We start from the raw sequence: 57671 nt of genomic DNA, 5'->3' as shown, positions 1-57671 counted from the left end.
CAGTACCCACATCGATGTAATTTTGACCTTTCAGGTGCGGTGCCACAACGAGAGAGTCCATGATGTGCTTTACCATCATTTCTTGTGGCGCACGAACCGAAGTTAAGTTGTAGGCCTTGTTCCATTTGTCTAATAACTCAACATACTGCACGAGTTGCTGTTGTTGACGTTCACTTAGCGCAATATCCGTTTGCGCTAACAAAGAAGTTAGTTGTTGTTGTAACACGGTATTCCTATGCTGCTACGCTGACTTGCGGAGCAACCCTTGCTTTTTCAGATACACTAATAATAGCGAAATAGCGGCTGGGGTGATACCAGAAATACGTGAAGCCTGACCAATGGTTTGTGGACGTGCATCGCTTAGCTTAGCCACCACCTCATTCGATAAACCACTCACCTGAGAATAATCATAGTCAGCAGGTAGTACCGTTTCTTCATGGCGAAGCTGTTTGTTGATCTCATCCTGTTGACGTGCAATATAGCCCGCATACTTAGTTTGGATCTCAACTTGCTCTAAAGCTTGAATATTCGTCGAATCAGATCCTAGGCCTTCAACTTTCATCAGATCATGATAATTCACTTCAGGGCGACGGATCAGATCTTCCAAACTCGCTTCACGCGTCAGCGGTGTTTTAAGTAACTCATTGACTTGCGCCAAAGCTGGGTGATCTTTATGGATCCAAGTTGACTTAAGTCGTTGCGATTCTTGCTCCATCACTTCCAATTTTTCATTGTAAGCGGCCCAACGCGCGTCATCCACTAAGCCTAATTCTCGGCCTTTTTCAGTTAAACGTAGATCTGCGTTATCTTCACGAAGCAGTAAACGGTATTCTGCGCGGCTGGTAAACATGCGGTACGGCTCTTTAGTCCCTAATGTGGCAAGATCATCAATCAATACGCCCACATAGGCCTGATCACGACGCGGTGTCCACGCTTCTTTGCCTTGCACTTGTAGTGCTGCGTTCATACCAGCAATCAAACCTTGTGCACCGGCTTCTTCATAGCCGGTTGTGCCATTAATTTGTCCAGCAAAGAATAAACCACTGATAAATTTAGTCTCTAGCGATTGCTTTAGATCGCGTGGATCAAAGAAATCATATTCAATCGCATAACCAGGACGACAGATATGGGCGTTTTCAAAGCCTTTGATTGAACGAACAATTTGTAGCTGCACATCAAACGGTAAGCTCGTTGAAATACCATTTGGATATAATTCGTATGAGGTTAAACCTTCAGGTTCAACAAAAATCTGGTGCTTTTCTTTATCAGCAAAACGAACGATCTTATCTTCAATCGATGGGCAATAGCGTGGACCAATCCCTTCAATCACACCTGCATACATAGGTGAGCGATGTAAATTTTCGCGGATCACGTCATGTGTTTGCTCATTGGTATAAGTGATATAACACGGGATCTGCTGAGGGTGATCCGATTGCTTGCCCATAAATGAAAATACCGGTGTTGGTGTATCACCCGGCTGCACTTGCATAACAGAGAAATCAACTGTACGGGCATCAATACGTGGTGGAGTACCTGTTTTTAAACGGTCAACACGAAATGGAAGTTCACGTAAGCGCTGTGCCAGTGCAATTGAAGGTGGATCACCTGCACGGCCACCTTTGAAGTTTTCCATACCAATATGGATTTGACCACCTAAGAAGGTGCCAACAGTGAGTACCACAGAGTTTGCCGAAAAACGTAAACCCATTTGTGTTACCACGCCTTTCACTTGATCTTGTTCAACAATCAGATCATCGCAAGATTGTTGGAATATCTTTAAGTTGTCTTGCTTTTGCAAAATATCTTGAATAGCAGCTTTATATAAAGCGCGATCCGCTTGAGCACGAGTTGCTCGTACAGCTGGGCCTTTCGATGAATTCAATGTTCTGAATTGAATTCCACCTTTATCAATGGCTTTTGCCATTGCGCCACCCAATGCATCGATCTCTTTAACCAAATGACCTTTACCAATGCCCCCGATTGCTGGGTTACATGACATTTGACCAAGGGTATCCATATTGTGTGTTAACAATAGGGTGTTCATACCCATACGAGCAGAAGCGAGTGCAGCTTCAGTGCCTGCATGTCCACCACCAACGACAATTACATCAAAATGTTCATGATAAATCATTTACGGGATCCTACTTAAAAACAACCAGCAAATCTTGAAAGGGAGCGTATTCTACCTAGAAATACTCTAAAGGGAAATGTTTAAATATTAAACAACCCATAAAGCGGGTAAGTTCGATCACTAAATATATATAAGGATCTTTTTAAAGATCTTTTATTAGATCTTACTACTAGTAACGGGCATATCTGTGAATAAGCCCATTTTGATCATATAAAACAGCTAAATAGATCGGATCAATAGATGTGAATTAGATCGGATCTAGGGGCGTAAAAGCTCTGATCAAAACGCTTACTTATACACAAGGCCAGATCCAAAGAAATTTATCCCATGGATAACTCCTGTTAGATCCGCCTTTGGATCAAGTGTTATCCACATATCGATCTAATTATCACATAAATTGTGAATAACTTATTGAAAAGATCGTTAGCCTATTTCTTTAATCGCAGCAACAAACTGAGGAAGCCACGCCAATGCACTGTCTTCAGGTAATGCTTCATCAAGTACATTGAGTTCTAAATTTGGCAAAATTTGCTTAGCACCTTTACTCAACAGTAGTTGCGCACAGTTCTTTGCCGCGTGGTTATATGTATCGTAACTTTTGTCACCCAAACCAACCACTGTAAAATTGAGCAGGTCTAATGCGCTTGCTTGTTCTACCTCAGCGATGAAAGACAATAGATTATCCGGATAGTCACCCGCGCCATAGGTTGAGGTCACCACCAGCCAGATCCCTTGTGAGATATCTTGATAGTTCGGCTGCTCATGCATTCTTACGCTAAAATCTTGATCTTGCAGCGCCTCTTGCAGTTGATCCGCAACATATTCCGCTGAGCCCATCTGGCTCCCAACTATGATCTCTATGTGTTCCATGGCATTCGGTATTAATAAATTAGACGCGACATATTAATGGCCAATCTACAGAAGTAAAGTACCGATAAAACTGTTTGGATAAAAAATATTGCGTTGGTTTTGTGCTTTTTTGCTATAGTTTGAGTTAATTGGTTGATTTTGTTGATATAAATAATTTATTCCAAAGAATAAAAAGGTTGGTTCTTTGTGGATAAGCTGGCGATGAGTTTTAGATAACTCAATAGTATCGAGTGATTTTGTCGTGATTGTGTGGATCTATTTTGCCCTGTCAGGGCGTATTAAACTGTGTTTTTGCAGTGTGGATAGACTCGGTGTGTATAAGTGTAGATCGACAGGGGTTGATCGCGTGTACTTAGATCTAAGGTTACAGATCTATATAAGGAATTAATCTAAAAAATGCTGAAATGATCATCATAATGATGTCGATCTTGTTACATATATGAGTATTAACGAGTGGTTGAAAAGCAAAGTGCCCAAATTTTAGCGATGGATTGCTTACTTTTGACCCAAAATTGCATCGCAGAAGAAGGGCAACTAGCCTTTAGAGACAGATCATATGTAAAGGATAAAGGATGAGTCAGATACCCATCGAGTATGAGCGCTCGGCGTGTGCAAATTGTTCGGACAATAAACAGCTCGAGTTTGATTTCACCATGGCTTTTCAGCCAATTGTTGATTGCGTTAAGCAACAAGTTTTTGGCTATGAAGCCCTTGTTCGTGGCATCAATGATGAGCCAGCTATTACGGTGATCTCGCAAGTGAATGATGAAAATCGCTATTTGTTTGATCAATTGTGTAGAGTAAAGGCCATCTCATTGGCTGCTTCATTAAAATTGCAAAGCATACTCAGTATCAATTTTTTACCTAATGCTATTTATAAACCTGAACGCTGTATTCGTACAACGATTGAGGCGGCGAAGCGTTATGATTTTCCCATCGAACATATCATGTTTGAATTTACCGAAGTTGAGAAAGTAGAAGACTGTGCGCACATAAAGTCTATCGTGCATTATTACCAGTCTTTGGGCTTTTTGACAGCCATTGACGATTTTGGTGCAGGCTACTCGGGTCTTGGCTTATTGGCTGATTTTCAAACCAATATCAGTAAGTTGGATATGGCCTTGATCCGCAACATTCATCGTGATCCTGTGCGCCAAGCCATTGTTAAACATTGTTTGGGTTTATTTCGCGAGTTGAATATTACGCCACTTGTAGAAGGGGTGGAGTGCTTAGAAGAATACCAATGGCTAAAACAAGCTGGCGTATCGCTTATGCAAGGCTACTTATTTGCCAAGCCCGCATTAGAGCAATTGCCTGAGGTGGATTTAGATAAATTTTAAACAACAGTGCTTTGTTAGGTGTACAGCAGCAAATGGCACACCTTACAAAGCGTGATGATCACTTTTTATGTTTTCGGTTTATAAGATTTTTAAGCGTTTGTTGATAGTTGGCAGGGTCACGCGAGACGATTTGATCACTAAGCCAAGTGAGCATATTAGCAATATTATTCATAAAACTGCGGATCTCTTGTTGGTATCTAATTGCTTCTTGACCAGCAGCTTCATGCCCGACCTCATTAATTAAACTTTCAATCTCCGTTAACTCTGTTTTCCAGTATTTTGTGTAAGCGAGCCGACCTTTCATTGTATCTATATTTACACCTTGATCCGTAGGGGAGTCCTCATCATTATCCAATATAAACGGACATATACGTTCATTAAATAGTTGCCCGTTATTGAGTGAGCATTGATATAAGTAATTTAACTCACGCATACAATGCTCAGACTTTAGGTATTTATCACTTATGATCACCACCACCAGCTTGGCATGACCAATTTGTTGCTCAAAGGCATGGATGGAATCGCCCGTGTTTGTGGCGTTTCGATCTCTCACTGGCGTTGCAAAGTCTAGTGCATAGTCATACAGGTCATCGCATATTTTTTGATGTCTATCGTTTTCGCTGCCCCATGCATAAGAAAAGTACACCTCGGGCAGCGGCTCGGATGGCCTTGCTTCCCCTAATTTGGTAAATGGCGGGTCTTGATGCTGTGCTTGTTCTTCTGTATTCATAGGTTGTCCTTTTAGCCAATGAACGCTGGGTGTTTTACCCAGCTGATGACTCTGCAAAATAGAGTCAATGATATGGTTAGCAAGCTCATGGGCTTGTTCGCAGTAGAGTTTTAACTGTATGCGGCCTGGGTGACCGTAATGGGCCAGTTCATCTTCACTGAGTTGATTATTGGCTTCGCACTGCAAGTAGACCACGGTGCGGTGTTTGTCATCATAATAACAACAGCCATAGCGCCAGTACGTGGCATGTTTCCCTGCTTGTTCACCAATGGCACTTAAAATACTGCGTTGGCTGCCTTCGTGTAAAAATGCGTAGTTGAGTTCGACTGCTATTTTGGCTTGTGCACCACGCAGCAACTGCGCAATACGCTGCTGAATATCCTGATCCGTCCGTTCGGGTAAGCAGCCGGGCGCAATGTAGCTGTCTTCGGCGATTTTAAAGCACACCCCACATTGGCGCATCATGGTTAAAAACAGCTGCTGCTCATCATCACTGTATTGATACTCTGACCAGAGCAGCTCGGCGAGTAACGCTTGAGAGAATTGCCCGTGTTGTTTTTGTAATACTGGCAGCGTCGTGCCGCGCTCTAGCAAGCTATAAACCCCTTGCAGTGCCCACGCTTGGTCTAAAATAAGTTGGTCGTTAAATAAACCCGCTTTATAAAACACCAAACCACAACGGTGTAAATAAATGAGCAAACTGTCGGGGGCACTGACTTGGTGCTGCGCACAGAGGGTAAGATAGGCCTCTTTTTCGACCACCTTTTGCTGTTGTTGTTTTTGCTCAAGTAACTTCTGAGCCACCGCCCACCAGCATTTGGGTAATTTAATTTCGCCAATACGCTCTGCTTGATACTCAAAAGCCCAATCAAGCAGTGGCTGAAAACGTTTAAGATCGTTATTTTTGGCGCTGATCTGCACTGATTGTAGCCAATTAAAATTATGTGCTGGAATAGGGGCTTGTTGAACTTCAGATGAGCTATCACATTGGCTTTGGCATACAATCACAGGGGCTTTTTCACCCGCAATGGAGTCGATGTAGGCCAACCAGTAACTGAGTAAATGATTTTTCATCGGTATACCGGACTCTTGCTCGGCAAAGACTTTCTCATCTTCAAAATCCGGGTGCCAAAGCAAGCAATACACGGCCCGATCATCTAAAAATAATGCGTGGGTGCCCAAGTAAATATCTTGGCCACCAAAGTCCCAGCTATAAATATCTTTACCTTGGTTATCTTGCCATACATTAATTTGAATACCGTGGGTACTTGGGATCGTGTCATCAAATGAGAGCCCTTGAAGCCTGCGCGTTAGTTGGGTTTTACCAATACGGCCATTGCCTAAAATCATCAGCTTTTGTTGATTAACGGTGACTTCGCCCGATTGTTGTAAGGCAAAGTAATAGTCCTCAAGGGCCAGCAAATCACGAATATCTTTGGTTAGCTCTTCAGGTACACCGGCTATTTTCAAGTTGCTTGAATGGGTTCTAAAGTTATTGAGGAACGGGAGTTCAGATATGAGTGTTAAAAAGTCACTCTGCGACAACGGGGACAAGCTTTTGCAATGGCTCAAGTCAATTGTTTGTAAGTGAGGCATTTTTGCAAATTTAGGTAGATGCTTAAGCCCATCACATCCGTTTAAATCAAGCTGTTGTAATTGATTGAGATTATTAAGCTCGGATAGATCATTCAGTGCATCACACCAGCTTATATCCAATTGTTGTAATTGAGTCAGGTTATTGAGGACTGATAGGTTACTCAGTGCATCACTTTTGATTAAAATAAGCTGTTGTAATTGTGTTAAGTTATTGAGGGAGGATAGATCGCTTAGTGCATTACATATGAATAAATTAAGTTGTTGCAATTGAGTTAGGTTATTGAGGACTGATAGGTCACTCAGTGCATCACATTGTATTAAACTAAGTTGTTGTAATTGAGTCAGGTTATTAACGACTGATAGGTCGCTAAGTGTACTACAATCGTTTAAATAAAGTTGTTTTAAATGAGTCAGGTTATCAAGGACGGATAGGTCGTTTAACGCATCACACCCGTTCAAACCAAGTTGTTGTAATTGGGTTAGGTTATTCAGGGACGATAGGTCATCTAACGTAACGCTCCCGCTCAAGTCAAGTTGCTGTAATTGAGTCAGGTTATTGAGGACGGATAGGTCGCTCAGCGCATCGCACCCGCTTAAATTTAGCTGTTGTAATTGAGTCAAGTTATTAAGTGGAAATAGGTTGCCTAGTGCGCGACACCCGCTTAAATTTAGCTGTTGTAATTGAGTCAAGTTATTAAGTGGAAATAGGTTGTCTAGTGCGCGACACCCGCTTAAATCAAGTTGCTGTAATTGAGTCAGGTTGTTGAGTGAAGATAGGTCGTTTAGCCCATCACAACCGCTCAAATCAAGTTTTTGTAATTGAGTCAGGTTATTAAGCAGGGATAGATCACTCTGTGCGCTACACCAGCCTAAATCAAGTTGCTGTAATTGAGTCAGATTATCAAGCTCTGACAGGTTGTTTAATTCATAACATCCGCTCAAGTCAAGTTGTTGTAATTGAGTCAGGTTATCAAGCCCAGATAGGTTTCTTAATTTAGAACACCAGCTTAAATTAAGTTTTTGTAATTGAAAGAGATTACTAAGTATGGATATATCACATAGTGCGTTACTCCAGCTTAAATCAAGTGTTTTTAACTGCTTTAAAGATAGAAAAGGAGATAAATCAGATATCAGACCATCGCTTCGTAAAGAAAGTTCTGTCAGCTCGGTTAAACAGGCGATGTGTGTAATATCAAATAACCCAGAGCAACGACTAATATCAAGCGTTTTCAACTGCCCAGCTAAGCAGCTAATTTCTTGGGGAATACTACGCAATCTTAAATTGGATAAATCAAGCTCTTCACTGCCTGTGTCATAGGCTGTTTGAATACGCTCAAGCGCAATTTGCCAAGCGGCGGGGTTTTGATAATGTGCCATGGGGTCCTTGGTACTCTTTTTAACCACAGAGTATCAAGGAGATAGTGATAGGTAAATAAATTGTTACAGCAAAGCGCATCACGCCGCTTTGCTGTCACTGTGATTAAAAACTACTTACCAATACAGAACGAACTAAAGATTTTGCCCAGCAGGTCATCGGAGCTAAATTCACCGGTGATCTCGTTCAGGTACTGCTGAGTGAGGCGTAGCTCTTCTGCCAGAATTTCTCCGGCGATATGCATTTCTAATTGTGTTTTGCCTATATCTAAATGCTCCGCTGCGCGCTCTAGGGCATCCAAGTGACGGCGGCGGGCCATAAAGCCACCTTCTGTAGAACCTTCAAAACCAATGCAGGCTTTTAGGTGGTCGCGTAGCAGATCAATCCCTTGGGTATTTTTGGCACTTAAACGCAGGACTGGGTAGTCACCTTGTTGGCACATGCCTGATGTTTCGGATGATAGATCTATTTTGTTGCGTACCACGGTGACGGCCATGCCATCAGGCAATTGTTGCATAAACTCGGGCCAGATCTTAGTCGGGTCACTCTCTTGGGTATCCGTGCCATCGACCATAAACAACACATGATCGGCTTGGCGAATTTCATCCCATGCGCGTTCAATACCAATTTGCTCGACTTTATCTGGGCTTTCGCGTAGGCCTGCGGTGTCGATAATATGCAGTGGCATGCCATCAATATGAATATGTTCGCGCAGTACATCTCGGGTGGTGCCAGCAATATCGGTAACAATGGCGGCTTCTCGGCCTGCTAGGGCGTTTAACAAGCTTGATTTACCCGCATTTGGGCGACCCGCGATCACCACGCGCATGCCTTCACGCATGATGCTGCCTTGTTTGGCTTGCTTACGTACTTGATCTAGTTGCTCAATAATGGCGTTAAGGTCACCACTTACTTTACCATCAGATAAAAAGTCAATTTCTTCGTCTGGAAAGTCAATCGCCGCTTCCACATACATGCGCAGGTGGATCACTTTTTCCACCAGCGTATTAATATGCTTAGAAAAATCACCTTGCAACGAGTGCAGGGCACTTTTGGCTGCCTGTTCACTGGTGGCGTTGATCAGATCGGCAATGGCTTCCGCTTGAGTCAGATCCAGTTTGTCATTCATAAACGCACGTTCAGAAAACTCACCCGGTTGGGCTAAGCGCACTTTATCTATTTGGCAGATCTCTTTGAGCAGCATATCAATGACGATAGGTCCGCCATGGCCTTGTAATTCTAAAACATCTTCGCCGGTAAATGAGTTAGGGCCTTTGAAAAACAATGCGATACCTTGGTCTAGCTGCTCACCAGCAAGCGTGTTAAATGGCAAATACTCGGCATAACGGGTTTTTGGGCATTTACCTAACACTTTTTGCGCGACGGTTGTTGCTAAGGTGCCTGATACGCGGATTATTCCCACACCACCGCGCCCTGGTGCAGTGGCTTGTGCAACTATGGTATCTTGTGAATTCATGGTGCTCTAGATTTTGCAATTACATTAGCGCGAATTGTACAGCAAAGCGACAAACACAGCCATTATCAGCCATGACATAATCACTGTAGTTTTGTATATTGACGGTACTTTTTGGTCAAGGAACGCCTTGTTGTGTATCAGTTTAAGCAGTTTCAATTTGATCCTCAGTTGGAAACACTCACATGGGATACGCAAAGCCGTGTTTTACGTCCTAAAGTGGCTCAACTACTCACGTTATTTTTAGATAATCCAGATCAGCTGCTTACGCGAGAGCAGATCTTAACCTCGCTTTGGCAACACAGTGATTTTCGAGATGCTGCACTAACGCAAAGTATTCAAGAGCTTAGAAAGGTTCTAAGTGACAGTGCACAGCAACCTCAGTTCATAAAAACGGTGCCGCAAAAAGGGTATATGTGGATAGCTGAAGTACACAATACTGCGCCTCAAGTGAATGATGCAAAGCAATCTAGCAAATTTTGGTGGATGTTATTTTTTGTTTTAGTGGTGATTGCGGTGATCGGGAATGTTATTTGGTTTGCTACTTCATCCAATACAGGCCAAGGAGCGAACCAAATAAGTCTGAAAAATGCGAAAACACGTTTGATCGTGAAGGATATTGAAAACTTAACAGGGCTGCCTGCACTGGATTGGTGGGGGTTTGCGCTACAGCAGCACATGAAACAAATTGCTGCACCGTCTTTTGATTTGGTTGAAGTGGCCACACAGGACAAACTACGTAGAACAGATATTAGCTTTTCCGCAAAACTAACTCAGCAACAACAGCGTTTTATATTGAATTATCAAGTAGTACATCAAGGACAACCACCTATTTTTGGTCAGGTTATTAGTGAGGATCTGCATGCGCCTGTTGGCGAGCTTGCTCAACAACTCATTACGCAACTTAATGGTAAAGTTGAAACTCTATCAACAGAGTTAGTCTCTTCTCGCGCACCTTCACGGCAGAATTATTTTGCCGGTCTGCGTGCCTTGAGTTATCAAGGCATGCGTTCGGCAAAACCTTATTTTGAAGCCGCACTGGTGCATGATCAGAGTAATCAAGCTGCGCGACTGGAACTGGCAAATATCCTATGGCAAATGGGTGAGCAGAAGCATGCGGAACAGTTGTTTGACGCCATTGAACTTAGCCCTGGTTTTAGTTATCTAAATACACGCTTTCACTTATACACGGGGCGTTACTGGTTAGAGCGGTTAGAGTTTGCTCGGGTCAGATCGGCACTATCAAAAGCTTTGAAAGAGGCGAAAGCCTTATCTCACCAACGGTTGTTGGCCCAAGCCTACCAATTACAGGCCGATTTGGCGTGGTTGCAGTTAGATTGGCAAACACACTCCAAAGCCATGCATAGCGCAAAACTGTTGATGGGGGCGCAATCTTTGAGTCACTCTGAATCACAACGTGCATTTTATTTAGCAAACCCCCCCAATATAGGCGTTGAGCAGAACTTTGAAGTTGATATGGCTGATAACTTAACTGTTGTAAAACAGGCTATTCACTACTATCAGCGACAAGGGCAGCAAGCACAGTTGATGGCTAGCTATTTTGCGCTAGGGCAAAATTACTTGGCACCATTGGATAGCCGAGAGCGAGCACTAACTACTGCTCTGAATATGGCTAAAACACAGGGTAACCAGTTACTGGAGCAACGCATTCTGCTGTATTTGGGATTTTTCCATATTCAATTACATCAAGGAGAAGCGGCGCTACATTATTTAGAACAATTAAATGCAAACAATGAGTTAGTAGTACCACTGAGTTGGCATACACAGTTTTTAATTGCCATGGCAAATATGGATATTGCATTTAAAGCACCGTTAGCAAATCAAAGCGCTTATGGGTTGGCTCAACAAGGATTTGAGCGTTTGCTTCAAGAGGAGCAAATCGATCAAGTTACACGTGCCAGTGCTAAGCTGTTGCTGAGTTGGATCCATATCTCTTTACAGCAGTATGAACGAGCTGCAGAACTGGCTCAGCAGGCGACAGACATGTTTTACGCCAATGAATTAACTGACAGTTACGCATATGGTCGCTATACGCAAATGTATATACAAGTGTCACAACAGCAGTATCAAAGCGCGCTAAAGCTATTAGAAAATGAGCCAGCACAAAAACTTGAGGCTTTGTATGGAGCCTATGCCTACTTTAAGCTGGGAAAAATAAGGCAAGCCAATGTATTGATAGAAAGGGCTAAGCAGCGTTTTGGCAAGCAATGGAATGCTGATGATCAGCGCTTAGCCCAGCTATTCACGGTAGTGACAACATCACAACAAAGTCATGTACAAATAGAATTGTTACCACCTCCGTTTAGTGTTTACTGTCAATCCGAGTGGACCTTGGAGTAGTGAGCCAGCTGGCTGTCACTAGGTGGTTGCGAACCGCGGTAGAGTACACGATTATCTTCGCTTAGTAATAGCCAATAAGGCAGTCCACTGACTTTATATCGTCTAAATAAAGCATTGTGGGTATCAAAAAGCACGGGATGATTATTAGCAAAGCGTTGCTGATAGGCTTTAACATTTTCCATCGTGACATAAAATGGTTTGATCACCGTGAGTTTTTCAAAGCCACTGAGAGAGATAAAAGCAGCATGTTGCTTTGCTTTTTCTTCACATGCTGGCAAATGACGAGCCGGGCATAATGCATCGGCAAACAGAATAAGGCGTTTTTGCTTACTTTTAGTAGAAAAATCATGTTCACCTCCTGCGATATCGTGCAGCCGCAGATGGTTTTTAGTGATCGGAACATGCTCCTTATTGGGTAATGTATCAAAGCTACCTAATGGGATATTTGCTATCATTTTGCCATTTTTTAGTCGTACTATTGTCGGTGTGGAACGCACCGCATATTTTCTCATCAGTGTATTTAACTTATCTATTTTTAAATTTTTATATTGAGAGTGAGTCATTACAAACTTATCTATATCAGCCTGATAAACATTGAGATCTGGCTGTAAGTATTGCCGTGGATACTGTGTTTTGGGTAGCGTGCTGGCTGTGGCATATTCTCCCCAAATATCAATAAAAACTAGTTCAGTGATGTTATCTGTGGGTGCTGCTTTAAGGTTATCAACGTGGCAACATGAAATCAGTGCAAGGATGAGTAGCAATAGCTTATTCATAACTGAACTCCTTAGGTAAATAGATCTGTAGTTTTTGCTTTAGTTCATCGTTCATCATCGCGCTGCGATAAAGCTCATTACCATGTTCATCCAATAGGATATGTGTTGGGGTGCTGAGTACATCAAACTGGCGTGTGAGTTCGCCTGAGCTATCAAAAGCGGTTGCAACAGTATAGTTATTACGTGCCAGGAAGCGCTCTACCAGCTTTTGAGATTGGTTGAAGCCAATATTTATAGACAGCACATTTAAATTATCATTGTGTGACTGTGCAATATTTTCAAGCACTGGCATTTCTTCGACGCAATAGCGACACCAGGTGGCCCAAAACTTTAGGTAGGTGACTTTACCCGAGGTGTTAATATGCTGCCCTTGGATCGTTTGCGTTTGTACATAATTCCCTATGTGGGTTTGACTGGCATGCGCTGGGGTATATCCCAAATTGATCAATAACGCGGATAAATAGAGTAAAGGTTTCATATGTATTTCCTTAAATGATGTTAAAAAAACCAGCTTTGCCCAGCTTTAATTAAATAAAACTGAGCCATAACAATCAGTAATAGTGCAAAAATATTAGGGGTGATGCGCAGCCAAGGGCCTGACTTTGGTAAACGTGTGGAACTGATAGCGACGAGTAGCAGTAATGCACTCATACCCAGCGCAAAACTAAACAATAAGCCGGCACCAAAGAGGCTTTGTTGCTGCTTTGCCACGAATAACAGCAAAGCGGCAAGTACAGGGGAGGTACAAGGCGCCGCGATCAGTCCACTGGCGGCCCCCATTAAAAACGCATTACGCTGGTGGCACATAAACTGAAAGGAAAGTGTTGGCAAGCGTAACCAACCTTTTAATACAGCCGCGAAGTAAAGCAGCAAATTAGCAAAGACGATAAGTACCAATGGATGACTGGCAACCTGTCCGAACATATTGCCAGTTGCTGCTGCTAACCAACCAAGAAAGGCATAAAGAGTGGCAAAGCCAAGGCAGTAATAGAGTGGTCGTGTCCAGCCAGCGTTATTAATTGAATGGTTATTGCCAAATGACGCAATGGTAATGGGTAACAGTGGGTAAACACAGGGCGATAAGCTTGCAAGTACCCCACAGGCAAATGCAGCTAATAACAGCCACCATTGCAGCGAGGGCGTATTTAACTGTGAAAGTAACAAATTTTGTAGGTCGTAAAACATAACCAGCCTCGTCTAAAAAATATGAGGTGGCATTATTTAAAATGTTGTGATGAACGCCTATCAAAGGTGACTAAAATCGATATAAAAAAATATCAAAATTATGATTTTTATAGTTTTATAATTTTTTATACAAAAATGCCCGCATGATAGCGGGCATTTTTTATTAGATGATCGGGTTATCTAACCTTCAAACCTTTTTTCTCCATACCACGGTAGATGACAAGCATCTGAGCAATGGTGATCAAGTTAGAGACTAACCAGTAAAGCACCAAACCTGAAGGGAATGGGAAAATCACGAAGAAGAAAGTAAACACCAGTGGCATATACGTCATCATCTTTTGTTGCATTGGATCTGTGACCGTCATTGGTTGCAACTTTTGTGTTAAGAACATACTTGCACCAAACAGGATTGGTAAAATGTAGTATGGGTCTTTTGATGAAAGGTCTGTTAACCACAGTGCGAATTCCGCGTGACGCAATTCGGTAGACTCTAAGAACACGTAGAATAGCGCTAAGAAAATAGGCATCTGCAGTAATAAAGGTAGACAGCCACCCATCGGGTTTACTTTTTCTTTGCGGTAAAGCTCCATGGTCGCCTGGCCGAACTTTTGACGGTCATCGCCATAACGCTCTTTTAACGCTTGCATTTTTGGCTGTAGCATACGCATTTTAGCCATTGAGGTGTATTGCGCTTTAGTCAGTGGATATAGCGCAGATTTAACAATGATGGTGATTGCGATGATAGCCACACCCCAGTTACCGACTACACCATAGATCAGTTTCAATAATACAAATAATGGCTTAGAGATAAACCACAACCAACCGTAGTCGACTGTGAGGTGAAGATCTGGTTGAATGGCTTCCAGTGCATCGCCATCTTTAGGACCCATATAGTAGGTTGAGTTAAGTGTTGCTGTACTGTTCGCTGCGATGTTTACAGGCTCGTTTTTAACACCTACGATACCTTGTCCGTTGCGCAATGATGTATAAATTGTGCTGTTGACGTTTTGGTCTGGTACCCAAGCACTGACAAAGTAGTGTTGAATAAAGGCGATATAGCCACCTTGGGTATTCTTATTTAAGTTCGCTTCAGCCATATCATCAAAGTTGTACTTTTCATATGGATCTTCATTTGTACCATACGCCGCACCTAAGTAGGTTTGATCAACCATGCTACCTTTAGCTTGAACGGTACGTTTAACTTGTGTATACAACTGTACTTGAATTGGATCGGCGCTTGTATTGTTTACATTGTACTCAAGGCCTACGTCGTATTGACCCGCCTTAAATACAAAGGTTTTGGTGAAGGTAACACCTTTGCTATCAATATAGGTAAGTGGTACACGTAATTCGTCACCGTTTAATGTGTAAGCTTGTTGCGATGTTTGATATACAGGGCGACCATCACGAGACGCATCCGGACCATTGAGACCAATTAAGCCACTTTGAGAAATATATTGTTTGTTCTCAAACTCGCCTAACAGTAGGTAAGGTTCGTCACTGCCATGAGTTTCTGTGTGTTGAAGTAATTTAGCTTCAACAATATCACCACCTTTCGTATCAATCTGCACTGCAAACAAATCTGTAGTAACAGAAATAGTAGAGCGGATTGCTTTGGTTGCGGCAACTGGTACATCCCCTTGGCTAGAAGGCGGGATATCATCTTGTGCTGGGTTTGACGTAGGGGTGGTCACTTGCGTGGTGGCACTGGTATCAGTTAGTGGCTTGTTGTAAGTATTGTTCCATTCTTGAAACAATAAAAACGACACAAGCAATAAACCGATAAATAAAAACGTGCGTTGTGATTCCATAACAGCTCTTATTTCTCGTGTTGGTGTTTAACTTGGGTTGATTTATCAGGTACGGGATCATCCCCACCTGCGCTTAAAGGGTGACATTTTAATATGCGTTTTAGTGCGAACCAACTCCCTTTTAGCAATCCGTGGCAATTTATCGCCTCAATTGCATAATGGGAGCAAGTAGGATTAAAACGACAATGGGGGCCCAGCATTGGGCTGATAAAGCGTTGATAGCCTTTGATAACAGTAACGAATACTGCTTTTGGTAATGTACTTAAACGTAGATACCAAGGCCGGAACGCTTTATTGGTCATTGTCACACAAACTATGTTCAAAAGGTGAGCTAAAGATACCCTAAATCAGGTGCTAAAGCTATGAGCGGGGCGTATTATCACGTTTTTGCTCAGCCTTTACTGGAGACTTTTTTGGCTTAGCTTGATTGTTTGCGCGCTTTTTAAACGGTTTGGGTTTAGGTGCACCGGGTTTACAGCGTTCGTTAATTTTTCGCCATAATTTGTCGAGTTGCTTCGTGAGTTCTTCATTACTTTGCTGCGCAATGCCATCTTTAACCATTAATACAATATCAATGTTATCGAGTTTGTGTTGATTCAAACGGAAACTTTCGCGAGCAAGTCGTTTGATACGATTACGCTGACTGGCTAACTTACAGCGCTTTTTAGCCACAGTTAAACCGAGACGCGGACGTCCAACATCATTGGGTTTTGCAAGTAAAGTAAAGAAGGGGGTTGCTGCGCGAGCAGGCTCTTGAAATATTCTGGAGTAATGCGAGGGAGTTAACAGACGTAACTCCCTGCCAAAGCTAAAGCTTTCCACTAAATATTAAGCAGAAAGTACTTTACGGCCTTTAGCACGACGACGTGCTAGTACTTTACGGCCATTTGCAGTTGCCATGCGAGCACGGAAACCGTGAGTACGTTTGCGCTTTAATACGCTAGGTTGAAAAGTTCTTTTCATAACAATTCCATCCGATCGGTTAAGTTTAAAACATCCTATGCAGGTCGCGATCCTGGCACAGGTGCCATTGCGAGCGCGAGATAGTAATGCCGACAGGCCCTAAAGTCAATCATAATCTTACAGTGCTGGTGGTTTTTTATGCCAGCGGCCAAAATCAGCCTGCCAGTTAGGGTTGGCACTATTATATAGCAAGATCTTTCGATCAACCTAGTAGATCGAAAACGATCTGATCTGATTGAAGTTTTCCACAGGTGTTGGGTGAAATATGGCAAAAAGCTTTGGAAAACTAAAATAGATCGTAAAATAAGGATGAGATCTTGCTGCTTTTTTGCTATGATCTTACTCTTGGATCTAAAATAAAAATAGTTGAAAAACAACGTGTTGTATTTTTTTATCAACAAGATCCTCATTTTTAAAAAAGTCAATATTGAAGTTGTGGATAAGATCGCTTCATAATACTCGGCTTCCACGAATAATTTTATGATAATAAACGAAAATTCCCGTCTCTTTTTTCACCTCATTTGGTGACCGGGAATATTAACTGCTTTTGGAGTTCAGTGTGTATCTGTCGGTTTGGCAAAGTTGTTTATATGTATTGCAGGATGAATTGCCATCTCAGCAATTTAGCATGTGGGTGAGACCCCTTCAGGCAGAAAGTACCGAAGATACCTTAACTATTTACGCGCCTAATAGGTTTGTATTGGATTGGGTGAGAGAAAAGTACCTAAACCGGATTAATGAGTTACTCATAGAAATTTGTGGAGACGAGGCGCCCGAGCTTCGCTTTGACGTGGGTAGCAAGCCAATACTTGGCAATGCTGCGGCCACCGTTGTGGATAGGCCGGCAACTGCTGCCGCACCAATTCACAGTGAAGATAAAAGCAGTGCAACAAAAGCCACAGCACCATCGGAAAAAGTTGAGCCCGCACCTAAATCGGCTTATAAGCCGAATATCAAAGAAAATTATACTTTTGATAACTTTGTTGAGGGTAAATCAAACCAACTCGCAAAAGCGGCTGCAACGCAAGTTGCGGATAACCCGGGTTCGGCATTTAACCCCGTATTTATTTATGGTGGAACTGGCTTAGGTAAAACACACTTATTACATGCCGTCGGAAATGGTATTTTGGACAAGAAGCCAGATGCAAAAATAGTTTATATGCACTCTGAGCGTTTCGTTCAGGATATGGTTAAAGCACTGCAAAATAACGCGATTGAAGAATTCAAGCGTTACTATCGTAGCGTTGATGCTTTGATGATCGATGATATTCAATTTTTTGCTAACAAAGAGCGCTCACAAGAAGAGTTCTTCCATACCTTCAATGCATTGCTTGAAGGTAACCAACAAATCATTTTGACCTCAGACCGTTATCCAAAAGAAATTGAAGGCGTTGAAGACAGATTAAAATCTCGCTTCGGTTGGGGTTTAACCATTGCCATTGAGCCGCCTGAACTTGAAACTCGCGTCGCGATATTAATGAAGAAAGCACAGCAAAGTAATATTAATTTGCCCCATGAAGTTGCCTTTTTTATTGCTAAAAAATTGCGTTCGAATGTGCGTGAGCTAGAGGGGGCATTGAACCGCGTGATTGCGAATGCAAACTTCACTGGGCGACCTATTTCTATCGACTTCGTAAAAGAAGCACTGCGCGATTTGTTGGCGTTACAAGATAAACTGGTAACCATCGACAACATTCAGCGTACGGTGGCTGAATATTATCGTATTCGCGTTTCTGATTTATTATCTAAACGCCGTAGTCGCTCTGTGGCTCGACCGAGACAAGTCGCGATGGCGTTGTCAAAAGAATTAACTAACCATAGCTTGCCAGAAATTGGTGATGCGTTTGGTGGCAGGGACCATACCACGGTCTTACACGCATGTCGTAAAGTGAAGGCACTTCGTGATGAGTCTCACGAAGTAAAAGAAGATTATCAAAACCTGATCAGAACATTGTCATCTTAAGGGCTGTTTAAGTTATGCAAATTACAATTTCCAGAGAGCAATTTTTGAAGCCATTAATGCAGGTGTCGGGAGCGATTGAACGCAAACACACTTTGCCGATCCTTTCTAATGTGTTATTGGAAATAAAAGACGGCACTTTGGCTATGACAGGTACTGACCTTGAAATTGAACTCGTTGCTACAGTTGAATTGGATTCACCATCAGCGGATGCGAAAATTACATTGCCAGCAAAAAAACTGCTCGATATTTGTAAAAGCTTGCCCGATAGCAGTGAATTAAAGCTAGCGAGTCAAGAACACCAATTGCTGCTGACAAGTGGCAAAAGCCGTTTTTCTCTTACCACGTTGGCAGCAGAAGATTTCCCTAATCTCGAACAGTGGGATGGCGAAGTCGAGTTTCAATGCACACGTTTGGAGTTGAGAAAGTTGCTTGAGAGCACGCATTTTTCGATGGCAAACCAAGATGTACGTTATTATTTAAACGGCATGTCTTTTGAAGTTGATGCCAACGAAATTAAAACGGTTGCTACTGATGGACACCGCTTAGCCATAGCGCAAAAAACGTTAAGTAGCTCTGTGAATACTCAGCGTCAATTAATCATTCCTAGAAAAGGCGTGCAAGAAATCATGCGCCTATTGCCTGCGGATGATGAGCTTATCACCATTCAGTTCGGCGCTAACCATGTGCGTTTGATTGATTCTGAATTTATTTTTACCAGTAAGTTGGTCGACGGTCGTTTCCCTGATTATCGACGCGTATTGCCCAGAGGTGGTGACAAGCTGGTTCATGCTAATCGCGAATGGTTACGTAGTGCATTTCAACGGGTTTCTATTCTATCTAATGAAAAATTCCGTGGCGTACGATTAAACTTGTCTAATGGTATTTTGAAAATTAGCGCAAATAACCCGGAGCAAGAGCAGGCCGAGGAAGTGGTTGAAGTAGGCTATCAGGGAGATGATTTAGAGATCGGCTTTAATGTGTCTTATGTATTAGACGTATTGAATACGCTAAAAACAGAAGATGTTCAGTTTACTTTGCTCGACTCAAATAGCAGCGCGCTTATAGAGGGCGTTGGAGACGAAGAAGCCACTTATGTTGTGATGCCAATGCGTCTATAGTTTATGAGCTTGACCCATATAAGCCTCGGTGATTTTCGTAACATTGAGGCTCTATCGTTTCAGCCCAGTCCAGATATCAATATTATTTACGGGGCCAATGGTAGCGGTAAAACCTCACTGCTCGAAGCAATTTATTTTTTGTCTCATGGCAAATCCTTTCGCACCAATAAGCACAAAATTCTCATCCGACACGAACAAACGCGTTGCGTTGTTCACGCTAAAAAACAAATACATAACTTGTCTATACCGGTAGGTATTAGTAAAGATGTTCTGGGCGAAACTAAGCTCAAGATCCAAGGTCAAACGAGCCGAAAAATGTCTGAGCTCGCTCAGCTAATTCCCGTTCAGGTTATCACCCCTGAGAGTTACGAATTGTTCTTTGGTGGTCCAAAAGAGCGCCGCAAATTTTTAGATTTGGGTGTGTTCCACGTGGAACATGCGTTTTTTGATGCATGGCGTAATTTCAATAAAGTATTGAAGCAGCGTAATGCATTACTCAAATCTCGGCCCTCAAATTACGCAGAACAGGTGCAATTTTGGGACAAAGAATTTGTACGTCTAGCCGAACAAATAAATAATTACAGAAAAGCGTATATAAGTAGGTTTGAGGCGCTATTTTTTGATAAAATAGTATGTCAAATACCCATATTTTCTGGGCTTGAAATACGCTATGATGCTGGGTGGAAAGATTGTCTAGCAACGCAGCTAAAGCAGCAATTCGAGCGAGATGCAAAGCTTGGCTATACAAGTAAAGGCCCGCATAAAGCTGACTTTAGTTTTTATGTTCAAGGCCATGGCGTAGAGAATATATTATCTCGTGGTCAACTCAAGTTACTTTTATATGCACTGAAAGTTGCACAAAATAGCTTGATCGAATTCGAGACAGATAAGCAATCAATATTGCTTATAGATGATTTACCTTCAGAGTTAGGTGAAGAGACAATGCAGAGTGTTTCTGCTTTGTTGGCGCAATGTCAGTCACAACTGTTCATTACGGCAATCACCGCTGAAAGTATTTCTGCCGTGGTGGAACCAATGCAAAGAGCATGTAGTATGTTCCACGTGAAACATGGCAGCTTAATAACAAAATAATTGGAAGAAACCATGTCTGAAAATTACGATTCGTCCAGTATTAAAGTACTGAAAGGATTGGATGCGGTAAGAAAGCGTCCAGGAATGTATATAGGGGATACTGATGATGGGACAGGTCTACATCATATGGTATTCGAGGTTGTAGATAACTCAATTGACGAAGCGCTGGCGGGTCACTGTGACGATATATACGTGACCATCCATACCGACGGTTCGGTCTCTGTTCGAGATAATGGCCGTGGTATTCCGACTTCTATACACGAAGAAGAAGGCGTGTCTGCTGCAGAAGTTATCATGACAGTTCTACACGCGGGCGGTAAGTTTGATGACAACTCATATAAAGTATCTGGTGGTCTACACGGTGTAGGTGTTTCTGTTGTAAACGCACTTTCTGAAAAACTACAATTAACAATTCGCCGTGAAGGCAAAGTGCATCAGCAAAAATATACCATGGGTGTACCGGATGAACCGTTGGCAGAGATTGGTGAATCAGATACAACTGGGACTGAATTACGCTTCTGGCCAAGTAGCGAGACTTTCTCAGACATAAACTTCCACTACGATATTCTAGCTAAACGACTACGTGAACTTTCATTCCTTAACTCGGGTGTGAGTATCATTTTAGTTGATGAGCGAGAAGAGAATAAAAAAGACCACTTTAAGTACGAAGGTGGTATTCAAGCATTTGTTGAGTACTTGAACCGCAAGAAAACACCAGTTCATCAAAGTGTTTTCCACTTCACGACTGAACGCGAAGATGGCATCAGTGTTGAAGTTTCAATGCAATGGAATGACGGTTTCCAAGAAAACATATACTGTTTTACCAATAACATTCCACAGCGAGATGGTGGTACTCACTTAGCTGGTTTCCGTGCGGCTCTAACACGTACTTTGAACAACTACATGGAAAAAGAGGGCTTTAACAAAAAAGCCAAAACTACCAGTAATGCTACGGGCGATGATGCGCGTGAAGGTCTAACAGCAGTTGTTAGCGTGAAAGTACCTGATCCAAAATTCTCGTCTCAGACCAAAGATAAATTGGTATCAAGCGAAGTTAAATCTGCGGTTGAGCAGGCAATGGCGGAAAAACTGAGTGAGTTTTTATTAGAGCACCCAGCAGATGCCAAGACGGTTGTTGGCAAAATCATAGATGCAGCGCGTGCACGAGAAGCTGCTCGTAAAGCACGTGAAATGACGCGTCGTAAAGGCGCGATGGATTTAGCCGGTTTACCGGGTAAATTGGCCGACTGCCAAGAGCGTGACCCCGCACTTTCTGAACTATACATAGTGGAGGGTGACTCTGCGGGTGGTTCTGCAAAGCAGGGCCGTAACCGTAAGAACCAAGCAATTTTGCCACTGAAAGGTAAAATCCTAAACGTAGAAAAAGCACGCTTTGACAAAATGTTGTCTTCACAAGAAGTTGCTACGTTAATTACTGCGCTAGGGTGTGGCATTGGCCGTGACGAATATGACCCAGAGAAGTTGCGTTATCACCGTATCATTATCATGACCGATGCTGACGTCGATGGTTCTCACATTCGTACGCTACTGTTAACTTTCTTCTATCGTCAAATGCCAGAAATCATTGAGCGTGGCTATGTTTATATCGCACAGCCTCCTTTATACAAAGTGAAAAAGGGTAAGCAGGAACAGTACATCAAAGACGATGCAGCGTTAACTATATACCTAACTTCACTTGCATTGAATGGTGCGGCACTTTACCCAAGTGAAGGTGCAACACCGGTCGAAGGGCAAGATTTAGAAAATATCGTAAATGATTACCAAAGTACGGTGAAAATTATCGAGCGACTAAATCGTAAATTCCCTGCGTCTGTAACCAATCGTCTTATCTATCAAGCAGAGTTAATTGAGGCAGATTTAAGTGATCAAGCAAAGGTAACGGCTTGGACTGAAGCGCTTGTGAAAGACCTTATCGATTGTGACGAAGATGCAACTATTTTCAGCTCTGAAGTAAGCTATGACGACGAGCGTCATATGTACTACCCAGTCGTGAAGATCCGTCAACACGGCGTAGATAAGGCGTATACGCTCGACTATAACTTTGTCACGTCAAAAGACTATGTGCGTATTGCACATACAGGCAAGCAAATTAGCACGCTTATCCAAAAGGGTGGTTATATTCAGCGTGGCGAGAAGACGCAACCAGTTGATAGCTTTGTAGAAGCATTGGATTGGTTGATTGGTGAGTCTAAGCGTGGCTTGTATACACAACGTTATAAAGGACTGGGTGAGATGAACCCAAATCAACTTTGGGAAACAACCATGGACCCAGCAGCACGTCGTATGTTACGAGTGACTATTGAAGATGCCATTGCAGCAGACCAATTGTTTGCAACGCTTATGGGCGACCAAGTTGAACCACGCCGTGAGTTCATCGAAACTAACGCATTACGAGTCGTTAACTTAGACGTTTAATGATTTACGCAATGCCGAAAAAAAGCAGCCAAATGGCTGCTTTTTTGCATTTTAACGCTTAAAACGTGACCCAGCTCGCGGTATACTGAGCGTAATTTTCAATCATCAAACCTTGGCTGTCGCAGTAAAATAAGGCATGCTTCAAGGCAGATAAGATCCTAATTATAAATAAGCCAACTATGCAAAAATATGACGTTAAAACCTTTCAGGGGTTGATCCTGGCTTTACAGGACTACTGGGCTCAGCAGGGGTGTGTAATCGCACAGCCACTTGATATGGAAGTTGGTGCGGGGACATTCCACCCGTTGACTTTCTTAAAGTCGATTGGCCCTGAGCCAATGTCGAGCGCCTACGTGCAACCGTGTCGTCGTCCAACAGATGGTCGTTACGGTGAAAACCCTAACCGTTTACAACACTATTATCAATTCCAAGTAGTGCTTAAGCCATCTCCAGATAATATTCAGGAACTTTATCTTGGCTCACTCGCCGCAATGGGTATTGATACGCTAACGCACGAAGTACGCTTTGTAGAAGACAACTGGGAATCACCAACGTTAGGTGCGTGGGGACTTGGTTGGGAAGTATGGCTTAACGGCATGGAAGTAACTCAGTTTACCTACTTTCAGCAGGTTGGTGGCTTAGAATGTTCACCAGTAACCGGCGAAATTACCTATGGCTTAGAGCGCTTAGCCATGTATATACAAGGTGTGGATAGCATCTATGACCTGGTATGGACGGATGGACCAATGGGTAAAGTGACATACGGCGATGTATTCCATCAAAACGAAGTGGAACAATCGACTTACAACTTTGAACACGCCAATGTGGATGCACTCTTTGCACAATTTGATCAGTGTGAAAAAGAAAGTGAAAAGCTTATTGAAGCAGGCTTACCTTTACCAGCGTACGAGCAAGTAATGAAAGCATCTCATGCATTTAACTTGTTAGACGCGCGCCATGCGATCTCTGTAACTGAGCGTCAGCGTTATATTCTGCGCGTTCGTGCGTTATCAAAGGCGTGTGCGCAAGCTTATTATGATGCGCGTGAAGCGCTTGGTTTCCCGCTTTGTAAGGATTAAGCATGTTGACTGACAATCTATTAGTAGAAATTGGTACAGAAGAATTACCACCAAAAGCACTGCGTAAACTTGCAGAAGCGTTTTGTGAAAACATGGCGGCAGAATTAGCTGCACTTGAATTAGGCTATCAAACCATTGACTGGTATGCCTCTCCTCGTCGTCTTGGTTTAAAAGTGACTGCGCTAGAAACGCAGCAGCAAGACAAGGTTGTGGAAAAGCGTGGTCCTGCGACTAAGGCTGCATTCGACGCCGATGGCAACCCGACAAAAGCGGCACAAGGTTGGGCGCGCGGTTGCGGTATTGAAGTAAGCGAAGCACAAACGATTGAAACGGATAAAGGCGCATGGCTCATGCACCGCGCGACCGTGAAAGGTCAGCAAACGGTTGAGCTGTTAGCTGATGTCATCAATAAGTCGCTGGCTAAATTACCAATTCCTAAGCCAATGCGTTGGGGCGCTTACAAGACTCAGTTCATTCGTCCTGTACATACCGTAGCGGCGCTACTGGGTAGTACACAAGTGCACGGTGAAGTACTGGGTAAACAAATCAGCAATGAATTACAAGGCCATCGTTTTCATCATCCTGAGCGTGTGACAGTTAAGCATGCAGATGAAGTATTTGATGTACTCAAAGGCGCTTATGTTGTTGCAGATTACCAAACGCGTAAAGAGATGATCCGTGCACAAATAGAAGCGGCGGCAGCAGCGGTCAATGCTAAAGTGGCAATGGATGAAGATTTACTAGAAGAAGTTACATCATTGGTAGAGTGGCCAGTAACACTGACGGCCTCGTTTGAAGAAGCATTCTTGGCTGTACCTGCTGAAGCGCTGATCTACACCATGAAGGATGACCAAAAATACTTTCCGTTGCTTGATAATGACGGCAAGCTCATTAATAAGTTCTTGTTTGTATCAAACATCGAAAGTAAAGACCCAAGTGTGGTTATTTCGGGTAACGAAAAAGTAGTACGTCCACGCTTAGCCGATGCACAGTTCTTCTTTGAAACCGACAAGAAGAAAACATTAGAGAGCCGTTTAGCATCGCTTGATACGGTGCTGTTCCAAAAGCAATTAGGCACGCTGAAAGATAAGTCTGAACGTATTTCTGCATTAGCGGGTTACATTGCCGAGCAAGTGGGGGCTGACAAAGCACTAGCAGAGCGCGCGGGTTTATTAAGTAAAACAGACTTGATGAGTGAAATGGTGATGGAATTTACCGACGTACAGGGTGTAATGGGTATGCATTACGCACGTATTGACGGTGAAGCCGAAGAAGTCGCATTGGCACAAAACGAGCAATATATGCCGCGTTTTGCAGGCGATGAGTTACCTTCAAACCCAATCAGCTATGCCGTTGCACTGGCGGATAAGTTCGATACCTTGGTGGGTATTTTTGGTATTGGCCAAGCGCCAAAAGGCGACAAAGACCCATTTGCATTACGCCGAGCAGCGATTGGTGCATTGCGCATCATGGTAGAAAAAGAGCTGGCGCTAGATATCAATGAAGTGGTTGCTAAAGCACAAGCCTTGTTCGGCGACAAATTAAGTAATGACAAGGTTGCTGAAGATGTTCTTGAATTTATGCTGGGTCGATTCCGCGCATGGTATCAAGATGAAGGGATCAGCGTTGATGTGATTCAAGCGGTACTTGCACGCCGTCCTACTGCTCCAGTTGATTTTGACCGTCGCGTTAAAGCGGTAAGTCACTTCCGCACGTTGGCTGAAGCGGATGCGTTGGCGGCGGCAAACAAGCGTGTAAATAACATTCTTGCTAAGAATAATGTGACCAGCGATGCCAAGGTGAATGACGCGCTATTAGTGGAAGCTGCTGAAAAAGTACTTGCAGAGCAGGTTGCTGCACTGTCAGCTGAACTTGCACCAATTTACCAGCAAGGTGACTATCAACAAGCTTTAACGCGCTTAGCAAGTTTACGCGAAGCCGTTGATAATTTCTTCGATAACGTGATGGTGATGGCGGATGACGAAGCGGTAAAACAAAACCGTTTAGCCCTGCTTAGCCAACTAAGCCGTTTGTTCTTAAATACGGCTGATATTTCTGTACTGCAGAACTAATCGTTATGATGTTTTAAAAGCCAGCAATTGTGCTGGCTTTTTTATTGTCAGTTAAAATAATAAGCGCTTATAAAGTAAGCAAGTGTTCACTTAAAAAGTTTAAGATGAAAGAATTTGTGGGAGCACAAATGAGGAAAATTACAACTTTGGCCATGGCTTTGCTGCTATCTGCTTGCTCTAGCCAAGTGCAATTAAGTCATGAAAATGGGCAATTGACCATCGTCAATACGTTGGACAGAGCAATGTATCTACGCGGTGATTTTACACTATGGGATGCAGAGCCTCATTATCTCTTAAAAGAAACTCAGCTCGGGGTTTATACCGTTAAGGCAAAATTTATGACGCCGGGTAAGGTGTATGAATTTAAATTGGCGGATGCTGATTGGAGCCAAGGTTACAACTGCGGTTACAAGGTACAAGGGTCATTGACGTTGAACAAGCCAACATTGGCGGATTGTAATACGGTCTATAACTACTTCAGCTTTATGCCAGACAAAAAGGGCTGGTATACGATCACCTTTGATTACACCGACGGCAGTGCACCGACTGTGATGATCAGTCGTAGTTAGGTCAACTAAGGCCTAACGGCCTTTTTTTACCACATATCGAAAAGGTACTTGTTCGGTATCTTGGGCGATTAATGTATGGTCCATAAATTCACAGAAGCTTGGAATGTCTCGTGTTGTTGATGGGTCATCCGCTAGGATCAATAAAGTTTCGCCATCATTCATTTTACGCACCATGCCACGGATCATCATGACGGGTTCAGGGCAGCGCAGTCCTACCGCATCAAGCGTATGATCGGGATTCGAAAATGGCATAGGCTAACTCACTTACATCTAGCTAAAATTATTGGGCTGCTATTTTAACCATAGTAAAGTGACAAATAAACTAAACAGCGGCGATATGACAAGAAAAAAGGCAAAGTAGATAAACTACTTTGCCTTTGTCACCAAGTTGAATTGAAATAGCCAAGCTGACAACTTACTTGGCTCAGGGATGATTAACGCTCGACTCGTTCGAATACGGTCGCGATACCTTGTCCTAATCCGATACACATGGTTGCTAAGCCATATTTGGCATTTTTATCTTCCATAATATGGATTAACGACGTACTGATACGCGCACCTGAACAACCTAGTGGGTGACCGAGTGCAATCGCACCACCGTTTAGGTTCACTTTCTCGTCTGCTACTTCCAGCAGGCCTAAGTCTTTAAGTACAGGTAATGATTGTGCTGCGAATGCTTCGTTAAGCTCCGCTACATCGATATCTTCAATGGTGATACCGGCTTGTTGCAGTGCTTTTTTACTCGCCGGAACAGGACCGTAACCCATGATGGATGGATCGCAGCCTGCAACCGCCATTGCCTTAATGCGCGCGCGAATAGGTAAACCTAGTTCTTTTGCTTTGCTTTCACTCATAACCAGCATGGCTGACGCACCGTCAGATAATGCAGAAGAAGTACCCGCTGTCACAGTACCCGATGCCGGGTTAAATACAGGACGTAACTGGCTTAAGCCTTCAACCGTTGTTTCTGGACGAATAACTTCATCATGCTCAACTAAGACTGGAATGCCATCATCGTCATGGCCTTCCATTGGTAAAATTTCACGTGCGAAACGACCCTCGACCGTCGCAGCGTGCGCACGTTGGTGTGAGCGATAAGCGAATTGGTCTTGCTGCTCACGGCTAATGCCGTGAATGCTTGCTAGGTACTCAGCCGTTAAACCCATTGAACCAGACGCTTGTGCAATTGACGTTGATAGACCAGGGTGGAAGTCAACGCCATGGGTCATAGGTACGTGACCCATGTGCTCAACACCGCCAATTAAGTAGGTATCGCCAGCACCGGTCATGATGGCGCGTGCCGCATCATGAAGCGCTTGCATTGATGAGCCACATAAGCGGTTCACAGTGACAGCCGGTACGGTATGAGGAATACCTGCAAGGAGTGCCGCGTTACGAGCAACGTTAAAACCTTGTTCTAATGTTTGCTGCACACAACCCCAATAAATGTCGTCGATAGACGCAGGGTCAACACTTGGGTTGCGATCCAAAATACCTTTCATTAGGTGCGCGCTTAAGTCTTCCGCACGGCGATGCTTGAATACACCATTCTTTGAACGGCCCATAGGGGTGCGAAGACAATCGACGATAACAGCTTGTTGCATTGTTGACATGTTACTGGCCCTCCACTGAATAGAACACTTTACCTTCGTTTGCCCAAGCGCGTGTTTGCTCAGACACTTGGTAAATGGCACCTAGGTGTGCATATTTGTCTGCCATAGCGACGAAGTTTGCCAGACCAATTTGGTCAAGGTAGCGGAATGCACCGCCTCTAAATGGAGGGAAACCGATGCCGTAAATCAACGCCATGTCCGCTTCTTGCGCTGATGCCACGATGCCTTCTTGTAAACAAAGCAGTACTTCGTTCAGCATAGGTACCATACAGCGCTCTATGATGGTTTGCTTATCGAATTGGGTGCTTGGTGCACAAATGCTACTGAGCAGTTCAACTGATGCCGCATCTTTGGATTTCTTCAAGCGACCTTTGCGATCGGGGGCATACTGATAAAAACCTTGTTTGTTCTTTTGACCAAATCGCTCTGCAGCGGCTAGTACAGCAACAGGGTCTTTTTCTTGGCGAGCCATACGCTCAGGGAAGCCATCTGCCATCACACCAGTACAATGGTTTGCGGTATCAATACCGACCACATCAAGGAGGTAAGCAGGACCCATCGGCCAACCGAAGATGTTTTCCATGACTTTGTCGATTAGTGTGAAGTCAGCGCCTTCAACAACCATTTGGCTGAAGCCCGCGAAGTAAGGGAACAGCACTCGGTTCACGAAAAAGCCCGGGCAATCATTGACAACGATAGGCGATTTACCCAGCTTTAATGCGTAATCTACAACGGCATTGATGGTGTCTTCAGACGTCTGCTCACCACGGATGATCTCAACTAATGGCATTTTTGGTACAGGGTTAAAAAAGTGCATACCACAGAAGTTTTCTGGGTGCTTTAGCGCTGATGCCAGTTCGTCAATACGAATGGTTGAGGTGTTAGAAGTTAACACGGTTCCTGCTGGTAGTTGTGCTTCTAATGCAGAAAGTACCGCTTGTTTCACCTTTGGATTTTCAACAACCGCTTCAACTATGATGTCGGCATGTTCTAAATCGCGCTCTTCCAAGGTAGGCTTGATTTTACCTAGGGTAGCAACCATTTTATCCATGGCCATGTGACCACGTTGCACTTTCTTACCAAGAATGGTCGCCGCTTCATTCATACCTAAGTCAAGGGCTGATTGATTGATGTCTTTCATCACAATCGGTGTGCCTTTGTAGGCAGATTGGTAGGCAATACCGCCACCCATGATACCCGCACCCAGTACCGCAGCTTGTTTGATCTCAAGTTTTGAGGCTTTCGCTTGCTTTTTGGCAACGCCTTTAATGTATTGATCCGCTAGGAAGATGCCAGTTTGCGCTGCGGCTTCATTGGTTTTAGCTAACTTTGCAAAGTTGGCATTTTCAATGGCCATGGCTTCAGCACGACCTAAACCTGCCGCTGCCTTAATAGTTTTAACTGCCATTAATGGCGCAGGGTAATGACCTTTTGTTTGGCCCAGTACCATGCCTTCCGCCATCGCAAAGCTCATGCCTTGCTCTGTGCGGTTCATTTTCAATGGTTCAAGTTTCACTTGGCGTTTTGCGCGCCAATCAAGCTTACCAGCAATCGCTTGCTCTAGTACGCGAATGGCCGCATCAAATAATTTTTCCGGTGCAACCACGCCATCGACCACACCCACTTTAAGAGCATCGTTAGCGCGATTCTCTTTACCTGTGCTGATCCACGTCATGGCATTGTCAGCGCCGATTAAGCGAGGAAGACGTACGGTACCACCAAAGCCTGGCATGATGCCGAGTTTTACCTCAGGTAAGCCAATTTTTGCTGTGCTGCTCGCTAAACGGTAATCGGTGGCGAGTAACCACTCGCAGCCGCCACCTAATGCTAATCCGTGGATTGCAGAAGCGGTCGGGAAAGGTAAATCTTCAATGGCATCAAATACGTCAGTGGCATCTTTGATCCAGCCGACAAGTTCTTCTTCTGGGCGCTGGAAGGTAGGTAAAAATTCAAAGATGTCAGCACCAATAATGAAGTGGTCTTTATCACTGGTGAATACCATCGCGTCAATATCGCCGCGTTGGCTTAATTCTTGGAATGCTTGAGCGCATTCTTTTAGGGTTTGCTGAGATAGTTTGTTAACCGAACCCGGCATACAAAATTTGAATTCAGCAATCTTGCCTTTGCAAAAATCAACAACAAAGGACTCGCTCTTGTATAACATGCTTGTTCTCCCGTGTATTTACACTGGTACGATGAGTTGCTATTTCACCCAGTTTGGCCGCTTTAAATGAAAATTGCAATGAAAAATTTACTCAGTGTTTACCCACACCTTAAAAAGCGTGTGCTTTGATGTTATGGTGACTGAGTCTCGTTTTAAGCACTTACAGCCTAGTCAGGATTTTCTGGCTTTGCTCTATAAGTTGGGTTGCGAAGATGAATAAAGTAAGCCTGTATTCTTCGCGCGTTTTTAAAGACAATTTATTAAACAGGTGAATATGAAGTCATGGATCTTATCGGTTGTTGCGACTGGCTTGGGGATCACCAGCTGGTTTTCACTGGGGAGCGACGATCATGAAGCATTTAAGCAGGCTGAGCGCATAGCGTGGTCTGGTAATTACCAAGCATACACGGAGGCAGTTGGTGCATTAGATCATCCGCTAAAGCCGTACGTTGAAATGGCGTTTTATGAACGCCATCCGCGCATGAAGTACCATCAAGAAATCGCCCATTTTTTAAGTGTGTATCAAAGCACACCACTCGAATGGCCTGTTAGAGAAAGCTGGCTGAAACATTTAAAGCGCAGTAATAAGAAGGCGCTGTTTGTGGAATATTACCGTGATACCACAGATGCGAATTTGCAGTGCACTTACTTGCAGTATCAACTCGATTTAGGCGCACCGAAAAAAGCAATTTTAGATCAGGTGAGTGACCTCTGGACAGTGGGAAAATCACAGCCCAAGGCCTGTGATCGCTTATTCACAACATGGCAAAAAGCGGGTTATTTAACGCAAAAACAGATTTGGAAGCGTATTACTTCTGCCGCGCAAGGTGGTCAAGTGTCGCTACTTCGCTACCTAAAAACACTGCTGCCCGACAACGAAGCGTATTTAGCAGATCTTTATACCACGGTTAGGCGTGACCCAAGTGCAGCAGCTGGACTGTATCGCTATAAAAAACGCAGTAAAAAAGAAGCTGAGATTGCCGTTTATGGTATGCGCAGATTGATTTGGCGAGACCAAAAATTGGCGTTACGCGCGTGGGATAAACTGCAAAGAATGTTCGAATTTAGCGAGCAGCAAAAGGATAGTGTCGCGTATCGGTTTGCCTTGGCGTTGGCATCTAAAGGCCATCCGCAAGCACGCTTTTGGCTCAATAAGGTGCCGGTTGAAAAACAAGACAGCAAACTGCGTCAATGGTTAATGAGCAATATGCTCAAAGAACAAGACTGGTCAGGCATTGCGGCCTTGTTTACCGGGGTTGATAATCTTAGCCATGGTCAAAAATATTGGTTGGCATACAGTTACGCACAACGTGGGCAAACCACCCGAGCTGAACAATTATGGCAAAACATTGCATCAGAGCGTGATTACTACGGGTTTCTTGCTGCAGGGCGTTTAGGCTTAGATATCTCTCTCAATAACAAATCATTGGATGTCCCTCCAAGTTTATTGGCCAAAGTCTCTCAAGCACCTGGTTTTAAACGTGCCAAAGCGCTCTATGAGCTAGAACGCTATACCCAAGCAAGACGTGAATGGAATTATCTGACCAATACCTCGAGTGTTGCGGAGAAATTAGCGGCTTCCATGTTGGCTTCTGAGTTAGATTGGTACGACAGCACCATTTATACACTGGCAGAGATCAAAGCGTGGGATTATGTAGACCTGCGTTTTCCTATGGCCTTTGAGGAACTGTTTAACCGCTATAGCAAGCGTAATCATATCGATGTGGCATGGAGCATTGCGATTGCCCGTCGAGAAAGTTCTTTTGCGCCCGATGCGCGTTCTCATGCGAATGCCTACGGCCTGATGCAATTACTGCCTAGTACCGCGCGTTATGTCAGCAAACAAAGCGTCTCTAAGCGTAACTTACTTCAGCCAGCGACCAATATCAGGATGGGGACCGATTACTTGGAATATCTGAAAAAGAAGAACAATGGCAACGAAATATTAGCCACCGCGTCTTACAATGCTGGTTATCATCGGATTAAAAAATGGCTACCCAAGGAGGCCATGCCCGCAGAATTGTGGATTGAACTTATTCCTTATCGAGAAACGCGTGATTACGTCAAAAACGTGTTTGCATATCGACAGGTTTACCATACTCGATTGGGCAGAGAGGGAAATGTGTTAGCGCCAATACTGGAGATGCAAATTGGTGGCTAAACGTACCTGTATTAGAAAGTGCACAGCTTGACGACCTTACAAATGGCAATCTGGCGACTTCGCTGGATTGCTTTTCTGGGCATGTGTTAGACTCAAAATCATCACTACTAACAAAACGGTTAACCATGGAACAATTAGCACAATATTACGCTGAGCACATTGCTACGTTGCAGCAGCGCACAAAAACTATTCTCGAAAGAGAAGGGTTAGAAGGTCTGGTGATCCATTCTGGTCAGGCGAAACGTCAATTTTTGGATGATATGTATTATCCATTCAAGGTCAACCCACAGTTTAAAGCTTGGTTGCCAGTGATTGATAACCCGCATTGTTGGTTAGTGGTCAATGGAGTTGATAAGCCTAAATTGGTGTTTTATCGCCCGGTTGATTTTTGGCATAAAGTGCCCGATGTCCCGAGTGATTTTTGGGCGGATTATTTTGATATTGAGTTACTGGTTCAGCCAGACCAAGTAGAAAAGTTTTTACCTTACGATAAAGCCAACTTTGCTTATATCGGCGAATATTTGGAAGTGGCGCAAGCACTGGGCTTTTCGTTGATGAACCCAGAAACGGTGATGAACTACTTGCACTATCACCGTGCTTACAAAACCCAATACGAATTAAGCTGTTTACGCGAAGCCAACCGGTTGGCGGTATTAGGTCATAAAGCAGCGCGTGATACTTTTTATGCCGGTGGTTCAGAGTTTGCTATCCAACAAGCTTATTTATCGGCGTGTCAGCACATGGAAAACGATACCCCGTATGGCAACATTGTGGCGTTGAATGAGAACTGCGCGATTTTGCATTACACACACTTTGAACGCCAAGCACCTAAGCTGCACCGCTCATTTTTGATTGATGCTGGTGCTAACTTTAACGGTTACGCGTCAGATATCACTCGTACTTATGATTTTGCGAAGCAAGGTGAGTTTGCTGAGTTGGTGAAAGTCATGAACGATCACCAAATTCAATTAGGCAAATCGCTGAGCCCTGGCAAGTTGTATGGTGAATTGCATATGGATTGTCACGCACGCATTGCGCAGGTGTTGGCTGATTTTGCTATCGTCAAACTCTCAGCAGAAGATACACTTGCCAAAGGCATCACAGCGACTTTCTTCCCACATGGATTAGGTCACCACCTTGGATTGCAAGTGCATGATATGGGTGGCTTTATGGCTGACGAGCTGGGTACGCATCAAGCGCCACCTGAGGGTCATCCATTCTTGCGTTGTACGCGTAGAATTGAGGCAAAGCAAGTGTTCACCATTGAGCCTGGATTGTACTTTATCGACTCCTTGCTAGGCGACCTAGTACAAACCGACAATAAGCAATATATCAATTGGGAAAAGGTTGAGCAGTTTAAGCCTTATGGTGGTATTCGCATCGAAGATAATATTATCGTGCATGACGATAGACTCGAAAATATGACCCGTGATTTAGACTTAGACTAATTACTCGTTGTATTATGGAAGGGAGCAGATGGCTCCCTTTTTTGTTTTAAGGCGTTTATATTTCCATGTCTGAATACTCTATACCCAGCGACTCGTTGAGTTATCACGAAGAAATTAAAAAAAGCACCTTTATTGTGCATCTTGCGCATACGCCAACGGTTGAGGATGCTAAAGCATTCATCAAACAGATAAATGAACAATATCCCGATGCCAGACATAACTGTTGGGCACATGTGGCCGGTCAACCGGGGGGCAGTCATGTTTACGGGTTTTCCGATGATGGTGAGCCAAATGGTACCGCAGGAAAGCCAATGTTGAATGTACTGATTGGCTCGGGGTTAGGGGAGATCACGGCGGTAACCACCCGTTATTTTGGCGGTATTAAGCTCGGTACTGGCGGTTTGGTGAGAGCCTATGGGGGGACACTGAATAACGCGTTGGCACAATTACAGACGAGTATTAAAATCCCGTCAGTGATATTAGTTGGACAGTCTGATTATGGTTTACAGGGAATTATCGAGCAGTATCTTAATACACACTTTACGGTGCTAGCAGTCGATAAACAATATGGCGCTGCGATCGATTGGCAAATAGAAATTGACCATCGTGAGGCGAAAAATGCCTGCCAAGAAATTTATGATTTGAGCCATGGTGTGGTTGAGTTAAAAATCAAAGCATAAGACAATCAACATTCTATAATTTCAAATAACTGACATAGCGAAACGCAGCATGCAATTTCGTACCATAATAAAAATACTTGGCCAGTTGGTGGCTTTATTCAGCCTGACCATGGTGCCGCCTGCATTGGTCTCCCTCATTTATCGAGATGGTGGTGGTGTGCCATTCGTGCTCGCGTTTGTGTTTAGTATCGTTATCGGACTCATTGCGTACTATCCAAACCGTAAAGAAAACGGTGACTTAAAAGCCCGTGAAGGCTTTTTGATCGTGGTGTTATTCTGGCTGGTGCTAGGTTCTTTCGCATCCGTACCACTGATTTTCTTACAATCTCCCAATCTGTCTCTGGCCGATGCCGTGTTTGAAGCTTTCTCAGGGCTGACCACAACAGGGGCAACGGTGTTGACCGGTATTGAATATTTACCAAAGTCGGTGTTGTTTTATCGTCAGCAATTGCAATGGCTGGGCGGCATGGGGATCATTGTATTGGCGGTCGCAGTACTGCCTATGCTAGGGGTTGGTGGCATGCAGCTATATCGTGCCGAAACGCCGGGGCCAGTGAAAGATTCAAAAATGACGCCGCGTATCGCGGATACTGCAAAGCATCTTTGGTATATCTACGTATCACTGACCGCCGCATGCACCATTTCTTATTGGTTCGCTGGTATGGGCTGGTTTGATGCCATTTGCCATGCTTTTTCGACGATTGCGATAGGGGGGTTCTCAACCTATGATGCGTCGATGGGTCATTTCGATAGCCCAATGATCAACTTTATTTGTGTGTTGTTTTTGCTCATTGCTGGGGTTAACTTCTCACTACATTATGCGGCGGTTGCTAGTCGCAGCGTGCGCTCCTATTTGCGTGACCCAGAATTTAAAGTGTTTTTGTTGATCCAGTTAGCTTTGGTCGTTATTTGTTTTGCTGTTTTATCTTCCAATAAAATATATGCCAATGGGGATGAAACCTTAGATCAAGCGCTGTTTCAGGCGGTTTCAATTAGTACGACGGCAGGCTTTGCGACAGACAATTTTTCTGCTTGGCCATTGTTCTTACCCATTTTGCTAATCTTTTCTAGCTTTATTGGTGGTTGCGCAGGTTCCACAGGTGGAGGCATGAAGGTCGTGCGTGTCTTCTTACTTTACTTACAAGGGGTTCGAGAGCTAAACCGTTTAGTGCACCCCCGTGCTATTTATTCTATCAAGCTCGGGCGCAAAGCATTGCCCGATAAAGTAGTTGAAGCGGTCTGGGGGTTTTTCTCGGCGTATGCGCTGGTATTTGTGATCATCATGATAGCGCTGCTTGGAACGGGCCTCGATAACATCAGTGCTTTTTCGGCAACCGCAGCGTGTTTAAACAACTTAGGCCCTGGACTTGGCGCCGTGGCAGCGCACTATGGCGACATTAGTGACACGGCTAAATGGATATTAACGCTTGCCATGGTATTTGGCCGCTTAGAAATATTTACTTTACTGGTATTATTTACGCCCACATTTTGGCGTGGCTAAGGCGCGTGAAAGTGTGAAAAGGGAACTCATGTGTTCCCTTTTTTTATATGCGTTATACCAACCTAAGCGGAACTGTTGTAAGCTTTGTTAATTCATAGGATGTACTTGGATTGACGATGTTTAAAAGTAAGTCCACCCGAGGCTGTAAAAAGATAGAGTTGATCTCGGTTGGTAATATGATCGACTTGGAAATTCTTATGGCTGCCAATTCCAAACGGGTGAAAACGGAATTTATAGGCTATCTGAAAGGGCATTATCTGATCATTAATTATCCCAATCAAAAAGTGCTTGGCAAGGCGGCCGAACACATTAAAGAAGGGGCGACGGTCGTGATAAGAGCGGTGGCTGATCATAGTGATGGCCAAATTATTGCGTTTAAAACGGATATTAAAGCCATTTCATATACACCCAGCAAATTAATCTTTTTGTATTTACCTAAAGAAATACAAAGTCATAGCTTACGCTCTCACGTGCGTGTACCCACGCTTATTCCTGCTAAGTTGATGACCAAACGTTCTACCTGTAATGGGGTTATCAAGGATATCTCACGCAGTGGCGTGCAATTTAGCATGCTCGAATCTGAGGTTGATTTACCCGTTCATGACAAGTCTTGTCATGTGGTCATAGAAGGTAAAAATAAAAAGCCAATAGAATTGAAAGGCGAGGTGTGCAGTATGACGCATCAAGATGAGCTGGCGATGATAGGTATTAAGTTACTATCTGAAGAAACGCAAATCGAAGCGCTGTTGCAAGAGTATCTCATTGACTTAACAGCGCTGCATAACCAGCAGTAAACTAAACGAACAGCGCACTTACCTGGAATAGTTTTTCCACCACGCTGATCTGTCGCTTATCAATAAGGAACATGATCACGTGGTCGCCGGATAGTATGGTGGTGTCGTCGTGGGCGATCAGTACTTCATCATCACGCACGATAGCACCTATGGTAGTACCGATAGGCAGCTTAATTTCACCAATGGTGCGACCTACGACTTTTGAGGTGTTTTCATCACCATGCGCCACCGCTTCGATGGCTTCCGCAGCGCCTTTGCGTAATGAGTAAACGTTCACAATATCGCCGCGTCGTACGTGGGTCAGCAAAGCTGAAATGGTGGCTTGCTGTGGTGAAATGGCAATATCTATCTCTCCACCCTGAACTAAGTCGACATAGGCGCCACGTTGGATCAGTACCATGGTTTTTTGCGCGCCCATGCGTTTGGCGAGCATGGCGGCCATGATATTCGCTTCATCATCGTTGGTGACGGCAATGAATACATCGACTTGCTCAATATGCTCTTCGGATAACAGCTCTTGATCGGATGCGTCTCCACAAAAGACTACGGTGTTATCAAGCATTTCTGACAGCTCTGTCGCGCGCTGTTGATTGCGTTCAATCAATTTCACGCTGTGATTACTTTCCAGTGATCGTGCCAAGCCTGCACCAATGTTACCACCACCGGCTATCATAATTTTACGATAAGAACGTTCGAGTTTTTGCAGCTCATTCATAACCGCGCGAATATGTTTGGTGGCGGCGATAAAAAAGATTTCGTCATCCGCTTCAATAACGGTAGTGCCCAGAGGCTTGATGGCCTTGCCTTGGCGGTAAATGGCGGCCACACGAGTATCCACATTCGGGATGTGTTCTTTCAACGCAGATAGCGCATAACCCACCAGTAAACCACCGTAGTAAGCTTTTACAGCAACCAAAGACAGCATACCATCGGCGAACTGTAATACCTGCAATGCGCCGGGGTAATCAATTAAACGACGGATATACTTGGTGACCAGTTGTTCCGGTGCGATATAGTGGTCGACTGGTAAGTCGTCGTTTTGAAATAACTTTTCTTTGTATTTTAAGTATTGCTCGGAACGAATACGGGCAATCTTGGTGGGGGTGTTAAAAATACTATAAGCCACTTGGCAGGCGATCATATTGACCTCGTCAGAGCTGGTGACGGCAATGATCATATCAGCATCTTCGGCGCCGGCTTGACGCAGCACATCGGGGTGAGCGCTATGGCCATTTACGCCTTGCAGGTCATATTTATCTTGTAGTTCACGTAGTCGATCCGCGTCAATATCAACGACGGTGATCTCGTTTTGTTCACCAACCAAGTTTTCTGCTAACGTACCACCGACTTGTCCGGCGCCTAAGATGATGATTTTCATAATGGTAGCTTATTGTTTTTTGGTTATTTTTGCGTAATAAAAACCGTCACTGTTACCCGGTAACAACTGTAAGCCAGGCGATGATTCAGTATCGTTATCATGTAATGGCTGATGTAGCGCATCCTGAGTGCGAGATAAAAAGCTCGCTACTTGCTCTTTGTTTTCCGCAGGCAAAACAGAGCAGGTGGCATAAACCAGCGTACCACCGGGCTTAAGCAGCGGCCAGATGTTGTCTAAAATTTGCTTTTGTAAAGCGGCAAGGTCGTCAATGTCGCTATTGCGGCGCAGCCACTTAATATCTGGATGGCGGCGAATTACGCCTGTAGCAGAGCAAGGTACATCTAGCAAGATCCGGTCATACTGTTGCCCATCCCACCACGCTTCTGGCGCGGAGGCATCAGCATGAATACAGTTTGCGCGCAGTGCCAATCTACTCAGATTTTCTTGCACCCTTAGTAACCGCTCACTATCTGCATCTAGTGCATCAACGTTGGCATTTGCGAGTTCAAGAATATGGCAGGTTTTACCACCCGGTGCGGCGCACGCATCTAAAATACGTTCACCATCTTGAGGCGCAAGGTAGCGAGCTGCTAATTGTGCGGCGGCATCTTGTACGGAACATGCACCTTCTCTGAATCCCGGCAATGCATAAACATCACAAGGTTTTTGCAAAATAATACCGTCGGTAAACGTGCTATCTAGATCGTGAGCGATCCCTGCTTCAGCCAGTAATTCGCTATATTCGGCAACGGTGTAATGAGCACGATTAACACGCAACCACATAGGCGCTTGCTCTTGGTTTGCATGTAAAATTGCTTGCCATTGCTCAGGGTACGCCGCTTGTACTTTCTTTATAAACCAACCTGGGTGATTGTACTCACATACAGGGATGCGGCTGGCACTGTCTTCAAGCTCGTTAAATTGGCGTTGGAAGGTGCGCAAAATTGCATTGACTAACCCTTTTAAGCCCGGTGCACGCATGCTTTGCAGCGCATTCACGGTTTCTGCAACGGCTGCGTGTTCAGGAGTTCGCATATACTGCAGTTGGTACATGCCAACATATAGCAAAAACTGAAAAACACGGCGTTTGCCTTTTAACGGTTGCTCCAAAAGCTGCTGGCAGTAATGTTCCAGTGTTGGCAAGTAGCGCAGAACACCGTAGCAAATTTGTTGTAATAGCGCTTTATCTTTTGGGCCGAGCTTTTGCGCGGCTCTAGGTAGTAAAGCACTTAACGATTGTCCTTTATCGACAACTTGAAATAAGGTTTCTGCGGCGAGTGCGCGAACATTGGCCATTATTGGTGACCTACCTTAGAGCCAGTCTCAACCCAATCAGCACGACCATTTAAAAAGTCTTGTGCTGTCATGGGCTTTTTACCTTGTGGTTGCAGTAAAGTAATATTTAAAGCCTGTTCGCCACAGGCGATCACGATGCCGCTTTTATCGCTGCTAAGCACAGTGCCAGGTTCACCTTGATACTCAACAACCGTCGCTTGCCAAACTTTGACGGTTTGCTGTTGCATTTGCGTGAAACACACGGGCCATGGGTTAAATGCGCGAATATTCAGAGCGATTTGTTTGGCGCTCATAGTCCAATCAATGTCAGCTTCTTCTTTGCGTAGTTTCTTAGCGTAATTGGCTTGCGCATCATCTTGTTTGGTCGCAACGGCAGTGCCATTGCTAAGCTGTTCAAGTGTATTGAGCAAAGCGACCGGACCAAGCTCGGCCAGTTTATCATATAAGCTGGCGCTAGTGTCTTGCTCGGTGATAGGGCACGTTGCAATATGTAACATATCGCCCGTGTCTAACCCTTCATCCATTTGCATTATGGTCACACCCGTTTGTGCGTCACCGGCCCATAATGCGCGCTGAATTGGCGCAGCGCCTCTCCAACGAGGTAGGATCGAACCATGTACGTTTAAACAGCCCAGTTTTGGCGTGTCTAAGATTGTTTTTGGTAATAATACGCCATAGGCCACTACGACCATCACATCAGCATTAAGCTCAGCAAGTTGTGCCTGTGCCTCGGCCGTTTTTAATGATTCTGGCTGATAGACTGGTAAATCATGCTCAAGGGCTAAGGTTTTCACCTCGCTCGCTTTAAGTTTTTTACCGCGTCCAGCGGGTTTGTCTGGTGTGCTATATACACCGACAACGTCATGATGTGAGTTGATAAGTGCGTGTAAGTGGCGGGCCGCAAAATCGGGCGTACCTGCAAAAACAATACGTAATGGCTTGGTCACTGAGCTATCCAAAGTAAATTAATAAGAGTGGGTGAGTGTGGCAAGATTAGCGAGCTGCTAACTTTGCTTCTTTTTCCAGTTTCTTGCGAATACGCTGACGCTTTAGAGGCGACAAGTAATCGATAAATAACTTACCCATTAAGTGATCAAGTTCGTGTTGTGTACAAATTGCCAATAAGCCATCTGCATCAAAGCTATATTCTTCGCCTTGCTCATTCAGGGCTTTCACGGTAATTTCTTCCGCTCTATCTACTTTTGCCCATGAATGAGGCACTGATAAACAACCTTCTTCACTGGTCGTAGAGCCTGATTTGGTGGTGATTTCAGGGTTGATCAATACCAGTGGCTCGTTGCGTTCTTCTGATACGTCGATAACCACGATGCGTTGGTGAATGTTGACCTGAGTTGCCGCAAGGCCAATGCCATTTTCGTCATACATGGTTTCTAACATGTCTTTAACGATTTGACGTACTTCGTCGTTCACTTCAGTGACGGGTTTTGCAACTGTGCGTAGTCTTTCATCGGGAAATCTAAGTACTTCTAACTTTGCCATGTTTACCTTTTATCGTTTAAGCTTATCTGCATAATTTTGTATGTTCTTATTTTAGCCATTCACGTTCCCCTTTAACAGGTTTTGGTTGATAATATCGAAAAATAACTCAAGGAAGCCGTAATGAAATACCCATTTACTGCTCTGTTCGTCGCAACTTGTGTCTCATTTTGTGTTTTTGCGGACACCGTTAAAGTCAAAAGTGATGCGCCAACCGAATATGTCGTCAAGCAAGGTGACACGTTATGGGATATTTCTAACATCTATTTATCGACTCCTTGGCAGTGGCAAATTCTTTGGAAGCAAAACCCGCAGCTTGAAAATCCCGACCTCATTTTTCCGGGTGATGTACTGCAACTGAAGTATGATGCGCAAGGCAATCCCATTTTGGCATTTAAAAAGAGTGTGAAAAAGCTCTCCCCCAGTGCGCGTGTTGCGCTACAAAAGAGTAACGCAATCCCCACGCTGCCTATGTCGGTACTAGAACCTATTTTGGCCTATGAACTTGCGCTCGATAAAGCGCGGACCGAAAATCGCCCATACATATTGGGTGCAAACTTCAACATCAAACTCGCTACACAAGGGCATTTGCTCTATGTTAAAGGTGATTTACAGCGATATACCCATTATGGGATTTATCGTGTTGGTGAACCCTATTTAGACCCTGTATCGAATAACGTTTTAGCATACAGAACAACGCTAGTAGGCTCAGGCCGAGTGTTGGACGAAGGGAATGTGGCGCAAGGTAAACCCGCCACAGTCCAAGTTGAAATGGTGAAGCAAGAGATCAAAGCGCAGGATATTTTAATGCCTTTATCTGAAGGGCAGAGTTTCAGTGCGCAATTTGGTATGCAGAGGCCAAAACAAGCGGTCGCTGGCAATATCATCGCCAGTGATAACAACCTTCGTGAGTTTGGTTCAACCTCTGTGGTCGTGCTTAATCTTGGAAGAGAACAACAGCTTAAAGAAGGACATGTGCTTGATATTAGCAAGCGTTCACCTACAGTTATCGAAGGTGGTGCGGGGCCCCGCTACGTAGAAGATGCTAACAGCTTTGAGAAGTTCAGCAAAAATGTGCGAGAACTATTTGGTGCTGATACATCTGAGCAAAACGTCGTGTGGACCATGCCCGAGGAAAAAGTTGGAGAACTGATGGTGTTTAAGGTGTACGACAAAGTGAGTTATGCACTGGTCACCAGCGCCACACAGCCAATTAGAATTGGAGACAGTGTTGGCGTAAATTAACAGGTTTTTATTTTGCTCTAAGGAGGGAGCATGGCACAGCATTTATCAATTGAGCAATGCCTAGCGTTGCATGCGTGTAAGGGGCTTGGGATGGCCACCATATCGGCGCTTCAAAATAAACTACCCATCCATTCAATTTTCAAGTTATCCAAATGCGAGTTAACACAGCTTGGCTTGAATGAACAAATTGCCTTTAATCTCGTGCAAACGGATTGGGCTTATTTATCGCGCGTGCAATCGTTTTGTGATAAATCTCAAATCAAGATCGTCAGCTATTTTGACGAATGTTACCCAGAACTCTTAAAAGAAATAGCCAGTCCACCACTTATTTTGTTCTGCAAAGGGGAGGTGTCGCTGCTGCATAGGCCACAAATTGCCATTGTTGGTAGTCGTAATGCGACAGCGACAGGTTTAGAGATAGCCTCTGAATTTGCACATCAACTCAATAATATAGGGCTGGTTGTAACATCAGGGTTAGCGCGTGGTATTGATGGTGCCGCACATAAAGGCGCACTTGCCAGCAAGGGTGAAACTATCGCTGTACTTGGCACGGGGGTTGATATTATTTACCCCAAACGCCATAACCTTTTATATCAGCAAGTTTTGGAAAAAGGCTTGGTGGTGAGTGAGTTTTTCCCGGGGACGGCGCCCAGTGCCACACATTTTCCGCGTCGGAATCGTGTGATATCGGGACTTTCGTTGGGGGTTGTACTGGTAGAAGGCCAGTTAAAAAGCGGCTCACTGATCACTGCCAGATATGCGCTCGAGCAGAACCGAGAAGTATTTGCAGTGCCTGGCTCAATAAAAAGTTCACTTTCACAAGGTAGTCATTATTTGATAAAACAGGGGGCAAAGCTGACCGAGAATGTTGAAGACATCATCGAAGATGTGAGCTTTTTGTCCCAAAACGGTCTATATAATATAGAAAGTGTGATAAAAAACGATTCACCACAGGAGGACTGCCCAGTACTACAAAACCTTGGCTTTGAGGTCACTTCAGTGGACACCTTATCGCAAAGGACCCAATGGCCAGTTGAACGTGTGGTAACGCGTTTATTGGACCTAGAGCTTGAAGATAAAGTAGAACGCGTCTTAGACGGCTACATTAAATTAGCGAGGGGTTAATCATGTTTGATATCCTAATGTATCTTTTTGAGAACTATATCCACAGTGAAGCGGATATCTTTGTTGAGCAAAATGAGTTAACCGATGAGTTGTTACGGGCAGGTTTTAATCAAGAGGAAATTTACAAAGCGCTAGATTGGTTAGAGCAGCTGGCTGATTTACAGCACAGCGATGAAATACCTTATCTAAACAGCAAGGCGGAAAGCGCCATTCGAATATATACCCCGCAAGAATGCGAAATGCTTGATGTTGAGTGCCGCGGATTTCTGATGTTTGTAGAGCAAGTGGGTGTGATTGATTCTACCACTCGCGAAATGGTCATTGACCGCTTGTTTGCACTCGAAAAGCCCCATATAGGATTAGATGACTTAAAATGGGTCATTTTAATGGTGCTCTTTAACGTGCCAGGTAAAGAACAAGCCTATGCGCAGATGGAAGATCTGATTTTTGATGAACCGGGTGGCTATTTGCACTAATTGGTTTTTGGGGTCAAAACTTGACCCCAAATATATGGCGGTTATATTAGGCGCAAAGTTGAGCTCGAGCTATAAAATCCTATGAGTAAGATAGACCATTCTTTGTTTAACGCGGATCGTCATGCCTTAGAAAAAGAGTATGAAGTGTGCCCAGAATGTGGTTCAGAATTAGTGATGAAGCACAGTAAAAATGGGCCTTTTTTAGGATGCGCCAGTTATCCAAATTGCAATTTTATTCGACCGCTCGCTCAACACGATAATCACGATATCAAGGTACTTGATGATTCACCTTGCCCAGAGTGCAGCTTGCCGCTGGTGATCCGTAATGGTCGTTACGGTATGTTTATCGGCTGTACGGGTTATCCAGCTTGTCACTACATAGCCCATGATGAGCAAGAAGAAGAGGCCGAACAAGGCGTGGCATGCCCCAAATGCCATAAAGGCTCACTAGCCAAACGAAAGAATAAGTACGGCAAGTTCTTTTACTCGTGTGATAAATACCCGCACTGTAAATACAGTCTTAACCAAAAACCGGTGGCACGTACCTGCCCCGCATGTGGTTGGTCTGTGATGTTGGAAAAACAACGTGCAGGTAAAGCTGTGTTACAATGCCCACAAAAGGCATGTCAGCATAAAGTCGAGAACCCGAGTGACGAACAATCCCAATAACTTTGATGATGTATGTGAAACCTTAAACGCAGGGGGAGTCATTTGCTATCCCACAGAAGCTGTATACGGGTTAGGTTGTGATCCTGATAATCAACAAGCGGTCGAAAAACTATTAGCCATTAAACAACGTGATGTAAGCAAGGGTTTGATTCTGCTGGCGGACAATTATGGGCAATGTTTACGCTACGTTGATGACGCAAAGATCCCAATGGACAAGCGCACCGAACTTTTTTCTTCATGGCCTGGCGCTATTACTTGGTTATTGCCTGCTAAGGCAAGCACGCCCAAATGGCTGACTGGCAGTCATGACACCATTGCGGTGCGCATCACCGCTCATCCTGAATGTAAAGCATTATGTCAGTTATTCGGTAAGCCATTGGTATCAACGAGTGCCAACTTATCGGGCGAACAGCCCGTCATGAGCCTAGACGAGGCCCGTTTGGCTTTTAATGGCCAAGTGGATTGTTATGTGCAAGGGGAGCTTGGTGGTAACACTGCGCCTAGTCAAATTAAACACGCACTTACAGGTGCCGTTATTCGAGGGAATTAATCACAATTATGAGTAAGGTGAATTTAGAAACGGTCAAAGCGTTTTTACTGTCATTGCAAGATTCAATCTGTGCGAGTTTGGAACAAGCCGATGGCCAAGCCAAATTTGTAGAAGATGCTTGGACACGCGAAGAAGGCGGTGGTGGTCGCACCCGTGTGATCCGAGACGGTGCGGTTATCGAGCAAGGTGGCGTAAATTACTCACATGTTTTTGGCGAGTCAATGCCAGCATCAGCGACTGCACATCGCCCTGAACTGGCAGGACGCAGCTTTCATGCTTGTGGCGTATCCCTTGTGATCCACCCAAAAAATCCACACATACCAACAAGTCATGCCAATGTTCGCTTTTTTATCGCCGAAAAAGAAGGTGAAGAGCCAATTTGGTGGTTTGGTGGGGGTTTTGATTTAACGCCTTTTTACCCTGAGCTGGATGATGTTAAGCATTGGCATCAGGTGGCACACGATTTATGCGCGCCTTTCGGTGAGCAAGTTTATGATGATTACAAAAAGTGGTGTGATGACTACTTTTATTTAAAGCATCGTGGTGAAACCCGAGGTGTGGGTGGATTGTTTTTTGATGATTTAAACCAATGGGGTTTTGAAAAGAGCTTTGCGTTTATGCAAGCGGTTGGTCAGGGTTATTTAGATGCCTATGTGCCAATCATAGAGCGTCGCAAAGATACCGCATTCACCGAACATGAGCGTCAATTCCAGCTTTATCGCCGTGGCCGCTATGTGGAGTTTAACCTGGTATGGGATAGAGGCACGTTATTTGGCTTGCAAACTGGTGGGCGTACTGAGTCTATCTTGATGTCGATGCCACCTTTGGCCCGTTGGGAATATAACTTCACACCGAAAGCGGGTAGTGCGGAAGCCAAGCTGTACGACTTTTATTTGCAGCCGCAAAACTGGCTAGTGCTTTAATCAAATAAAAAAGGCGCCCACGGGGCGCCTAAACACAGCATAACAAATCCTGTAGGAATTAGATTGTTTAATCGAGTTTAAAACTTCTTACTTGCTCATCTAAAGAACGTGCTAGCGAAAGTAACTCCTCACTCACCTGCTTGCTGCCGTGGGCATCAATGAGCGATTGCTCCGCATTATCTCTAATGGCAATCACACTTTGGTTTATCTCTTCTGCGGCCAAATTTTGTTGCTCAGTCGCATCGGCAATTTGTACGTTTAAGTCGTTAATTTCGTGCATTTGATTGGAGATATTTTTCAACGCTTGCGCTACCTTCTTAACTTGTGCGGCTCTATCGTCCGCTTCTTCGCAAGAGGCACTCATGGCTTTAACCGTTTGCTCTGCTTCACTTTGTAGTTTATCGATGGTGCGTTTGATCTCGTCTGTTGAATCATGTGTGCGCGTTGCAAGTGTGCGTACTTCGTCGGCGACAACGGCGAAACCTCTTCCAGCTTCGCCCGCACGAGCAGCTTCAATGGCGGCATTCAGTGCGAGCAGGTTAGTTTGCTCGGCAATACTGCTGATCACTTCGAGTACTTTGCCCACTTCAAGCGTTTGTGCTTGCAGTTGACTGACTTGTGTTGCCGCTTGGCGTACGTCTTGTGCCAGTTGATTAATACTTTGCTCCGTATGCTCGGCAACGGCCATGCTCTCTTCTGCAAGATGATTGCTACTATCCGACTTTTCAGAGGCAAAGTGAGTGGTGTTTTTAACTTCACTGGATGAGCTTTCTAGCTCGTTAATTGCCGCTGCAACGGAGTCGGTCCCTTGTTTTTGTTGTTGGATTGCTTGCTCAGTGGTATCCGCAGAGGTGTAGATGGTTTCCGCAGATTGGATCAGCACCTTTGAGGTATGTGACACCTGACTCATGTTTTCTTTGAAAGAAGCCATCATCTTGTTGTAGTTAATGGCTAAGCGACCTAGTTCATCGTTAATGGTATCGTCGATACGCAGGCTTAAGTCCTTATTTTGTGAAGCCAAGCGCATGGTGCGACCTAGCGTTTTTAAGCGCGTAATAAACAGTTTGCGAAATAACGTGCCCAAAATCACAAAGGTGATCATAAAAATGCCTGTGAGCAGGCCCGTGCTTAACCAGGTGTTGGTTTGTACGCTAGAGTCAATATCATCCAATGAATAGCTGATCCTGACTACGCCCAGCACATCACCTTCTTGTGCTTGGTGGCAGCCTAAGCAATTCGTGCCTTTATAATCTGCTTTTGCGATCATAGGTCGCAAATAGGTCATAATGCGAGAGTCACCTCGGGTTTCTATCAATAATGACTCTTTGCCATTAAGCGCTTGGCGTTCGGTATCGTTTGTTGCAGCTTGATTGGCATTACCTGCACCGTAAATTTTAACGACTTGTGAACCGCGAATAATATGCGCATCTTCGATATTTGGGTGGGCTCTGAGTTTTTGGCTAAGTATTTCTCTATTGGCCATGGTGCCTGTGAGCATCATGGTGTTAATAGAGTCAAAATAGTTATCCGCTAACAAGCGAATATTCTCAGCAACCGTATCTTGTGCCAACTGTTGTTGTTGGCTAGAGCTACTTAAAATGCTGGCGATTAGTACCAAAATACCGGTTACCGCCAGCAAGGCATAAATTTTATGTTGAATAGAAGTCACACGCATCGCACAAATCTCCGTTATAGGATGCGTATTATGAATAAAGTGGTAGAACCAGATTTTGACTTAGCGCAAAGAGCTTGTAAGTTCGCTTGCGACTTTAGTCTTGGTTGATCATATGGCTAGCCAGTTGAGAGAGTGACTGGCGTAGTCCTTCACGAAGTAATGGGTTATCGATTTCCGCATCTAGCGCCTTGTTCATACAGTGCATCCATTGATCTCTGAGTGATTGATCGATAGGAAAAGGCATATGGCGCATTCTCAATCTAGGATGACCGTACTTTTCAACAAACAGATCAGGGCCGCCTAACCAACCCGATAAAAACTCAAAAAATACCTGACGTATTCTATCGAGTGGTTGTGGGTGCATGTCATAGAGTGGTTTTGCATAAGGGTCACTCGCCATGATGTCATAAAATCTATCTGCCAACGCGCGCGCGCCTGATTCGCCCCCCATGATCTCATAAGGTGTTTTTTCTGGCGTAGGTGTGCTGTTGGTATTTTCTTGGCTTGCATCTTTGTTGAAGATGCGTTTAATTAACTGCTTCATAAACTCAATAACTTCTAGGCATAGACATGGATAAATATGCGGTTTTTGGTCACCCAATAAAACACTCTAAATCACCGATGATCCACCAAGCCTTTGCACGGCAATGTGATGAACGGATCAGTTATGAGGCGATTCTAGCACCTTTAGACGGATTTAAAGAGTCTGTTGACGCGTTTTTTACCGCTGGTGGTAAAGGAGCCAATGTGACTCTGCCTTTTAAAGAACAGGCGTTTGCGCTGGTTGATAAATTGACGGAACGCGCGAAACTGGCTGGCGCTGTAAATACCCTCAAGCTGTTAGAGTCTGGGGAACTACTCGGTGACAATACCGATGGTGCGGGCTTGGTTGCTGATTTGCAACACCAAGGTGCACCGCTTGAAAATGCGAAGGTGTTATTGCTTGGCGCGGGCGGTGCGGCACGTGGCTGTATATATCCACTTTTACAGGCAAAAGTATCATCAATAGTGATAGCCAATAGAACGCAAAGCAAAGCGCAGGCCTTGGCTGATGAGTTTCATCAGTTTGGTAATGTGACTGGGTGTGGGCTTGAGGACATCAATGCTCATGATTTTTCAATCGTGATTAATTCCACCTCATCGAGCGTGACTGGTGAAACACCCAATATAGACCCCATCCATATTCAAAGCTGCCTTTTTGCCTACGATATGTTTTATAGTGACAAGCAAACCAGCTTCTTAGAGTGGGTTGCCACGCATAATGACACAGCTCAGCTCGTCGATGGTTTGGGCATGCTCATCGGGCAAGCGGCTGAAGCGTATAATGTATGGCGAGATAAACAACCAGACGTGGCACAAGTCATGATGGCCATGAAGCAAGGCTCTATATAGATGAATCAAAGTATTTTATTTAATGACGATGTAAGCATGGACAGCAAAGCAAACATATTGACGTTTTCGGCAATGGTTGGGGGGATGATTGTGGAATGTAGAATTCCAACGCCCCCCATGAGTGAAGAAGAGGCGCTAGATCATTTCCAAGCAAAGCAATTTGATTATGAAATGATGGCGGAACAACTCATCGAAGATGAAGCGTTTCAAAGCGACGGCAGTGTCTTACTCGCCTTCCTCTAAATATTCATCTTTTAATTGCACGTAATTTTGTGCTGAGACTTTCAAAAAAGCGAGTTCATCCTCCGTTAGAGGGCGGGCTTGCTTGACTGGGCTACCGACATACAAAAAACCGGACTCAAGGGTTTTATTAGGTGGAACGAGTGCGCCGCCACCAATGATCACGTCATCTTCTACAGTCACATTGTCCATCACAATCGCGCCCATACCTACCAAAATACGATTACCTAAAGTACAGCCGTGTAACATGACTTTGTGTCCGACGGTGACGTCATCACCTATGATCAACGGGTAGCCGTGTGGATTACTTTTACTTGCTCTCGTTAAATGAAGCACCGAACCGTCTTGCACATTGGTTCTTTCGCCAATCCTGATGTAGTTAACATCGCCTCTTGCTGCAACCAAGGGCCAAATACTGCTGTTTGCACCAATGGTAATATCACCCACTAATACCGATGATTCATCAACATACACGCCTTGCGCCAATTTAGGTGTGATCCCTTTGTAACTTCTCAACATATATAAGCACCAAATTTCTAGTCTTAACTTAGTGTAGAGCTTTCAATATAAAGAAGCCATAGTGAGTTTATTGAGCTTATACAGGGCTCGCGTGTACATAAAACTACCAAAAATAGCCGTTTCGCTCGAAATTCAGCCGAACAATCTATTTTTATCAATTTTCTTCAAAAAAGCGCTTGCGCTTTTAATTCGCCGCCCTATAATGCGACCCCACTGACACGGAGCGCTACGCACTAAAGCGAAAGTACAACGAGTCAGCGTCAAGTAAAACTTAAGCTTGAAACTTCTTAAAAAGAAACTTCAAATTAAGTGTTGACAAAAAATCGGGAATGCTTAGAATGCACATCCCTCGAGACGCGAAAGTAACTCGAAACGTTCTTTAAAAATATTATGAAGCAATCATCTGTGTGGGCACTCGTACAGATTGAGTTCTAACAGCAAAATCTAGCATAGCTAGAGGATGCAAACAAATTTAGAGTCTCAATTGAACTGAGTGACCAACGGAAACAAGTTTACTTGTTTCAGCACAGTCAATTCGATTTTTCTTTTATAAAGGGAAATCAAAATCAGAATTCAATGAGCACGAAACTTAGGTTTCAAAAAACTTTTAATTGAAGAGTTTGATCATGGCTCAGATTGAACGCTGGCGGCAGGCCTAACACATGCAAGTCGAGCGGTAACATTTCTAGCTTGCTAGAAGATGACGAGCGGCGGACGGGTGAGTAATGCTTGGGAACATGCCTTTAGGTGGGGGACAACAGTTGGAAACGACTGCTAATACCGCATGATGTCTACGGACCAAAGTGGGGGACCTTCGGGCCTCACGCCTAAAGATTGGCCCAAGTGGGATTAGCTAGTTGGTGAGGTAATGGCTCACCAAGGCGACGATCCCTAGCTGGTTTGAGAGGATGATCAGCCACACTGGGACTGAGACACGGCCCAGACTCCTACGGGAGGCAGCAGTGGGGAATATTGCACAATGGGCGCAAGCCTGATGCAGCCATGCCGCGTGTGTGAAGAAGGCCTTCGGGTTGTAAAGCACTTTCAGTAAGGAGGAAAGGTTGGATGTTAATAGCATTCAGCTGTGACGTTACTTACAGAAGAAGCACCGGCTAACTCCGTGCCAGCAGCCGCGGTAATACGGAGGGTGCGAGCGTTAATCGGAATTACTGGGCGTAAAGCGTACGCAGGCGGTTTGTTAAGCGAGATGTGAAAGCCCCGGGCTTAACCTGGGAACTGCATTTCGAACTGGCAAACTAGAGTGTGATAGAGGGTGGTAGAATTTCAGGTGTAGCGGTGAAATGCGTAGAGATCTGAAGGAATACCGATGGCGAAGGCAGCCACCTGGGTCAACACTGACGCTCATGTACGAAAGCGTGGGGAGCAAACAGGATTAGATACCCTGGTAGTCCACGCCGTAAACGATGTCTACTAGAAGCTGGACTCTTCGGAGGACTTTTTCAAAGCTAACGCATTAAGTAGACCGCCTGGGGAGTACGGCCGCAAGGTTAAAACTCAAATGAATTGACGGGGGCCCGCACAAGCGGTGGAGCATGTGGTTTAATTCGATGCAACGCGAAGAACCTTACCTACACTTGACATACAGAGAACTTTCTAGAGATAGATTGGTGCCTTCGGGAACTCTGATACAGGTGCTGCATGGCTGTCGTCAGCTCGTGTTGTGAGATGTTGGGTTAAGTCCCGCAACGAGCGCAACCCCTATCCTTAGTTGCCAGCGATTCGGTCGGGAACTCTAAGGAGACTGCCGGTGATAAACCGGAGGAAGGTGGGGACGACGTCAAGTCATCATGGCCCTTACGTGTAGGGCTACACACGTGCTACAATGGCGCATACAGAGTGCTGCGAGCTCGCGAGAGTCAGCGAATCACTTAAAGTGCGTCGTAGTCCGGATTGGAGTCTGCAACTCGACTCCATGAAGTCGGAATCGCTAGTAATCGCGGATCAGAATGCCGCGGTGAATACGTTCCCGGGCCTTGTACACACCGCCCGTCACACCATGGGAGTGGGTTGCTCCAGAAGTGGTTAGCCTAACCTTCGGGAGGGCGATCACCACGGAGTGATTCATGACTGGGGTGAAGTCGTAACAAGGTAGCCCTAGGGGAACCTGGGGCTGGATCACCTCCTTATACGATTTAGAACTTATTTGTTCGTAGTGTCCACACAGATGATTGTTGCTTGGTCTTATGACTGAGTGATATTGCTCTTTAAAAATTTGGAAAAGCTGATAATTAATTCTTGTAGATATTTATATCTATAAAGAGTTTTCAAAAGTAAAACATGCCGATAAGCAGTTCTTATTAAGGATTTGTTTATTAGCGTCTACTTTAGTATTCAATATTAACTTCTGGCGAAGTTAAACTGTCTTTGACGATACAAACCATTTTGGGTTGTATGGTTAAGTGACTAAGCGTACACGGTGGATGCCTTGGCAGTTGGAGGCGATGAAGGACGTACTAACTTGCGATAAGCCTAGTTGAGCCAGTAAGAGGCGCTTGAGACTAGGATTTCCGAATGGGGAAACCCGGCCCTTTGGGTCATCATGCAGTGAATACATAGCTGTATGAAGCGAACGCGGAGAACTGAAACATCTAAGTACCCGTAGGAAAAGAAATCAACCGAGATTCCGAAAGTAGCGGCGAGCGAAATCGGACTAGCCCTTAAGCTTTAGTGTAGTTAGTGGAACATTCTGGAAAGTTTGACGAAACAGGGTGATAGTCCCGTACACAAAAACTTATCTAAAGTGAAATCGAGTAGGTCGGAGCACGTGAAACTTTGACTGAATATGGGGGGACCATCCTCCAAGGCTAAATACTCCCAACTGACCGATAGTGAACCAGTACCGTGAGGGAAAGGCGAAAAGAACCCCTGTGAGGGGAGTGAAATAGAACCTGAAACCGTGTACGTACAAGCAGTAGGAGCACCTTCGTGGTGTGACTGCGTACCTTTTGTATAATGGGTCAGCGACTTATATTTTGTAGCGAGGTTAACCGAATAGGGTAGCCGTAGCGAAAGCGAGTCTTAACTGGGCGCTTAGTTGCAAGGTATAGACCCGAAACCCGGTGATCTAGCCATGGGCAGGTTGAAGGTTGAGTAACATCAACTGGAGGACCGAACCCACTAACGTTGAAAAGTTAGGGGATGACCTGTGGCTAGGAGTGAAAGGCTAATCAAACCGGGAGATAGCTGGTTCTCCCCGAAATCTATTTAGGTAGAGCCTCGGACGAATACTTACGGGGGTAGAGCACTGTTAAGGCTAGGGGGTCATCCCGACTTACCAACCCTTTGCAAACTCCGAATACCGTAAAGTAATATCCGGGAGACACACGGCGGGTGCTAACGTCCGTCGTGAAGAGGGAAACAACCCAGACCGCCAGCTAAGGTCCCAAAGTGTATGTTAAGTGGGAAACGATGTGGGAAGGCTAAAACAGCTAGGAGGTTGGCTTAGAAGCAGCCACCCTTTAAAGAAAGCGTAATAGCTCACTAGTCGAGTCGGCCTGCGCGGAAGATGTAACGGGGCTAAACATACCACCGAAGCTGCGGCTGCGAATATACCACCCAAACTATTTTAAGATTAACGTTGACGCACGAAGTGCCCAACGGTCAAGCGACCAACACGTTGAGTTGGTAAGAGATAGTTTCGGGGTATATTCGCGGGGTAGGGGAGCGTTCTGTAAGCCGTTGAAGGTGTACCGGGAGGTATGCTGGAGGTATCAGAAGTGCGAATGCTGACATGAGTAACGACAATGCGGGTGAAAAACCCGCACGCCGGAAGACCAAGGGTTCCTATCCCATGTTAATCAGGGTAGGGTAAGTCGACCCCTAAGGCGAGGCTGAAGAGCGTAGTCGATGGGAAACGGGTTAATATTCCCGTACTTGGAATAATTGCGATGGGGGGACGGAGCAGGCTAAGTAAGCATGGCGTTGGTTGTCCATGTGAAAGTGCGTAGGCTGAGAACTTAGGAAAATCCGGGTTCTTAAGGCTGAGACACGAGACGAGCCACTACGGTGGTGAAGTTACTGATGCCCTACTTCCAGGAAAAGCCTCTAAGCTTCAGATTATTTCGAATCGTACCCCAAACCGACACAGGTGGTCAGGTAGAGAATACTAAGGCGCTTGAGAGAACTCGGGTGAAGGAACTAGGCAAAATTGTACCGTAACTTCGGGAGAAGGTACGCTGTTGTTGGTGATGGGATTTACTCCTTAAGCTGACGACAGCCGCAGTGACCAGGTGGCTGGGACTGTTTATTAAAAACACAGCACTGTGCAAAATCGTAAGATGACGTATACGGTGTGACACCTGCCCGGTGCCGGAAGGTTAATTGATGGGGTTAGACGTAAGTCGAAGCTCTTGATCGAAGCCCCGGTAAACGGCGGCCGTAACTATAACGGTCCTAAGGTAGCGAAATTCCTTGTCGGGTAAGTTCCGACCTGCACGAATGGTGTAACCATGGCCACGCTGTCTCCACCCGAGACTCAGTGAAATTGAAATCGCAGTGAAGATGCTGTGTACCCGCGGCTAGACGGAAAGACCCCGTGAACCTTTACTACAGCTTGGCACTGAACATTGAGCCTACATGTGTAGGATAGGTGGGAGGCTTTGAAGCGGTGACGCCAGTCATCGTGGAGTCGACCTTGAAATACCACCCTTGTATGTTTGATGTTCTAACTTAGGCCCCTAATCGGGGTTGAGGACAGTGCCTGGTGGGTAGTTTGACTGGGGCGGTCTCCTCCCAAAGAGTAACGGAGGAGCACGAAGGTTGGCTAAGTACGGTCGGACATCGTACGGTTAGTGTAATGGTAGAAGCCAGCTTAACTGCGAGACAGACACGTCGAGCAGGTACGAAAGTAGGTCATAGTGATCCGGTGGTTCTGAATGGAAGGGCCATCGCTCAACGGATAAAAGGTACTCCGGGGATAACAGGCTGATACCGCCCAAGAGTTCATATCGACGGCGGTGTTTGGCACCTCGATGTCGGCTCATCACATCCTGGGGCTGAAGTCGGTCCCAAGGGTATGGCTGTTCGCCATTTAAAGTGGTACGCGAGCTGGGTTTAGAACGTCGTGAGACAGTTCGGTCCCTATCTGCCGTGGGCGTTTGAGAATTGAGAGGGGCTGCTCCTAGTACGAGAGGACCGGAGTGGACGAACCGCTGGTGTTCGGGTTGTGATGCCAATTGCATTGCCCGGTAGCTACGTTCGGGATCGATAACCGCTGAAAGCATCTAAGCGGGAAGCGAGCCTCGAGATGAGTTCTCACTTTAACTTTAAGTTAACTGAAGGGCCGTTGAAGACTACAACGTTGATAGGCTGGGTGTGGAAGCGTAGTGATACGTTAAGCTAACCAGTACTAATTACCCGTGAGGCTTAACCATACAACGCCAAAGTGGTTTAAGCGACAGAAGTTAGTATTAACTAAAGTAGATTTTTACGAATTATCAGAATTTTTCCAGATTTTATAGAATTTTTCCTGATGACCATAGCGTTTTGGAACCACCTGACCCCATGCCGAACTCAGAAGTGAAACGAAACAGCGTCGATGATAGTGTGGCAGCTGCCATGTGAAAGTAGAACATCGTCAGGATTTTATTTAAAGAAACCCGTTGCATTTATGCGACGGGTTTTTTGCTTTTTGGGGTTTTAAAAAGTTAGTCTCTCAGCGCTTTATAAACTGGCTCACTTCACCTTGCGCAAAAAGAGCGTTTCGCTTCGCTCAAGTCGCTAACCTTTTGCACTGTAGCGTCGATGATAGTGTGGCAGCTGCCATGTGGAAGTAGCCGCTGTGGAGCAGAACATCGCCAGGTCCTAATAAAAGAAAGCCCGATTCGAAAGAGTCGGGCTTTTTTGCGTTATGTGCAAAATTGTCTCTTGGGTTCTTGCAGAAGAAACTCGCTGATAAAGAGACATGTTTGCGCAACGTAAGCCTTTTTATAGAGTACAATCCGACAGCTCTGCGAATAGCTTGCGTTATTATTTAACTACGCTTATGCATCAAAGTTTTCATCGCGTATCCGTGTGCTCACCATTTTATGCTTTTAAATATCGTTTTGATCTTATGTGCTGCATTACAAACATCATTGATGTTTTCCCAAGGTTTCACACAATGGTGAGATTACTTCGTTCTACTCTTTTCGCCTTTCACATCTCAGCGTTAGCTTGGATTCACCAAGAGCCCTAATAGTAACGCCAATTAAGGCAAATCTATTTCTTATTATCCGCTCTTTCATGTTGTGTTACCTTCTATGCTTAGCTAGTTGCATATTATTGTGATGTTCATAGCCGTCAATGAGCTTGTCTTTAATGTAATGCCGATGTAGCGAAAGTTATAAAAACGGTGGTTTCGCTCAAAAATTACGCGAACAATCCATTTTTATCAATTTTCTTCAAAAAAGCACTTGCGCTTTTAATTCGCCGCCCTATAATGCGACCCCACTGACACGGAGCGCTACGCTGAATAAGCAAGGCAACAACGAGTCAGCGTCAAGTAAAACTTAAACTTGAAACTTCTAAAAAAGAAACTTCAAATTAAGTGTTGACAAAAAATCGGGAATGCTTAGAATGCACATCCCTCGAGACGCGAAAGCAACTCGAAACGTTCTTTAAAAATATGAAGCAATCATCTGTGTGGGCACTCGTACAGATTGAGTTCTAACAGCAAAATCTAGCCTAGCTAGAGGATGCAAACAAATTTAGAGTCTCAATTGAACTGAGTGACCAACGGAAACAAGTTTACTTGTTTCAGCACAGTCAATTCGATTTCTTAGGAAATCAAAATCAGAATTCAATGAGCACGAAACTTCGGTTTCAAAAAACTTTTAATTGAAGAGTTTGATCATGGCTCAGATTGAACGCTGGCGGCAGGCCTAACACATGCAAGTCGAGCGGTAACATTTCTAGCTTGCTAGAAGATGACGAGCGGCGGACGGGTGAGTAATGCTTGGGAACATGCCTTTAGGTGGGGGACAACAGTTGGAAACGACTGCTAATACCGCATGATGTCTACGGACCAAAGTGGGGGACCTTCGGGCCTCACGCCTAAAGATTGGCCCAAGTGGGATTAGCTAGTTGGTGAGGTAATGGCTCACCAAGGCGACGATCCCTAGCTGGTTTGAGAGGATGATCAGCCACACTGGGACTGAGACACGGCCCAGACTCCTACGGGAGGCAGCAGTGGGGAATATTGCACAATGGGCGCAAGCCTGATGCAGCCATGCCGCGTGTGTGAAGAAGGCCTTCGGGTTGTAAAGCACTTTCAGTAAGGAGGAAAGGTTGGATGTTAATAGCATTCAGCTGTGACGTTACTTACAGAAGAAGCACCGGCTAACTCCGTGCCAGCAGCCGCGGTAATACGGAGGGTGCGAGCGTT

44 protein-coding genes and 4 rRNA genes (2 of these 48 running past the window's edge) are annotated in these 57671 nt (G+C 44.6%); 26 read left to right on the top strand and 22 right to left on the bottom strand.

The window, feature by feature from the left end; translation table 11 throughout:
- The 3 genes from rsmG to mioC all read right to left on the bottom strand — a co-directional run.
- A protein-coding gene (gene rsmG, locus AC5FX4_RS02630; protein WP_493604967.1) for a 16S rRNA (guanine(527)-N(7))-methyltransferase RsmG crosses the window boundary here: on the bottom strand, positions 1-226 show its start. It extends 395 nt beyond the left edge of the window; only the first 226 of its 621 coding nucleotides appear in the window; the start codon lies at positions 224-226; the stop codon falls past the left edge of the window.
- A gap of 15 nt (positions 227-241) precedes the next feature.
- The gene (gene mnmG, locus AC5FX4_RS02625) at positions 242-2131 is read right to left on the bottom strand and encodes a tRNA uridine-5-carboxymethylaminomethyl(34) synthesis enzyme MnmG (RefSeq protein ID WP_493604966.1); all 1890 of its coding nucleotides are present in this window, start codon (positions 2129-2131) and stop codon (positions 242-244) included.
- 423 nt (positions 2132-2554) lie between these two features.
- Positions 2555-3001 (bottom strand): FMN-binding protein MioC, encoded by a 447-nt coding sequence (mioC, locus tag AC5FX4_RS02620; protein ID WP_493604965.1) that lies wholly within the window; start codon positions 2999-3001, stop codon positions 2555-2557.
- A 572-nt stretch (positions 3002-3573) separates the two neighbouring features.
- On the opposite strand from mioC, the gene AC5FX4_RS02615 reads away from it, so the two are divergent.
- A complete protein-coding gene (locus tag AC5FX4_RS02615; RefSeq protein ID WP_493604964.1) occupies positions 3574-4341 on the top strand; it encodes an EAL domain-containing protein in 768 nt (255 codons plus the stop codon).
- Between the two features lie 58 nt (positions 4342-4399).
- Here the strand turns inward: AC5FX4_RS02615 and AC5FX4_RS02610 are convergent, their stop codons facing one another.
- Together AC5FX4_RS02610 and mnmE are read right to left on the bottom strand one after the other, a co-directional pair.
- Positions 4400-8044, bottom strand: coding sequence for a COR domain-containing protein (locus tag AC5FX4_RS02610; protein ID WP_493604963.1), 3645 nt, complete (start codon positions 8042-8044; stop codon positions 4400-4402).
- Positions 8045-8154: 110 nt separating this feature from the next.
- The gene (mnmE, locus tag AC5FX4_RS02605; RefSeq protein ID WP_493604962.1) at positions 8155-9519 is read right to left on the bottom strand and encodes a tRNA uridine-5-carboxymethylaminomethyl(34) synthesis GTPase MnmE; all 1365 of its coding nucleotides are present in this window, start codon (positions 9517-9519) and stop codon (positions 8155-8157) included.
- A gap of 132 nt (positions 9520-9651) precedes the next feature.
- On the opposite strand from mnmE, the gene AC5FX4_RS02600 reads away from it, so the two are divergent.
- A complete protein-coding gene (locus tag AC5FX4_RS02600; protein ID WP_493604961.1) occupies positions 9652-11877 on the top strand; it encodes a winged helix-turn-helix domain-containing protein in 2226 nt (741 codons plus the stop codon).
- Here AC5FX4_RS02600 and AC5FX4_RS02595 read toward each other — a convergent pair.
- The 7 genes from AC5FX4_RS02595 to rpmH form a co-directional block, all read right to left on the bottom strand.
- Positions 11853-12653 carry a hypothetical protein gene (locus tag AC5FX4_RS02595; RefSeq protein WP_493604960.1) on the bottom strand — a complete coding sequence of 267 codons (801 nt, stop codon included), beginning with the start codon at positions 12651-12653 and terminating at the stop codon, positions 11853-11855. The genes AC5FX4_RS02600 and AC5FX4_RS02595 overlap by 25 nt on opposite strands.
- Positions 12646-13131: a TlpA disulfide reductase family protein gene (locus AC5FX4_RS02590; RefSeq protein WP_493604959.1), complete on the bottom strand. Its 486-nt coding sequence runs from the start codon at positions 13129-13131 to the stop codon at positions 12646-12648. Before AC5FX4_RS02590 ends, AC5FX4_RS02595 begins: the two co-directional genes overlap by 8 nt.
- Before the next feature lie 20 nt (positions 13132-13151).
- Positions 13152-13838, bottom strand: a complete 687-nt coding sequence (locus AC5FX4_RS02585; RefSeq protein WP_493604958.1) for a cytochrome c biogenesis protein CcdA — start codon at positions 13836-13838, stop codon at positions 13152-13154.
- Positions 13839-14014: 176 nt separating this feature from the next.
- Positions 14015-15649: a membrane protein insertase YidC gene (gene yidC / locus AC5FX4_RS02580; RefSeq protein ID WP_493604957.1), complete on the bottom strand. Its 1635-nt coding sequence runs from the start codon at positions 15647-15649 to the stop codon at positions 14015-14017.
- An 8-nt stretch (positions 15650-15657) separates the two neighbouring features.
- Complete coding sequence (gene yidD, locus AC5FX4_RS02575; RefSeq protein WP_493604956.1) at positions 15658-15972, bottom strand: membrane protein insertion efficiency factor YidD; 315 nt, start codon at positions 15970-15972, stop codon at positions 15658-15660.
- Positions 15973-16009: 37 nt separating this feature from the next.
- Complete coding sequence (gene rnpA / locus AC5FX4_RS02570; protein WP_493604955.1) at positions 16010-16471, bottom strand: ribonuclease P protein component; 462 nt, start codon at positions 16469-16471, stop codon at positions 16010-16012.
- A 6-nt stretch (positions 16472-16477) separates the two neighbouring features.
- Positions 16478-16612 carry a 50S ribosomal protein L34 gene (gene rpmH / locus AC5FX4_RS02565; RefSeq protein WP_008488847.1) on the bottom strand — a complete coding sequence of 45 codons (135 nt, stop codon included), beginning with the start codon at positions 16610-16612 and terminating at the stop codon, positions 16478-16480.
- 559 nt (positions 16613-17171) lie between these two features.
- Between rpmH and dnaA the strand changes: the two genes are divergently transcribed.
- The 7 genes from dnaA (at position 17172) to AC5FX4_RS02530 (ending at position 26941) form a co-directional block, all read left to right on the top strand.
- Complete coding sequence (dnaA, locus tag AC5FX4_RS02560) at positions 17172-18575, top strand: chromosomal replication initiator protein DnaA (RefSeq protein WP_493604954.1); 1404 nt, start codon at positions 17172-17174, stop codon at positions 18573-18575.
- 14 nt (positions 18576-18589) lie between these two features.
- Entirely contained in the window at positions 18590-19693 is a 1104-nt protein-coding gene (dnaN, locus tag AC5FX4_RS02555) for a DNA polymerase III subunit beta (RefSeq protein ID WP_493604953.1), read from the top strand.
- Positions 19694-19696: 3 nt separating this feature from the next.
- Positions 19697-20785 carry a DNA replication/repair protein RecF gene (gene recF, locus AC5FX4_RS02550; protein ID WP_493604952.1) on the top strand — a complete coding sequence of 363 codons (1089 nt, stop codon included), beginning with the start codon at positions 19697-19699 and terminating at the stop codon, positions 20783-20785.
- A gap of 12 nt (positions 20786-20797) precedes the next feature.
- Positions 20798-23221: a DNA topoisomerase (ATP-hydrolyzing) subunit B gene (gyrB, locus tag AC5FX4_RS02545; RefSeq protein ID WP_493604951.1), complete on the top strand. Its 2424-nt coding sequence runs from the start codon at positions 20798-20800 to the stop codon at positions 23219-23221.
- A 179-nt stretch (positions 23222-23400) separates the two neighbouring features.
- Positions 23401-24300 (top strand): glycine--tRNA ligase subunit alpha, encoded by a 900-nt coding sequence (gene glyQ, locus AC5FX4_RS02540; RefSeq protein WP_493604950.1) that lies wholly within the window; start codon positions 23401-23403, stop codon positions 24298-24300.
- Positions 24301-24302: 2 nt separating this feature from the next.
- Positions 24303-26372, top strand: coding sequence for a glycine--tRNA ligase subunit beta (gene glyS, locus AC5FX4_RS02535; protein ID WP_493604949.1), 2070 nt, complete (start codon positions 24303-24305; stop codon positions 26370-26372).
- Positions 26373-26500: 128 nt separating this feature from the next.
- Positions 26501-26941 carry an early set domain-containing protein gene (locus tag AC5FX4_RS02530; RefSeq protein ID WP_493604948.1) on the top strand — a complete coding sequence of 147 codons (441 nt, stop codon included), beginning with the start codon at positions 26501-26503 and terminating at the stop codon, positions 26939-26941.
- Positions 26942-26953: 12 nt separating this feature from the next.
- Here the strand turns inward: AC5FX4_RS02530 and tusA are convergent, their stop codons facing one another.
- The 3 genes from tusA to fadB form a co-directional block, all read right to left on the bottom strand.
- Positions 26954-27193 carry a sulfurtransferase TusA gene (gene tusA / locus AC5FX4_RS02525; protein WP_493604947.1) on the bottom strand — a complete coding sequence of 80 codons (240 nt, stop codon included), beginning with the start codon at positions 27191-27193 and terminating at the stop codon, positions 26954-26956.
- Positions 27194-27375: 182 nt separating this feature from the next.
- A complete protein-coding gene (gene fadA, locus AC5FX4_RS02520) occupies positions 27376-28545 on the bottom strand; it encodes an acetyl-CoA C-acyltransferase FadA (RefSeq protein ID WP_493607758.1) in 1170 nt (389 codons plus the stop codon).
- 10 nt (positions 28546-28555) lie between these two features.
- A complete protein-coding gene (gene fadB / locus AC5FX4_RS02515) occupies positions 28556-30718 on the bottom strand; it encodes a fatty acid oxidation complex subunit alpha FadB (RefSeq protein ID WP_493604946.1) in 2163 nt (720 codons plus the stop codon).
- A gap of 274 nt (positions 30719-30992) precedes the next feature.
- Here fadB and AC5FX4_RS02510 point away from each other — a divergent pair, with 274 nt between their 5' ends.
- From AC5FX4_RS02510 to AC5FX4_RS02490, 5 genes are all read left to right on the top strand, one after another.
- Positions 30993-32879 (top strand): transglycosylase SLT domain-containing protein, encoded by a 1887-nt coding sequence (locus tag AC5FX4_RS02510; RefSeq protein ID WP_493604945.1) that lies wholly within the window; start codon positions 30993-30995, stop codon positions 32877-32879.
- 125 nt (positions 32880-33004) lie between these two features.
- On the top strand, positions 33005-34327 hold the full coding sequence (gene pepQ / locus AC5FX4_RS02505) for a Xaa-Pro dipeptidase (RefSeq protein WP_493604944.1): 1323 nt from the start codon (positions 33005-33007) through the stop codon (positions 34325-34327).
- A 65-nt stretch (positions 34328-34392) separates the two neighbouring features.
- Positions 34393-35007 (top strand): YigZ family protein, encoded by a 615-nt coding sequence (locus AC5FX4_RS02500; protein WP_493604943.1) that lies wholly within the window; start codon positions 34393-34395, stop codon positions 35005-35007.
- Between the two features lie 49 nt (positions 35008-35056).
- A complete protein-coding gene (locus AC5FX4_RS02495) occupies positions 35057-36508 on the top strand; it encodes a TrkH family potassium uptake protein (RefSeq protein ID WP_493604942.1) in 1452 nt (483 codons plus the stop codon).
- A 116-nt stretch (positions 36509-36624) separates the two neighbouring features.
- Positions 36625-37302 carry a flagellar brake protein gene (locus AC5FX4_RS02490; protein ID WP_493604941.1) on the top strand — a complete coding sequence of 226 codons (678 nt, stop codon included), beginning with the start codon at positions 36625-36627 and terminating at the stop codon, positions 37300-37302.
- A gap of 1 nt (position 37303) precedes the next feature.
- On the opposite strand, the gene trkA is transcribed toward AC5FX4_RS02490, so the two are convergent.
- The 4 genes from trkA to def are packed head-to-tail and all read right to left on the bottom strand — an operon-like array spanning position 37304 to position 41476.
- Positions 37304-38680: a Trk system potassium transporter TrkA gene (trkA, locus tag AC5FX4_RS02485; RefSeq protein ID WP_476289913.1), complete on the bottom strand. Its 1377-nt coding sequence runs from the start codon at positions 38678-38680 to the stop codon at positions 37304-37306.
- Positions 38681-38689: 9 nt separating this feature from the next.
- A complete protein-coding gene (rsmB, locus tag AC5FX4_RS02480) occupies positions 38690-39976 on the bottom strand; it encodes a 16S rRNA (cytosine(967)-C(5))-methyltransferase RsmB (protein ID WP_493604940.1) in 1287 nt (428 codons plus the stop codon).
- Positions 39976-40923 (bottom strand): methionyl-tRNA formyltransferase, encoded by a 948-nt coding sequence (gene fmt, locus AC5FX4_RS02475; RefSeq protein ID WP_493604939.1) that lies wholly within the window; start codon positions 40921-40923, stop codon positions 39976-39978. The genes rsmB and fmt overlap by 1 nt, the downstream gene beginning before the upstream one ends.
- Positions 40924-40969: 46 nt before the next feature.
- Complete coding sequence (def, locus tag AC5FX4_RS02470; RefSeq protein ID WP_493604938.1) at positions 40970-41476, bottom strand: peptide deformylase; 507 nt, start codon at positions 41474-41476, stop codon at positions 40970-40972.
- A gap of 120 nt (positions 41477-41596) precedes the next feature.
- On the opposite strand from def, the gene AC5FX4_RS02465 reads away from it, so the two are divergent.
- From AC5FX4_RS02465 to hemF, 6 genes are all read left to right on the top strand, one after another.
- Complete coding sequence (locus AC5FX4_RS02465; RefSeq protein ID WP_493604937.1) at positions 41597-42718, top strand: LysM peptidoglycan-binding domain-containing protein; 1122 nt, start codon at positions 41597-41599, stop codon at positions 42716-42718.
- A gap of 30 nt (positions 42719-42748) precedes the next feature.
- Positions 42749-43843, top strand: a complete 1095-nt coding sequence (dprA, locus tag AC5FX4_RS02460) for a DNA-processing protein DprA (RefSeq protein WP_493604936.1) — start codon at positions 42749-42751, stop codon at positions 43841-43843.
- Between the two features lie 2 nt (positions 43844-43845).
- Entirely contained in the window at positions 43846-44319 is a 474-nt protein-coding gene (locus tag AC5FX4_RS02455; protein WP_493604935.1) for a DUF494 family protein, read from the top strand.
- An 81-nt stretch (positions 44320-44400) separates the two neighbouring features.
- Positions 44401-44988, top strand: coding sequence for a DNA topoisomerase family protein (locus AC5FX4_RS02450; protein WP_493604934.1), 588 nt, complete (start codon positions 44401-44403; stop codon positions 44986-44988).
- Positions 44969-45538, top strand: coding sequence for an L-threonylcarbamoyladenylate synthase type 1 TsaC (gene tsaC / locus AC5FX4_RS02445; protein ID WP_493604933.1), 570 nt, complete (start codon positions 44969-44971; stop codon positions 45536-45538). Before AC5FX4_RS02450 ends, tsaC begins: the two co-directional genes overlap by 20 nt.
- Before the next feature lie 8 nt (positions 45539-45546).
- Positions 45547-46461 carry an oxygen-dependent coproporphyrinogen oxidase gene (gene hemF / locus AC5FX4_RS02440; RefSeq protein ID WP_493604932.1) on the top strand — a complete coding sequence of 305 codons (915 nt, stop codon included), beginning with the start codon at positions 45547-45549 and terminating at the stop codon, positions 46459-46461.
- 67 nt (positions 46462-46528) lie between these two features.
- Here the strand turns inward: hemF and AC5FX4_RS02435 are convergent, their stop codons facing one another.
- Complete coding sequence (locus AC5FX4_RS02435) at positions 46529-48136, bottom strand: methyl-accepting chemotaxis protein (protein WP_493604931.1); 1608 nt, start codon at positions 48134-48136, stop codon at positions 46529-46531.
- A gap of 94 nt (positions 48137-48230) precedes the next feature.
- A complete protein-coding gene (locus AC5FX4_RS02430) occupies positions 48231-48680 on the bottom strand; it encodes a group II truncated hemoglobin (protein ID WP_493604930.1) in 450 nt (149 codons plus the stop codon).
- A gap of 26 nt (positions 48681-48706) precedes the next feature.
- Here AC5FX4_RS02430 and aroE point away from each other — a divergent pair, with 26 nt between their 5' ends.
- Entirely contained in the window at positions 48707-49528 is an 822-nt protein-coding gene (gene aroE / locus AC5FX4_RS02425) for a shikimate dehydrogenase (RefSeq protein WP_493604929.1), read from the top strand.
- A complete protein-coding gene (locus tag AC5FX4_RS02420; RefSeq protein ID WP_493604928.1) occupies positions 49529-49771 on the top strand; it encodes a DUF1488 family protein in 243 nt (80 codons plus the stop codon).
- Here AC5FX4_RS02420 and AC5FX4_RS02415 read toward each other — a convergent pair.
- Entirely contained in the window at positions 49754-50287 is a 534-nt protein-coding gene (locus AC5FX4_RS02415; protein ID WP_493604927.1) for a gamma carbonic anhydrase family protein, read from the bottom strand. The genes AC5FX4_RS02420 and AC5FX4_RS02415 overlap by 18 nt on opposite strands.
- 608 nt (positions 50288-50895) lie before the next feature.
- On the opposite strand from AC5FX4_RS02415, the gene AC5FX4_RS02410 reads away from it, so the two are divergent.
- The 4 genes from AC5FX4_RS02410 to AC5FX4_RS02395 all read left to right on the top strand — a co-directional run.
- Positions 50896-52434, top strand: a 16S ribosomal RNA gene (locus AC5FX4_RS02410).
- Positions 52435-52701: 267 nt separating this feature from the next.
- A 23S ribosomal RNA gene (locus tag AC5FX4_RS02405) occupies positions 52702-55680 on the top strand.
- Between the two features lie 94 nt (positions 55681-55774).
- Positions 55775-55889 (top strand): 5S ribosomal RNA (gene rrf, locus AC5FX4_RS02400).
- A gap of 1232 nt (positions 55890-57121) precedes the next feature.
- Positions 57122-57671 (top strand): 16S ribosomal RNA (locus AC5FX4_RS02395) (it continues 989 nt past the right edge of the window).
- The 16S, 23S and 5S rRNA genes sit together here, the layout of an rRNA operon.

The sequence above is a fragment of the Pseudoalteromonas sp. ATL1 genome (genome assembly GCF_058933015.1).
This window is presented reverse-complemented; position numbering and strand designations above follow the sequence as displayed.

Coding starts and splice junctions, on each gene's coding strand:
- glyQ (WP_493604950.1), top strand. CDS start 23,401: ATGCAAAAATATGACGTTAAAACCTTTCAGGGGTTGATCCTGGCTTTA.
- AC5FX4_RS02590 (WP_493604959.1), bottom strand. CDS start 13,131: ATGAAACCTTTACTCTATTTATCCGCGTTATTGATCAATTTGGGATAT.
- mioC (WP_493604965.1), bottom strand. CDS start 3,001: ATGGAACACATAGAGATCATAGTTGGGAGCCAGATGGGCTCAGCGGAA.
- AC5FX4_RS02585 (WP_493604958.1), bottom strand. CDS start 13,838: ATGTTTTACGACCTACAAAATTTGTTACTTTCACAGTTAAATACGCCC.
- recF (WP_493604952.1), top strand. CDS start 19,697: ATGAGCTTGACCCATATAAGCCTCGGTGATTTTCGTAACATTGAGGCT.
- AC5FX4_RS02510 (WP_493604945.1), top strand. CDS start 30,993: ATGAAGTCATGGATCTTATCGGTTGTTGCGACTGGCTTGGGGATCACC.
- AC5FX4_RS02415 (WP_493604927.1), bottom strand. CDS start 50,287: ATGTTGAGAAGTTACAAAGGGATCACACCTAAATTGGCGCAAGGCGTG.
- AC5FX4_RS02530 (WP_493604948.1), top strand. CDS start 26,501: ATGAGGAAAATTACAACTTTGGCCATGGCTTTGCTGCTATCTGCTTGC.
- AC5FX4_RS02435 (WP_493604931.1), bottom strand. CDS start 48,136: ATGCGTGTGACTTCTATTCAACATAAAATTTATGCCTTGCTGGCGGTA.
- gyrB (WP_493604951.1), top strand. CDS start 20,798: ATGTCTGAAAATTACGATTCGTCCAGTATTAAAGTACTGAAAGGATTG.
- AC5FX4_RS02450 (WP_493604934.1), top strand. CDS start 44,401: ATGAGTAAGATAGACCATTCTTTGTTTAACGCGGATCGTCATGCCTTA.
- mnmE (WP_493604962.1), bottom strand. CDS start 9,519: ATGAATTCACAAGATACCATAGTTGCACAAGCCACTGCACCAGGGCGC.
- AC5FX4_RS02455 (WP_493604935.1), top strand. CDS start 43,846: ATGTTTGATATCCTAATGTATCTTTTTGAGAACTATATCCACAGTGAA.
- AC5FX4_RS02595 (WP_493604960.1), bottom strand. CDS start 12,653: ATGAATAAGCTATTGCTACTCATCCTTGCACTGATTTCATGTTGCCAC.
- AC5FX4_RS02420 (WP_493604928.1), top strand. CDS start 49,529: ATGAATCAAAGTATTTTATTTAATGACGATGTAAGCATGGACAGCAAA.
- pepQ (WP_493604944.1), top strand. CDS start 33,005: ATGGAACAATTAGCACAATATTACGCTGAGCACATTGCTACGTTGCAG.
- mnmG (WP_493604966.1), bottom strand. CDS start 2,131: ATGATTTATCATGAACATTTTGATGTAATTGTCGTTGGTGGTGGACAT.
- hemF (WP_493604932.1), top strand. CDS start 45,547: ATGAGTAAGGTGAATTTAGAAACGGTCAAAGCGTTTTTACTGTCATTG.
- AC5FX4_RS02610 (WP_493604963.1), bottom strand. CDS start 8,044: ATGGCACATTATCAAAACCCCGCCGCTTGGCAAATTGCGCTTGAGCGT.
- aroE (WP_493604929.1), top strand. CDS start 48,707: ATGGATAAATATGCGGTTTTTGGTCACCCAATAAAACACTCTAAATCA.
- rpmH (WP_008488847.1), bottom strand. CDS start 16,612: ATGAAAAGAACTTTTCAACCTAGCGTATTAAAGCGCAAACGTACTCAC.
- fadA (WP_493607758.1), bottom strand. CDS start 28,545: ATGCAACAAGCTGTTATCGTCGATTGTCTTCGCACCCCTATGGGCCGT.
- def (WP_493604938.1), bottom strand. CDS start 41,476: ATGGCAAAGTTAGAAGTACTTAGATTTCCCGATGAAAGACTACGCACA.
- tusA (WP_493604947.1), bottom strand. CDS start 27,193: ATGCCATTTTCGAATCCCGATCATACGCTTGATGCGGTAGGACTGCGC.
- AC5FX4_RS02615 (WP_493604964.1), top strand. CDS start 3,574: ATGAGTCAGATACCCATCGAGTATGAGCGCTCGGCGTGTGCAAATTGT.
- trkA (WP_476289913.1), bottom strand. CDS start 38,680: ATGAAAATCATCATCTTAGGCGCCGGACAAGTCGGTGGTACGTTAGCA.
- glyS (WP_493604949.1), top strand. CDS start 24,303: ATGTTGACTGACAATCTATTAGTAGAAATTGGTACAGAAGAATTACCA.
- dnaN (WP_493604953.1), top strand. CDS start 18,590: ATGCAAATTACAATTTCCAGAGAGCAATTTTTGAAGCCATTAATGCAG.
- yidC (WP_493604957.1), bottom strand. CDS start 15,649: ATGGAATCACAACGCACGTTTTTATTTATCGGTTTATTGCTTGTGTCG.
- AC5FX4_RS02430 (WP_493604930.1), bottom strand. CDS start 48,680: ATGAAGCAGTTAATTAAACGCATCTTCAACAAAGATGCAAGCCAAGAA.
- AC5FX4_RS02490 (WP_493604941.1), top strand. CDS start 36,625: ATGTTTAAAAGTAAGTCCACCCGAGGCTGTAAAAAGATAGAGTTGATC.
- AC5FX4_RS02500 (WP_493604943.1), top strand. CDS start 34,393: ATGTCTGAATACTCTATACCCAGCGACTCGTTGAGTTATCACGAAGAA.
- AC5FX4_RS02495 (WP_493604942.1), top strand. CDS start 35,057: ATGCAATTTCGTACCATAATAAAAATACTTGGCCAGTTGGTGGCTTTA.
- fadB (WP_493604946.1), bottom strand. CDS start 30,718: ATGTTATACAAGAGCGAGTCCTTTGTTGTTGATTTTTGCAAAGGCAAG.
- AC5FX4_RS02465 (WP_493604937.1), top strand. CDS start 41,597: ATGAAATACCCATTTACTGCTCTGTTCGTCGCAACTTGTGTCTCATTT.
- rsmB (WP_493604940.1), bottom strand. CDS start 39,976: ATGGCCAATGTTCGCGCACTCGCCGCAGAAACCTTATTTCAAGTTGTC.
- dprA (WP_493604936.1), top strand. CDS start 42,749: ATGGCACAGCATTTATCAATTGAGCAATGCCTAGCGTTGCATGCGTGT.